Source organism: Ruegeria sp. CDSA141 (assembly GCF_059612005.1).
This window is the reverse complement of sequence record NZ_JBXWPT010000004.1, coordinates 57672-114741: the sequence shown is the minus strand read 5'-3', so window position 1 is coordinate 114741 and position 57070 is coordinate 57672. Positions and strand designations below refer to the sequence as shown.

At 56.6% G+C, this 57070-nt stretch carries 52 protein-coding genes and 1 pseudogene (2 of these 53 only partly in view); 21 read left to right on the top strand and 32 right to left on the bottom strand.

All coding sequences use genetic code 11. From position 1 onward, the window contains the following. A protein-coding gene (locus tag AC2FLP_RS08515; RefSeq protein WP_496683004.1) for a TRAP transporter permease crosses the window boundary here: on the bottom strand, positions 1–1166 show its 5' portion. Its footprint begins 1048 nt before the window's first position; 1166 of the gene's 2214 nt are visible here — the first part of the coding sequence; it begins with the start codon at positions 1164–1166; the stop codon falls past the left edge of the window. Positions 1167–1245: 79 nt separating this feature from the next. Further along, complete coding sequence (locus AC2FLP_RS08510; RefSeq protein ID WP_299898212.1) at positions 1246–2253, bottom strand: TAXI family TRAP transporter solute-binding subunit; 1008 nt, start codon at positions 2251–2253, stop codon at positions 1246–1248. 129 nt (positions 2254–2382) lie between these two features. On the opposite strand from AC2FLP_RS08510, the gene AC2FLP_RS08505 reads away from it, so the two are divergent. Next, on the top strand, positions 2383–3327 hold the full coding sequence (locus AC2FLP_RS08505; RefSeq protein WP_299898214.1) for a LysR family transcriptional regulator: 945 nt from the start codon (positions 2383–2385) through the stop codon (positions 3325–3327). 44 nt (positions 3328–3371) lie between these two features. On the opposite strand, the gene AC2FLP_RS08500 is transcribed toward AC2FLP_RS08505, so the two are convergent. The 4 genes from AC2FLP_RS08500 to AC2FLP_RS08485 form a co-directional block, all read right to left on the bottom strand. After that, positions 3372–5585 carry a hybrid sensor histidine kinase/response regulator gene (locus tag AC2FLP_RS08500; protein ID WP_299898215.1) on the bottom strand — a complete coding sequence of 738 codons (2214 nt, stop codon included), beginning with the start codon at positions 5583–5585 and terminating at the stop codon, positions 3372–3374. Between the two features lie 3 nt (positions 5586–5588). Then, positions 5589–6758 (bottom strand): FIST N-terminal domain-containing protein, encoded by a 1170-nt coding sequence (locus AC2FLP_RS08495; protein WP_117873359.1) that lies wholly within the window; start codon positions 6756–6758, stop codon positions 5589–5591. 46 nt (positions 6759–6804) lie between these two features. Next, positions 6805–7488 carry a response regulator gene (locus tag AC2FLP_RS08490; protein WP_117873361.1) on the bottom strand — a complete coding sequence of 228 codons (684 nt, stop codon included), beginning with the start codon at positions 7486–7488 and terminating at the stop codon, positions 6805–6807. A 141-nt stretch (positions 7489–7629) separates the two neighbouring features. Beyond that, the gene (locus AC2FLP_RS08485) at positions 7630–9396 is read right to left on the bottom strand and encodes a PQQ-dependent methanol/ethanol family dehydrogenase (protein ID WP_299898218.1); all 1767 of its coding nucleotides are present in this window, start codon (positions 9394–9396) and stop codon (positions 7630–7632) included. Between the two features lie 175 nt (positions 9397–9571). Between AC2FLP_RS08485 and AC2FLP_RS08480 the strand changes: the two genes are divergently transcribed. Beyond that, positions 9572–10126, top strand: coding sequence for a hypothetical protein (locus AC2FLP_RS08480; protein WP_117873365.1), 555 nt, complete (start codon positions 9572–9574; stop codon positions 10124–10126). 2 nt (positions 10127–10128) lie between these two features. On the opposite strand, the gene AC2FLP_RS08475 is transcribed toward AC2FLP_RS08480, so the two are convergent. The 6 genes and pseudogenes from AC2FLP_RS08475 to AC2FLP_RS08450 all read right to left on the bottom strand — a co-directional run bounded on the left by AC2FLP_RS08475 (position 10129) and on the right by AC2FLP_RS08450 (position 14534). Beyond that, positions 10129–10524, bottom strand: coding sequence for a c-type cytochrome (locus tag AC2FLP_RS08475; protein ID WP_299640780.1), 396 nt, complete (start codon positions 10522–10524; stop codon positions 10129–10131). Between the two features lie 121 nt (positions 10525–10645). Then, positions 10646–11185 (bottom strand): SEL1-like repeat protein, encoded by a 540-nt coding sequence (locus AC2FLP_RS08470; protein WP_117874053.1) that lies wholly within the window; start codon positions 11183–11185, stop codon positions 10646–10648. A gap of 555 nt (positions 11186–11740) precedes the next feature. After that, positions 11741–11830, bottom strand: a pseudogene (locus AC2FLP_RS08465) (ABC transporter ATP-binding protein); the annotation flags it as partial. Positions 11831–11940: 110 nt separating this feature from the next. Then, the gene (locus tag AC2FLP_RS08460) at positions 11941–12384 is read right to left on the bottom strand and encodes a cupredoxin domain-containing protein (RefSeq protein ID WP_496683013.1); all 444 of its coding nucleotides are present in this window, start codon (positions 12382–12384) and stop codon (positions 11941–11943) included. Positions 12385–12405: 21 nt separating this feature from the next. Next, on the bottom strand, positions 12406–13368 hold the full coding sequence (locus AC2FLP_RS08455; protein WP_299898225.1) for a YVTN family beta-propeller repeat protein: 963 nt from the start codon (positions 13366–13368) through the stop codon (positions 12406–12408). 2 nt (positions 13369–13370) lie between these two features. Further along, positions 13371–14534 carry an ABC transporter substrate-binding protein gene (locus AC2FLP_RS08450; RefSeq protein WP_496683016.1) on the bottom strand — a complete coding sequence of 388 codons (1164 nt, stop codon included), beginning with the start codon at positions 14532–14534 and terminating at the stop codon, positions 13371–13373. A 163-nt stretch (positions 14535–14697) separates the two neighbouring features. On the opposite strand from AC2FLP_RS08450, the gene pedF reads away from it, so the two are divergent. The 6 genes from pedF to AC2FLP_RS08420 all read left to right on the top strand — a co-directional run bounded on the left by pedF (position 14698) and on the right by AC2FLP_RS08420 (position 20728). After that, complete coding sequence (gene pedF / locus AC2FLP_RS08445) at positions 14698–15378, top strand: cytochrome c-550 PedF (RefSeq protein ID WP_117873375.1); 681 nt, start codon at positions 14698–14700, stop codon at positions 15376–15378. 78 nt (positions 15379–15456) lie between these two features. Continuing rightward, positions 15457–16293: a substrate-binding periplasmic protein gene (locus AC2FLP_RS08440; RefSeq protein WP_496670787.1), complete on the top strand. Its 837-nt coding sequence runs from the start codon at positions 15457–15459 to the stop codon at positions 16291–16293. Positions 16294–16364: 71 nt separating this feature from the next. Further along, on the top strand, positions 16365–16889 hold the full coding sequence (locus AC2FLP_RS08435) for an SRPBCC family protein (protein WP_117873379.1): 525 nt from the start codon (positions 16365–16367) through the stop codon (positions 16887–16889). Between the two features lie 28 nt (positions 16890–16917). Continuing rightward, positions 16918–17400 carry a (2Fe-2S)-binding protein gene (locus AC2FLP_RS08430; RefSeq protein WP_117873381.1) on the top strand — a complete coding sequence of 161 codons (483 nt, stop codon included), beginning with the start codon at positions 16918–16920 and terminating at the stop codon, positions 17398–17400. 80 nt (positions 17401–17480) lie between these two features. Further along, a complete protein-coding gene (locus AC2FLP_RS08425; RefSeq protein ID WP_496683021.1) occupies positions 17481–19841 on the top strand; it encodes a xanthine dehydrogenase family protein molybdopterin-binding subunit in 2361 nt (786 codons plus the stop codon). Between the two features lie 95 nt (positions 19842–19936). Then, positions 19937–20728 carry an FAD binding domain-containing protein gene (locus AC2FLP_RS08420; protein WP_299898236.1) on the top strand — a complete coding sequence of 264 codons (792 nt, stop codon included), beginning with the start codon at positions 19937–19939 and terminating at the stop codon, positions 20726–20728. A gap of 46 nt (positions 20729–20774) precedes the next feature. Here AC2FLP_RS08420 and AC2FLP_RS08415 read toward each other — a convergent pair whose 3' ends face one another. From AC2FLP_RS08415 to AC2FLP_RS08400, 4 genes are all read right to left on the bottom strand, one after another. Next, positions 20775–21662 (bottom strand): FAD:protein FMN transferase, encoded by an 888-nt coding sequence (locus AC2FLP_RS08415; protein ID WP_299898238.1) that lies wholly within the window; start codon positions 21660–21662, stop codon positions 20775–20777. Continuing rightward, positions 21659–23698: a 4Fe-4S binding protein gene (locus AC2FLP_RS08410; protein ID WP_299898240.1), complete on the bottom strand. Its 2040-nt coding sequence runs from the start codon at positions 23696–23698 to the stop codon at positions 21659–21661. Before AC2FLP_RS08410 ends, AC2FLP_RS08415 begins: the two co-directional genes overlap by 4 nt. Before the next feature lie 415 nt (positions 23699–24113). Beyond that, entirely contained in the window at positions 24114–25940 is a 1827-nt protein-coding gene (locus AC2FLP_RS08405) for a BCCT family transporter (RefSeq protein ID WP_496683026.1), read from the bottom strand. A 424-nt stretch (positions 25941–26364) separates the two neighbouring features. Beyond that, positions 26365–27309 (bottom strand): PDR/VanB family oxidoreductase, encoded by a 945-nt coding sequence (locus tag AC2FLP_RS08400; RefSeq protein ID WP_496683029.1) that lies wholly within the window; start codon positions 27307–27309, stop codon positions 26365–26367. Between the two features lie 122 nt (positions 27310–27431). Here AC2FLP_RS08400 and AC2FLP_RS08395 point away from each other — a divergent pair, with 122 nt between their 5' ends. From AC2FLP_RS08395 to AC2FLP_RS08380, 4 genes are all read left to right on the top strand, one after another. Further along, positions 27432–28355, top strand: a complete 924-nt coding sequence (locus AC2FLP_RS08395) for a LysR substrate-binding domain-containing protein (protein ID WP_496710053.1) — start codon at positions 27432–27434, stop codon at positions 28353–28355. A gap of 102 nt (positions 28356–28457) precedes the next feature. After that, positions 28458–29615, top strand: coding sequence for an aromatic ring-hydroxylating oxygenase subunit alpha (locus AC2FLP_RS08390; protein ID WP_299898249.1), 1158 nt, complete (start codon positions 28458–28460; stop codon positions 29613–29615). A gap of 210 nt (positions 29616–29825) precedes the next feature. Then, entirely contained in the window at positions 29826–30065 is a 240-nt protein-coding gene (locus AC2FLP_RS08385; protein ID WP_117873399.1) for a hypothetical protein, read from the top strand. Between the two features lie 45 nt (positions 30066–30110). After that, complete coding sequence (locus AC2FLP_RS08380) at positions 30111–31142, top strand: GlxA family transcriptional regulator (protein WP_117873401.1); 1032 nt, start codon at positions 30111–30113, stop codon at positions 31140–31142. On the opposite strand, the gene AC2FLP_RS08375 is transcribed toward AC2FLP_RS08380, so the two are convergent. The 10 genes from AC2FLP_RS08375 to AC2FLP_RS08330 form a co-directional block, all read right to left on the bottom strand. Further along, a complete protein-coding gene (locus AC2FLP_RS08375) occupies positions 31101–31664 on the bottom strand; it encodes a sarcosine oxidase subunit gamma (RefSeq protein WP_162896894.1) in 564 nt (187 codons plus the stop codon). The two genes, AC2FLP_RS08380 and AC2FLP_RS08375, sit on opposite strands and share 42 nt — an antisense overlap. Continuing rightward, positions 31657–34611 carry a sarcosine oxidase subunit alpha family protein gene (locus tag AC2FLP_RS08370; RefSeq protein ID WP_496683034.1) on the bottom strand — a complete coding sequence of 985 codons (2955 nt, stop codon included), beginning with the start codon at positions 34609–34611 and terminating at the stop codon, positions 31657–31659. The genes AC2FLP_RS08375 and AC2FLP_RS08370 overlap by 8 nt, the downstream gene beginning before the upstream one ends. Next, a complete protein-coding gene (locus AC2FLP_RS08365; RefSeq protein WP_117873407.1) occupies positions 34608–34895 on the bottom strand; it encodes a sarcosine oxidase subunit delta in 288 nt (95 codons plus the stop codon). Before AC2FLP_RS08365 ends, AC2FLP_RS08370 begins: the two co-directional genes overlap by 4 nt. Positions 34896–34907: 12 nt before the next feature. After that, entirely contained in the window at positions 34908–36158 is a 1251-nt protein-coding gene (locus AC2FLP_RS08360; protein ID WP_496683038.1) for a sarcosine oxidase subunit beta family protein, read from the bottom strand. A gap of 288 nt (positions 36159–36446) precedes the next feature. Continuing rightward, complete coding sequence (locus AC2FLP_RS08355; protein ID WP_496683041.1) at positions 36447–37691, bottom strand: molybdopterin molybdotransferase MoeA; 1245 nt, start codon at positions 37689–37691, stop codon at positions 36447–36449. After that, entirely contained in the window at positions 37684–37914 is a 231-nt protein-coding gene (locus tag AC2FLP_RS08350; RefSeq protein ID WP_496683044.1) for a hypothetical protein, read from the bottom strand. Before AC2FLP_RS08350 ends, AC2FLP_RS08355 begins: the two co-directional genes overlap by 8 nt. A gap of 15 nt (positions 37915–37929) precedes the next feature. Beyond that, entirely contained in the window at positions 37930–38079 is a 150-nt protein-coding gene (locus tag AC2FLP_RS08345) for a hypothetical protein (protein ID WP_299898264.1), read from the bottom strand. Between the two features lie 183 nt (positions 38080–38262). Then, a complete protein-coding gene (locus tag AC2FLP_RS08340; RefSeq protein WP_496683046.1) occupies positions 38263–39693 on the bottom strand; it encodes an NAD-dependent succinate-semialdehyde dehydrogenase in 1431 nt (476 codons plus the stop codon). 81 nt (positions 39694–39774) lie between these two features. Next, a complete protein-coding gene (locus tag AC2FLP_RS08335; protein ID WP_496683161.1) occupies positions 39775–40740 on the bottom strand; it encodes a LysR substrate-binding domain-containing protein in 966 nt (321 codons plus the stop codon). A gap of 2 nt (positions 40741–40742) precedes the next feature. Beyond that, a complete protein-coding gene (locus AC2FLP_RS08330; RefSeq protein ID WP_496670827.1) occupies positions 40743–41516 on the bottom strand; it encodes an aspartate dehydrogenase in 774 nt (257 codons plus the stop codon). 147 nt (positions 41517–41663) lie between these two features. Here AC2FLP_RS08330 and AC2FLP_RS08325 point away from each other — a divergent pair, with 147 nt between their 5' ends. From AC2FLP_RS08325 to AC2FLP_RS08290, 8 genes are all read left to right on the top strand, one after another. Continuing rightward, a complete protein-coding gene (locus AC2FLP_RS08325; RefSeq protein WP_299898271.1) occupies positions 41664–42617 on the top strand; it encodes a dihydrodipicolinate synthase family protein in 954 nt (317 codons plus the stop codon). A 105-nt stretch (positions 42618–42722) separates the two neighbouring features. Beyond that, the gene (locus AC2FLP_RS08320; RefSeq protein ID WP_117873423.1) at positions 42723–43265 is read left to right on the top strand and encodes a 3-hydroxyanthranilate 3,4-dioxygenase; all 543 of its coding nucleotides are present in this window, start codon (positions 42723–42725) and stop codon (positions 43263–43265) included. Between the two features lie 23 nt (positions 43266–43288). Continuing rightward, positions 43289–44263, top strand: a complete 975-nt coding sequence (locus AC2FLP_RS08315; RefSeq protein WP_299898273.1) for a TRAP transporter substrate-binding protein — start codon at positions 43289–43291, stop codon at positions 44261–44263. Between the two features lie 63 nt (positions 44264–44326). Next, positions 44327–44860, top strand: a complete 534-nt coding sequence (locus AC2FLP_RS08310; RefSeq protein WP_299898275.1) for a TRAP transporter small permease — start codon at positions 44327–44329, stop codon at positions 44858–44860. After that, positions 44857–46116: a TRAP transporter large permease gene (locus AC2FLP_RS08305; protein WP_496683050.1), complete on the top strand. Its 1260-nt coding sequence runs from the start codon at positions 44857–44859 to the stop codon at positions 46114–46116. The genes AC2FLP_RS08310 and AC2FLP_RS08305 overlap by 4 nt, the downstream gene beginning before the upstream one ends. 121 nt (positions 46117–46237) lie before the next feature. After that, complete coding sequence (locus AC2FLP_RS08300) at positions 46238–46786, top strand: thioredoxin family protein (protein ID WP_496683052.1); 549 nt, start codon at positions 46238–46240, stop codon at positions 46784–46786. Between the two features lie 3 nt (positions 46787–46789). Continuing rightward, the gene (locus tag AC2FLP_RS08295) at positions 46790–47167 is read left to right on the top strand and encodes a VOC family protein (RefSeq protein ID WP_117873435.1); all 378 of its coding nucleotides are present in this window, start codon (positions 46790–46792) and stop codon (positions 47165–47167) included. A 186-nt stretch (positions 47168–47353) separates the two neighbouring features. Continuing rightward, positions 47354–50674, top strand: a complete 3321-nt coding sequence (locus tag AC2FLP_RS08290) for an ATP-binding protein (protein ID WP_496683055.1) — start codon at positions 47354–47356, stop codon at positions 50672–50674. Positions 50675–50760: 86 nt separating this feature from the next. Here AC2FLP_RS08290 and AC2FLP_RS08285 read toward each other — a convergent pair whose 3' ends face one another. Together AC2FLP_RS08285 and AC2FLP_RS08280 are read right to left on the bottom strand one after the other, a co-directional pair. Beyond that, positions 50761–51768: a D-cysteine desulfhydrase family protein gene (locus AC2FLP_RS08285; protein ID WP_117873438.1), complete on the bottom strand. Its 1008-nt coding sequence runs from the start codon at positions 51766–51768 to the stop codon at positions 50761–50763. Between the two features lie 226 nt (positions 51769–51994). Then, positions 51995–52687 (bottom strand): Crp/Fnr family transcriptional regulator, encoded by a 693-nt coding sequence (locus tag AC2FLP_RS08280; RefSeq protein ID WP_496683058.1) that lies wholly within the window; start codon positions 52685–52687, stop codon positions 51995–51997. Positions 52688–52874: 187 nt separating this feature from the next. On the opposite strand from AC2FLP_RS08280, the gene hemA reads away from it, so the two are divergent. Then, positions 52875–54098 carry a 5-aminolevulinate synthase gene (gene hemA, locus AC2FLP_RS08275; protein WP_496683061.1) on the top strand — a complete coding sequence of 408 codons (1224 nt, stop codon included), beginning with the start codon at positions 52875–52877 and terminating at the stop codon, positions 54096–54098. Positions 54099–54152: 54 nt separating this feature from the next. Here hemA and AC2FLP_RS08270 read toward each other — a convergent pair whose 3' ends face one another. The 4 genes in view from AC2FLP_RS08270 to AC2FLP_RS08255 are tightly spaced (at most 8 nt apart) and all read right to left on the bottom strand, a layout consistent with a single transcriptional unit that may run on beyond the window. Further along, positions 54153–54440 carry a cytochrome C oxidase subunit IV family protein gene (locus AC2FLP_RS08270; RefSeq protein WP_496683063.1) on the bottom strand — a complete coding sequence of 96 codons (288 nt, stop codon included), beginning with the start codon at positions 54438–54440 and terminating at the stop codon, positions 54153–54155. A gap of 5 nt (positions 54441–54445) precedes the next feature. Next, complete coding sequence (locus tag AC2FLP_RS08265) at positions 54446–54994, bottom strand: cytochrome c oxidase subunit 3 (RefSeq protein ID WP_117873446.1); 549 nt, start codon at positions 54992–54994, stop codon at positions 54446–54448. Beyond that, positions 54991–56913 carry a nitric oxide reductase activation protein NorD gene (locus tag AC2FLP_RS08260; RefSeq protein ID WP_496683065.1) on the bottom strand — a complete coding sequence of 641 codons (1923 nt, stop codon included), beginning with the start codon at positions 56911–56913 and terminating at the stop codon, positions 54991–54993. The genes AC2FLP_RS08265 and AC2FLP_RS08260 overlap by 4 nt, the downstream gene beginning before the upstream one ends. Before the next feature lie 8 nt (positions 56914–56921). Continuing rightward, on the bottom strand, positions 56922–57070 hold the final stretch of the coding sequence (locus AC2FLP_RS08255; RefSeq protein WP_496670860.1) for a CbbQ/NirQ/NorQ/GpvN family protein. The gene runs 661 nt beyond the window's last position; 149 of the gene's 810 nt are visible here — the last part of the coding sequence; the start codon falls outside the window, past its right edge — the gene reads right to left on this strand; its stop codon occupies positions 56922–56924.

The following is a 57070-nucleotide window of genomic DNA, read 5'->3' as shown; positions in this document are numbered from 1 at the left end:
GGCACGATGTTGGCCCAGCCTTCAGTCCAGACAGCCTTGAGCTGCGGCAACTGTTCTTTCGCCAGACCCTGAAGGTTCAGCTTGCGCGCCATCAGATGCACTACGGCGAAAACACCCACGTAATGCAGAAGTGCCGGAAATATCGCAGCGATCACGATGGTGGTATAAGGCACCTCGAGAAACTCAGCCATGATGAAGGCCGCAGCCCCCATGATGGGTGGTGTGATCTGGCCGCCAGCCGAGGACGCGGCCTCGACGCCGCCCGCGAAATGGCCGGGGTATCCAAGGCGCTTCATGTTGGGAATGGTCAACGCGCCGGTCGAAACGGTGTTGGCCACCGAAGAGCCCGAGATCGTGCCGAAGAAGGCCGAGGATACCACCGATACTTTGGCCGGACCGCCCGTATAGCGACCCGCCAAAATTGTAGCGTTGTCGATGAACAATTGCCCCAGCCCAGTTCGCTGAGCGATCACGCCGAACAAGACAAAATGGAACACGATGGTCGATACGACCCAAAGCGTTACACCATAGATACCTTCCTGCGGAAAATACATCGATGATACGAAGGTTTTGAAGTTCACACCCGGGTGCTGCAACAGCCCGGGAAAAAAGGGGCCCAGCAATGCGTAAGAGATGAATACGCAGATGATCAGAGGCAGGACCCAGCCCAACGTGCGGCGTGCAATGTCCAGTACCAGCAGAATGATCACGACCCCCAGAATCACATCATAGTTGTTCGGGTTGCCCATGCGGAAGGTCTGCTCCTCGATCCCAAGAAACGGAATGCCGCGCCAGGCGAAGCCCACGTATAGTGCGGCGATGATGCCAAGCATCATGAATACCAGATCATAGAGAGGGATATTGCCGACGCGGAATCGGCTGATTTTGAGCGCATAGAGGCTTTTCACCCCGATAATCGGGATTGTGGCGTAGACCAGAATGAACAGCAGGGCCAGATAGATGCCCATATGCCAATGGTCGGCAGGCAAACCGAACCCAGCCGTGAAGAATTCGTAGAACGCAAAAATCAGGGCGACCACGCGCAGCACCTTGCCTGCGGTGGGCGTGACCTGCCGGACAGCGGCACCCTCGTCGAACTGTTCTTCGATTGCCGCAAGTTCCTCGGCCGTCAGTTCGTGGTCATCAAGTTTCTGGGTCTCGGACATGATGGCCCCCCGATTTCGCATAATTCCAGAGTGCGGTGCCCCGACCGGGGCACCGACGACAGGTTTCAGTCAGGTGTGGCTATTGAAGAAGACCGGCTTCTTTATAGAATTTCTCAGCACCCGGATGCAGCGGAACACCCAGTGCCTCGACGCCATCGAGGGCAGTATCAGGCGTGATCTGCTTGCCCTTTGCGTGGCCGTTGTCCAGCAGCTTGCGGGTATTATCGTTCCACATGGCTTTGGTCAGCTGATAAACCAGATCTTCGGACAGGTCCGATGACACAACCAGCATAGCGCTGACCGCTGGGGTTTTGGTTTCAGTGTCAATACCCTCATAGACGCCACCCGGAATGGCCGAGGGGATATAGGCAGGGATAATCTCGTTAATCTTTGCCAAATCTTCATCGGTGAAAGAATGCAGGTTCATGCCCTTGGTCGAAGACAGTTGCACCATTGCGGCAACCGGCCAGCCCGCCGCGTAGAAATAGGCGTCCAGTTGGCCATCGGCCAGACGTTCGGCACTCTGACTGTTGTTCAACTCGGCCTCATCCATGTTGTCACGGTTGACGCCCCAGGCTTCCAGCATTTGCAACACAGCGACCTGCGTTCCCGAGCCAGCTTGCGCGATACCGACGCGCTTGCCTTTGAGATCACTCAGATCGTTGATGGTCTGACCCGCGGGAAGAACCAGGTGCAGGTCTTCGGGGAACAGGTTTGCGACGATGCGCAGTTTCGGGTGGGGTTTGCCTTCGAACTTTCCCTCACCCAGATACATCGAACGGGTTACGTCAGCCGCGGCCAGGCCGGCCTCAAGCTCGCCGTTTTGGACAGCGGCATTGTTGAAGACTGATGCGGTTGTTGACTGTGCGATCGCGATCAACCCGGGCACGCCGCATTGGCCGCCCTCTTCACAGGGGCGTGAGCCCGGAGGGGCCGAAATCCCGTTGGCGATGGTCCCGCCGATCGGGAAATAAGTGCCGCCTGCACCACCGGTGCCGATGCGGAAAAAAGTTGGGTCCTGTGCAAACGCTGGTGCAGCCAGTGCGCCAGCCAAAGCCAAACCCGTCAGGCATTTCAAAAATCTCATCGTAAGCTCCCAGTTTTGGATCATTGGATTCGGTTTGTCCGAACTCTGATCCAATCAGCCTATGGAGTTTTATCATAAATACAAATTTGTTATATTTAACAAAACGAAAGTTTACCTTATGTATTGAGCATGAACCTTGCTCAATTGACAGTTTTTCGCGAGGTGATGGAAACCGGGTCCATCTCTCAGACCGCAAAGAAGCTGAACCGGACACAACCCGCGATCAGCCTGGCAATCAAGAACCTGGAAAGAAGTCTTGGACTGACCTTGTTCGAACGAAAAGGTCGGCGTTTGATCCCGGTGCCCGAGGCGCACTACCTGTTGGCGGAAACCACTGGGATACTGGACAGATTATCAACGGTTTCCAGCACGATGCACGGGCTTCTTAAAGGAAGCTCAGGCAATCTGAATATTGCTGCAATGCCGGGACCGTCCATTTTCGCCTTTCCGAATTTCATCAGCCGCTCGGTTGGCGGGAACCCGGACATCCGGGTTACGCTGTCGACCCGCAGTTCGCCCCAAATAATGGAACTTGCAGGTACCCAGAACATCGATTTCGGGTTTGCCGATTTCGAGCACCCGGTCGGAAAGAAACCACAATTCACGGCAGAAATCATAAGTGGAGATTGCTTTTGCGCAATGGATCGAGACAATCCGCTGGCTCAAAAAAAGACCCTGACGATTTCAGACCTCGATAGCGTGCCAATGGGTGGGCTGTACGACACACACCCTTTTCAGAAGAAAGTGCAGCGTGCTTTTCAGATGGTTTCTGCGTCTTACAAACCAAGCGTGACATGCCAGTATTTTCTGCCACTCATACCCTTTGTCGGATCGGGACAATGCTGCACTATAGTCGATCCTTTGACCGTTGCGACAGAACGAAATCTAAACATCTCAAATGGCCGTGTCGTCTTCCTGCCTTTCAAGGACCCGCTCAGATATGAATATGCGATCCTTACGCCGGATCATCGCCCCCCTTCACAGTTGGCGCTTAAAATAAAGGCGGGCTGGAAGGAGGAAGTTGTGTCTATGCTTGTTCAGACCAAGGCCAATCCGCGGACAGAAGATATCTGAAAGAAACATGGCTGACCTGCAACTCAACCGACAACTGGAAAAACTCACGCGTCGCGAACCATGGAGGCTTCCAGAGTTGATTTGAGCAGTTGTGGATCGATTGGCTTGTATAGAAGGGGCAGCTTTGCTTGCTTGCATTGCTCGACAAGCTCAGGTGATCGATTGGCTGTAATAATACAGCCGGGCAGATGCCCAAATTCATCTGTCAGGGCGCGCATGGCGTCCGTCCCTGTTTTCCCGTTGTTCAATTGATAATCTGCGACGACAAAGTCTGGAAGGATGCCTATCTCGCGTAGAAGACTGATTGCTTCGTTTTCGCTTTCACATTCAAGAACTTCGACGCCCCAGGATTCGATGGTCATAGTCAAAGCGTTGCGCAGATTTTCATCGTTTTCGATCAACAAAGCGATGGCGTTGCCGGGCACATTGAAACTTGGTTTTTGTATCGCTGAAGAGCCGAGGGAAATCTCTGGCTTCGCTTTCGTCAAAGGTATCTCGACCGAAAAGCCCGTCCCCTTTCCGACTTCGGAATGAAGATGGATGGGGTGCTGTAGCAACCCACAGGCCCGCTCAACAATCGCAAGACCCAACCCCATGCCTTCGGCAGCGCTGGCATCCGAATGCAGGCGCTGAAATTCCTGAAACACAATATCTCTCTGATCTGATGCTATGCCGATGCCCGTGTCCCAGACCTCCAGGGCAATTGCGTTTTTGCGATGCCTGACACCGACAAGAACTTTTCCGGTCTCGGTGTACCGGATCGCGTTTGACAACAGGTTCTGCAATATCCGCCGAAGATAACTGGCATCGCTTGTGACCAAAGCCTTCGTGTCGACAAAACGCAATTTCAGACCTTTGGCTTGGGCGACGGGCCGAAAAGCGTCCTCCATTTGTGAAAAAAGCTCGCCCACCGACACGGTAGACAGATGCGCCGTGGCTCGACCGGAATCCAGCTTAGATATATCCAGCAAGGCTTCCAGAATGTGTTCGACACTGTTCAGTGCACTTTCGGCTTTTGCTGCAACGCTCCGGGCGGTGTCTTTGTCCAGGCCGCTGCCCAGTGACGCAACATAGAGTTTTGCCGCAGACAGAGGTTGCAGCAGGTCGTGGCTGGCGGCTGCCACAAAGCGCGATTTTGATGCATTCGCCCGCTCGGCCTCATTCAGCGCATCCGCAAGTTCCATTGTGCGCGACGCCACACGCTGTTCCAGCATTTCCTTGGCTTCGTACAAAGCCTCAGCAGACTTTCGTTCTGCAGTCACATCAGTAAAGGAGATCACAAATCCCCGGTCAGGCATTTCCTGGGCAAAAACAGACAGTATTTTTGATCGCCCCCGATGCATCTGGAATTGAAGAGGGCGGCGAGAAGTCTGCCGGCTGACCCAATCCAGCAGATCCGCCTCGGTAATCCCTTTCTCAAAGCTGATGTTGTCGCTGAGGCGATTGGACAGGGTTTCAAACCGTGTGCCCATCTGAAACTGCGTGATCGGTATGGCCAAAAGCTCGCTTGCGCGGGTGTTCCATCCGATCATGCGGTGCTTGTTGTCAAATATGCAGACGCCCTGATCGATATGCTCAAGCGTTGCGCGGATCAGCCTTGCCTTGTCGTCAAGAATGCGAACCCTTTCCTGCCGCTCGATCCGCATGATGTCTGTTACGTCGGTTTGCAGGATCACAGTACCACCGTCTGGCGTGCGGTGTTCGGACACTTGAGACCATCGATTGCCGGCAAGACGAACATTGAACACCACGTGGTCATCTGCGTGGCGATCCAAGCGGCTTTTGGCCCAGTCCTGGGAAGTCATTGTCTCTGGCAGGGACAGGAACCCGGATTGGCTGACCAATTCTACATACTCGGTAAACCGCAAGCCGGGGCTCAGCTGTTCCTGAATGTCAGGCATATGCAGCCCAAACCGGCTGTTGCACAGCACCAGTTCTTCGTTGCGATTGAACAGAGCAAACCCTTCCTGCACCGTTTCGATCGCGTTCGCCAAATCCGCCCGCGCCGCTTCGGTTTCCTTGTTGGCCTGCGCCAACCTGGCGTTGGAGTCATTCAGAAGCTCAAGCGCGCGTTCAAGCTCATCCGTTCGGGCGCGAACTTCTTGCTCCAGAACCGCCGCGCGCTGAAACTGCGCATAGGCCGCGCCTGAGGCGTCGGTGGATTCCTCGACACGCCGCATGAGGGCCCCGACGATTTTCCTCAGCTTTTCATTCTGACGATCAAGCGTATCCGAGGGATCTGTGAGATGCTCGATCATGCCTTACTCTTTCTCGGGCGGGTAAATCGCAACGCCGGTCAGGGTCTGGTTCACATGGATCGAATTGTATTGTTCTCCGTAGGTCGAGAAACCGACCACGTGATTGCGGGACAGGATGTTCGAGATCTCGTGCGTCTTCTGCTTTTCCTGAGCCTCCAGCCGACGAAGAATGCAGTCACAGCCCAGAATGGTGTCGGGTTGCTGTTTGTCGGTCAGTAGCCCGATTTCTTCCTGCAGGTGTTCGACCATGTCTCGGGGTTCTGCCAGAGTCAGAACCAGCCCCTCGTCAATAGCCGAGAAAAAGACGAGATCCCCGTTACCCGCCACCTGCTGAATTGCGCGAACATGGTGTTTTCCACCGATTTGCACAACGACAGGATGGGCCGCAAAGGTAAATGTCGTCAATTGTTCCGGGTCTTTGCCGAGAATACGGGCATATTCGCGCGCAGCGGGTTCGGCATTGATTTCCTGAACGATGCGTTTGGCCGGGTCCGCCTTGGTCACCACCATGCGGCGGGCGGTGGGGACGAGGTGATCGGTTTTGAACACCTTTATCGGACACCGCGTGCGAACCTGGGTCAGTATGGCGGCATTGCTCCGTGCCTGCCCCTGATGCAGAACATAGGTGCGCCCGAATTGGGTTCCATCCCCCGCCGATCCACCGAACAATGGTACCGGCCCAAGCCCTACCGCCAATTCCGACGTCAGCTCATCTTCTTTTGTCGACAACCCGTCGATCATCAGGAAGGTGAATTCATGATCCCACTCTGGCGCGTTTTCCATCATCGCGTTTCTGTTGTGGATCATCTCTTTGATGATGCTGTCGGCGTCGAACTTGTTCAAGTCCGGAACAAGAACCGTGCATATTTCGAAATGGGATCGTGGCAGGCCGATCGCGACGATCTGGTCTTCACAGTAACCACTATCCGCCAACTCTCCTGCGGTGGTGCAACCAACTACCGGGGTTGGAGCAAAGGCGTGCGCGGCTTCCACAATCACGGCGGATGCATCTGCGTTCGGGCTGACAAAAAGTATGACAAGCGCAAGCGGATCATCACCCAGCTGGCGTTCGAGCGTCTCGATTGACTGCCCGGTGTCGTGTTGTGCAAAAGCCGTTTTAACGATGCCTGGCGCACGGGCTTGGGCTGTCGCCCACCCGACTGCTTGGTCCATCGTGCCTCCTCCCTAAAAGCGCGACGATGACATGAGAGTATGACGCTTAGCCTTGGTCTTGCAAGACACTGGCAAAGGACGCCTTCTTAGCGATCAGAACCGCCTGTGTGCGGCTTTGTACACCCAGTTTTCGCATTATTGCGGTCACATGTGCCTTGACCGTGGTTTCAGCAATCGACAGGTCATAGGCGATTTGCTTGTTCAGTTTGCCTTCGCAGATCAGTTGCAGGATGCGCGCCTGCTGATTTGTCAGCGTTGCAAGGCGATTTACCGCGTCGCTGTGTTCGTCCTCTTCCGTTCCGTCAATCAAAACGCAGCCTTCAGGCACAAAGACATCGCCGGAATGAACTGTCTCGAATGCAGTGCGGAACACGTCTCGCTGACTGTGCTTGGGGACATAGCCTGATGCACCGGCCTGTATCACCTGACTGACGACGCGGGTGTCGGTCAGCGATGACACGACAATTACCGGAGCATTTGCTGCCGCCTTCAAGCGGATAAGGCCATCCAGCCCGTCCACATCCGGCAGGTTGAGATCCAGCATAACGGCGTCAGGTTTCAGTCCACTTGCCAGCAGATCCATCGCGCCCTCCAGCCGGTCTGCCGTGTGGATTTCTCCAATCTGTGCCACACTTTGCAAAGTCATCGACAAGGCGTCGCAAAACAAAGGATGGTCATCAACGATCAGCACTTTTTCGAAATCGTTTCGTGCGGCGGATTCAGCAAGCATTGGGTATAGCCTTTTGCATTCAAATGGTCTCCAGCCTAACCAATCCTAGCAACGAAAGAAATCCACGCATACTGGCGGAAGGTCGTATAAAAACGCGCGCCCAGATCAGGGGCGCGCGTCAGAGCTTTGTATCGTCCTGGGTCAGTTAGCCGAAGCCAGTTCCTTCGGCAGGCGGAAGGTCCACAAGGTGCCACCCTGGTTAAGGTAGTTGACCTTTTTGGCCACCTCACCACCCCAGAGCGGAACCGCGCCGCCCCAGCCGGAAATGATCGAGACATACTGTTCGCCGTCCTGTTCCCACGTAACGGGTTGGCCGACGATGCCCGAGCCGGTCTGGAACGACCACAGTTTTTCACCGGTTTCGTCATCCAGCGCGATAAACTCACCTTCAGGCGTGCCGAAGAACACCAGCCCGCCAGCCGTCGTCATCACACCTGACCACAGCGGCGCATCGTTCTTGTATTCCCATTTCCATTCCCCGGTATCCGGGTCAATCGCCTTGAGCGAGCCGATGTGATCTTCGTAGTTTGGCTTGATTGTAAAGCCTGCGCCCAGATAGGCGGCACCCTTTTTGTAGGAGATCGGCTCATTCCAGATATCCATGCCCCATTCGTTCGATGGCACATAGAAGTTACCGGTACGCTGCGAGAAGGCCATCGGCATCCAGTTTTTGCCGCCAAGGAAAGAAGGCGACGCAAAGATCACTTCACCCTTCTTGCCATCAGCCGCTGACGCCGGATCACCAGGGCGGTTGTCTTCGACAAAGATCGGGCGGCCGGTCTCATCAATGCCGGACGACCATGTGATATCCTTGACAAAAGGATTGGCTGAAACAAAGGCGCCATCTTCGCGGTTCAGAACATAGAAATACCCGTTGCGATCAGCGGTGGCGAAACGCTTGTTTCCTTCACGGTCGGTATAGGCCACGACCTCATTTACACCGTCATAGTCCCAACCTTCGCGTGGCGTCGTTTGGAAGTGCCACTTGATGTCGCCGGTTTTCGGATCGATTCCAATGCGGCTGGCCGCATAAAGGTTGTCACCGGTATTTCCTTCCGTCGGCGTACCCGCGTTACGCAGCCACGAGTTCCACGGTGCCGGGTTTCCGGCCCCGAAAACAAGCGTATCCGTGTCCGCGTCATAGGAACCGCCCAGCCAGGTCGCGCCACCGCCGGTTTTCCACATATCGCCGGGCCATGTTGCATTTAGCTCGCCTGTCATGGTGCTTTCTTCACCGTTCAGCGTACCCATATGGCCTTCGATGACCGGGCGTTCCCACACCAGATCGCCGGTGTCCACGTCACGGGCCTGCACGGTGCCAACTATGCCGAATTCACCACCTGAATTTCCGGTAATCACCAGCCCGTCGACGATCAGCGGAGCAGCTGTGTAAGAGTACCCCGCCTTGTAGTCAGCGATTTTGTCGCGCCACACAACGTCACCGGTGTCTTTGTTCAGGGCCACAATCCGGGCATCAAGCGTCCCGAAAATCACCTTGTCACCGTAAATGGCGGCACCGCGATTCACCACGTCGCAGCACGGGAGAATGCCTTCGGGCAAACGCGCATCGTATTGCCAAACCTCTTTGCCGGTCTCGAGATCAATCGCATACAGGCGCGAATACGAACCGGTGATATACATCATACCGTCATAGATCAGCGGCTGGGTTTCCTGCCCGCGCTGCTTTTCACCACCAAGGCTGAATGCCCAGGCAGGCAACAGGTTCTTGACGTTGTCCTTGTTCAGCATGTCCAGCGGGCTATAGCGCTGCAAGTCGCGCCCCATGCCGTTTGTTACGACCTGGGTCGTAATAGTCTGGTCGTTGGCCAGATCGTCCTCAGTAACTTCTGCATGGGCCACGCCCGCTGCAATCACACTTGCGACCGTCACCATTATAAACCGGTTCATCGGTGTCCTCCCTAGACTTGTGTCTTCCCTCCACGCCGAATCCCCGACAGGTCGGAGCTGTGGGCGTGAGTATTATTCGCAAGGGGGTCTTTCGGCGAAATTGCACAATGGTCGTAGGGAGGGAGTCACGGATTTCAACTAGTGTGGTGCGTGTTTTTGGGGCTCGGAGGAGACGATGCAGAAAGTTCTTGCAGGGCTTATCGTATTGGGGTGGTCCGCCTGTCTGCCGGCCAGCGCTGACCCACTAAGCGGAAAAAAGCAGGTATTTTTGATCGGCAATGGGGCGGGCAAAACGCTTGTCGGGAACATCAGCTTTAGCCCGGAAGGTACCTTTTCTGCTTACAAAATCGACCTTGCCATTGGACCGTTCACCGAACACTTCCTGTCCATGCGTCCGTTTCGATGCCTGGAAGGACCGGACAAACACTGGTGCCATGTCCCTTATCCCTACGCTCTGCAACGTAAGGTTTCTGTAGGTGATCTGACCGATCTAGAATACGACCTTTTGTTCATCCACAAAGGTGCAACCGAATACGGCATCAATATGTGGAACGGCGTTTACTATCAGCTCCGGATCGATGGTGATCGACTGGTCGGAGAGTTGCACGAAATGGATATGGGTCTGCTGGCGGTCCCGCCGGCTGAGGGTGAACTGAGGCCGGTCACAGACAAGGACATTCACCAAGCCGAACCGGACAGCCACTGGCTGCCGCGGCTTGTCATCGAATAGCTCTACTGAGCCGAGATACTGCCCAGATACGCCAAAATAAAGTCCTGAACCGTGCGATCTTCGATCCCGACATGGCGCATTTTTGTGCCAGGCATGAACCCGTCGTTATCTTCCATCCATGCCCGCAACGCTGCGGGCGTCCAGACGATCCCGGACCCGGCCAGTGCTTCGGAATACTCATACCCTTCGACGGTTCCGGCGGCCCGACCCAAGATATTGTCCAGTGGAGGCCCATAGCTGGGGTCGGTGGAATCAGGGGCGTGGCAGCGTCTGCATTCCGAGTAAAACAGCGTTTCTCCAGCTTCGACCTTGACCTTATCAAAAGTGCTTTCGGCAAAAACAGGATATGGTGAGACTGCAAATGCGGCCAAACCGAGGGAAAGGATGATGTGTTTCATGTGATCCTCCGACATTTGTGCAAGGATACATGCCGCACATCATTGGGCGGCTTGACTCACATCAAGAAATTCGCCGCCGAGCCTTATCCTTTGGTCGTAGAAATCTGACAAAAACGAGGATTCAGAATAGAGGCGCGTATTTCCACTCATCCGCATCAGGGGTTACTTCGTTCGGGTCGTAGCCCGAGTCCTGCAAGCGTTTGGCGATTTTCAATCCGTCCCGAGCAGCCGCGTCGACATAGGCGCGCCCGAGCCTTTCGTCTTTCACAACGCCATGTCCACGCAGCAGATTGAGACCGAAGTTGAACTTGCCCACCGGGTCCCCCAGGTCAGCCGCGCGTTTGTCCCATGCCGCAGCCGCGTCAGGGTCGTAGGGACCACCCAGCCCGTTATTGTCCAACTGACCCATCCATGTCATCGCGCCGGTATAACCTGCCTCAGCACAGGTTCTGAACAGGGTACGTGCCATATCATGACGGCCGGACTTCGTCATGTAATAGCCTGTCGCACAGGTTGTCATATCGGTGACGCCGTTTTCGATATTGCTCATGACTTTGCCCCACCCGGTGTCTTGCGGATTAAGCGTGCCGTATTCGTCCTCAACCGTCTGGGCTGAGACGGCCGTGGACAAAAGCAGTGCAACAGTGGCGGTGCGGAACATGATCAAACCCTCCATCTGGCCACCACAATAGCCGACCGGGTTCGGAAATTCACGCCTGCGATGGTCGTAGACGCGATAATCCTTTGAGCGCTTGATCCCGCGTGACGGGTCGTATCCCCACAGTGACCACCAAAGAAAAACTACTCCGGCAAAGATCGCCCCTTAAAACGCCTGTGCATTGAATTGCCCGTAAGGGCGGCTCGACAGCATGGGTGAAGGGATAGAACGCGCAGATATCGCGCGATAAAACTGAACTTTCTGACATTTTCCAAAGTGCATTAATCGCGGAAGACAGATTAACCGCGGAAGACAGACAGAACATCGGCAAGATGAGGAAGTTCATCACACCCGCGAAGTTTTCAAGCTGTTTGATACCGGATGAACGCGCAAAGCTTCGCGAATGAGGATAGCGCGTAGTGCGATCAATCCGGCCTTCGTGTCGGCGCACCGATTTTCAACAGGACCCCTTGCTGCAACGGCATTCCTTTTTTGGCCTCTTCACAGGCGTCTGCTGAGGAAGGCGGCCGCGATCCTGACCAGCGCCAGCCTCGGCTGCTATGTGATGTCAAAGCCAGCGATTTCGATCGATCCCTGCGTTGTAGTAAACAGCCGCGTGAGGAGGGAAAACCGTGTCGCCTTACCTGCACCGTTAGGCCCCTACAGCGCGCAAACCCGCCTTGTGGGACGTGAATACTTACGTCTTCAAGCGCGTTTTTCACCAAAGGTGTAACTGACGTTTTGGACCGAAAGCCCTGTCACTTAATGGTTATTTCCAGTCGCTGTGTTTCCCCGGTGCTTCCCGGCACCTTCAGATGGTAACTGCCTGGCTTAAGCGCGACAAAGCCTATTTCCATCTCGCCTGCTTCGTCGAACTCAATGGAATCAAGTCCCAGAGGACGGATCTCCAGACCTTCGACGACGATTTCGTCGATCCAGATCGCGCGGAAGAATTCGGAGCCGGTGATCGCCAACTCCTGACTACCGTCACCGTGAATCTCGAATTCGTAATACGTGCCGGACTTCAATTCCCAAGGGGCATCAGCCAGAGGCACACCGGCAGACAGAGTAATTGGCGATAAGTCTTCTTTGTTTTTAGCTGAGAGAATGCCAGCCAGACCAAAGCCTTTGTCATCCTGGGCCAGCGCCAAACTGGGTAGCGCCACGGCCAGCACGGCAATTGAGCGGGCAAAATGCTTCATTTTCGGGTCTCCTGAAAGAGCTTAATTCGTCGGGCGGAAAGCTGCACCCCAAGGGAAGCGCCCGACCTTGATCGTTTTGATGGGTTCACGTTTGGCGACGTCAATAACGGTGACATCCCCGGACACGCCGTTTGTGGTGAACAAAAGCGACTTGTCCGCGTTGAATTCCATGTGCCAGACGCGGCGCCCGACCAGGATGTAATCTTCGACCTCGAAAGTTTCCGAGTTAACGGCAGCCACGTGGTTCGACGGACCCAGAGCAACAAAGGCGGTTTCATCCCCGTTCGATAATTCAAAGCCCACTGGCTGGACCCGATCAGGGTGGACACCATCCACCTTGAACTCGATCTTGGCCTTCTCGGCCTGTGTCGCCACATCAAAAACAGTGATTGTGCCGCCGATTTCAGAGCTGACCCAAAGCTCGGTTCCATCTTTGACGAATTCTGCGTGGCGAGGGCGTGAGTCGACCAGAGTGTTGGCGAACAACTCCTGTGTTTCGGTATCAATCCAATGAGCCATATTGGTGGTTTCGGACGTGGTGATGGCGATCTTTCCATCGGGTGAAACCGCCATTCCTTCAGGTTCGATGCCCACGTCAATCTGGGCAATCACGCTCCGCGACACCGTATCGACGACAGTTGTGATCGCGTCATCTTCGTTGGCTATGTACAGATGCTGATCATTGGGATGCAAAACGAACTGTTCAGGGTCTTCGCCCGACGGCAGATCATGAAGGATTTCTCCGGTTTCGGGGTCCATTACCTGCACCGAATCGCTGTCTGACGCACAGATGTAAAGAACGGAGTAGTCCTTGGAAAACGTGATCCCTCGTGGCCGTTCACCGGTTTCAAGGGTGCGGATCACTTCAAACGTTTCGATGTCGATCACACTAAGCGTGTCGTCTTTTTCGTTGCTTACCCAGATTTCATCTGCGGCTGCCGGAGCGCAAAATGCTGTTGCAGCCAAAAGGGTGGCTACCTTCATCTTCATTCCTCCTTAAAGGCCGTGCACTGGCTTTCGGGCTCATCAATGCCAAGCGTATCCAGTTCCGTTCGTTGATGCAGGAAACCGTCGAGCGGTGCGAGGGCCACGACAGCCCGTTCTGTCACCAAAGGGATTGGTTGGCGCAATTGGCCATTCCAGGCACGAAAGTTCATCGCCCGGCCCTTGAAACCCGCCAATTCAAATCTATCCGACAGAATGTATTCCCGCAGAACAGCAGGATCGCCAGATTGTGTTCGGGTCACAGCCTCGCCCAATGACCGAAACGCAGCCCATGCCGCGTAGTCGATTGACCTCATCGGTCGTCCTGTTTGATCGGCGAACCGGCTCTGCAACTGAACCGCCCCCCATTGCTCGACCACGGGCGACCACGTCACCGGTCGCAACCCTTCCGAACCTGCAACCGGTCTTGGTTCCCACGTGTTGAACGGTATGTAACGGGCAAAGTCGTTCAGTTCATCAGCTACCAGCAAGACATCGTAATCCCCGAAATCCTGAGTAAAAATTGGAACTTCCTGGGCCGCATTACGTCTCAGGTCAGCATCAAAACGCCAGGTCTTTTCTGCACGAAGTTCCAGTCCGAACTTGGTCAGCGACTGTCTGAAGGCGTCTGCAAAGGCCACGTCCGACAAGTGCTCTCCGGTGATCAGAACCAGATCGTCCCAGCGTCTTTTTACCAAAAACTGTGCCAGTGCGTCCGTGCGCATCGCGTCAGACGGCATAGTGTGCAGCAGGTTGGCGCGGCAGGTGGTATCTCTTAAGTCGCGATCAGGTGCAGACGCGTTGAACAAGATGGCTTCGGCAGCCTCCGGAAGGTCAGCCACAGCCAGTTGCGCCCGCGCCGGAGCGTCCAAAATCAAGAAGTCTGTCTGGGACAGGGCCTGGCGCGCTGCGGCCAGCCAATCACCGTCTTGAGGGACCGTCATAACTGTCAGTTCGTATTTGTGACCCAGAAACTTGGCCGTCGTCAGATTGTCTGTCAGTGCCAGTTCCGCACCTGCCGCACCAAGGTCTTCGGGTATTTGATCAAGGTTGGACAAAACCGGTGGACGCTCAACCTGGTGCTGCAGGTAAACAACAGACACGGCAACCTCAGCCGCGGTCACCATTGGTAACAAAACAAGAGTTGCAAAGACGCGAAAAAACATGGCCGTGTTTGCTCCTCCTCCGATGCTGTTCCACTAAAATGGGTCCTTGGGTGGCATGCCATTCGACCTTAGTCGCAAGCATTGGCTCATCTGCAACCAAGGTCGAATTTCATGGCGTTTGTCCCTGGGCTATGACCGGGGTAAGCATCAGAAGGAGGAGACGATGCGTCTTGTTTTTTTTAACACAGCGCTGGCTGCCCTGACCGCAGGCGGTATGGCGTTTGCGCACGGAGATGTCGCCCCGCAACCTGTGAATACAGATGCCTTACCGGATGTGGGTGAGGAATGGTTGATCGAAAACCCCTATCGCGATCAGGGTGAGGACGTTTGGCAAGCCGCCATCGAAATAGGCGATTCCGGATACAATCAAAACTGCGCGCGCTGCCATGGGTTGGGCGTGGTTTCCGGCGGTTTGGCACCTGATCTGCGCTACCTCGAGGCTGAAGAATACGGCGACGAATGGTATATGGAGCGGTTCCGCGAAGGGTATACTCAGAACGGGATAACTAAGATGCCGGCCTTCGGAGAGTTATTGGGGCAAAAGGCCGCCTGGGCCATTCGCACCTATATCGAAACGCGACCCGATGACGGCGCGCTGGACGATCATAGTGACCGCCTGAAGGAAATCCGCGACCTGCTGGCCTCTATGGCCGATGGCGGTGAAGGCGATGCCGCTGCCCTTCAGTCTGAGCTCAACGAGATTGCAAGCACCATAGAAACAGGATCGGGTGCCCCTGTGGCTGACAGCGTGGCCTTCCGTGCCGCTGTTCTGATCTCGGGCGACAGTCCTGATTTCGCGGAAGCAGCAGAACAACTGACAATTGGATTGTCTGCCGCGCAATAGGGCGGCAGACTGAGGCACATGATCGGACGCTCACTTTTTCTCTCCCTGTTGGCTGCCACCCTTTCAACCGGGATGGCTATGGCCAGATGCGAGGATCATGTGCCTCAACCTAAACCACAAAACGCCAGCCGGGATATCGTTGGCGCCGATCTCGATACCATTGTCGAGCGTGGCTATATCGAATTCGCCGCCTATGACGATTTCCCACCATGGTCCTATGAGAAGGACGGCAGGATACAGGGCGTGGACATCGACATAGGCAGGTTGATTGCCGAGGAGCTGGATGTTGAAGCGCGTTTCAATCTGGTGGCTGCCGGAGATAACCTTGAGGCCGACCTACGCAACTGGATCTGGAAGGGACCCCTGATCAACGGGCGGGTCGCAAATGTGATGTTGCACGTTCCGTATGACAGCGAATTCGCCTGCCGGGTCGAACAGGTGGTTTTCACCGGGCAATACCATGACGAGGAAATCGCCATCGCATATAGCCGCGATGCCTATCCAGACGACCCGCCAGTTCCTGCGTATTTCCGGTTCGACACCGTCGCAGTAGAGAATGATTCGATTGCTGATTTCTATTTGTCGGCATTTCCTGGCGGTCAATTGGCCCAAAACTTGCACAGATATCCTACCGCTGCTGAGGCAATGCAGGCGCTTGCCGTCGGCGAGACAATGGCGGCCATGGGACCACGTGCCCAACTTGAAGCCGGACTGACCCCGGCGCTGGACATCCATGCCCCACCCCTGCCCGGCTTCGCAGTCAGCTCATGGACCAGCGGTGTGGCAGTTCATTTCGCTTACCGCGGTCTCAGCTATGCTGTTGATGATGCCATCAATGCAGCGTTGCAGGACGGGCGCATCGCCGAAATCTTCGAACGTCATGGTCTTACGCATTTGCCCCCGGCGCTGCGGTGACTACACCCAAGGTCTTATAGGCATGGCGGTGAACACCGCGTAGCGTAACAAAAATTACTGGGAGAAGTGAAATGGAACTTAGTGACAGCCGCGTCATCGCCGCGCCGCGATCCAAGGTCTGGGACTCGCTTTTGTCGGCAGAGGTTCTGAAAGAATGCGTGCCGGGATGTCAGGAGATGACAGGCTCGGTCGAAGACGGGTTCGAGGCCACCGTCGTGCAAAAAGTAGGCCCGGTCAAAGCGACGTTCAAAGGCTCTGTGACCCTTTCTGATCTCGTGGCGCTTGAAAGCGTGAAGTTATCGGGTGAAGGTAAGGGAGGAGCCGCCGGATTTGCCAAGGGCGCGGCCGACGTCACGTTGTCGGATGTCCCGGAAGGTACGCTGCTGACCTACAAGGTTGATGCGCGCGTCGGCGGTAAACTGGCTCAGTTGGGGGGGCGAGTCATTGATGGGGTTGCCAGAAAAATGGCCGACCAGTTCTTTGAGAACTTCCAGAATGCGGTCGAACCTCAGGATGCACCCGAGCCCGAACCCTCGGACGAGGAAGAGGCCGGGGAAGAAAAGAAAGGTTGGTTCAAGCGCGTGTTAGGCGGTTGAACCTTTGGAATTCAGGGAGGAGAAAGTCATGAAGATTTCCATGACCGTGAACGGCAAAGCTGTGAGCGGAGAAGTCGAAGGCCGGACATTGCTGTCCGGTTTTCTGCGCGATCATCTGTCTTTGACGGGGACGCATGTAGGGTGCGACACCGCGCAGTGTGGCGCATGCGTGGTACATGTGAATGGCGAGGCGGTGAAGTCGTGCAACATGCTGGCTGCTGAAGCAGATGGCGCTGATGTCGGAACTATTGAAGGTCAGGCATCGCCGGATGGTTCGCTGAACGTTATCCAACAGGCCTTTCAGGATCACCACGGCCTTCAGTGCGGATTCTGCACGCCGGGCATGGTGATGAGTGCGGCAGCGCTGCTGAAAGAGAACCCACGCCCGACCGAGGCCGAAATCCGGAAGTATCTGGAAGGCAATCTGTGCCGCTGCACAGGGTACCATAACATCGTCAAAGCAATCATGGCCGCATCCGGTCAGGACGTTGGCAGCATAGCTGCAGAATGATGCCGCTGCGGGCGTGATCGTTACGCCCGTGGGATGAGTAAGGGATGCTACAGCATCCGTTTATGGGAGGAGAACAAGCAATGCCCAAAGACAGTGGCATCGGAGCCAGTTCCAAGCGGCGTGAAGACGTACGCTTTCTGACCGGAGCAGGCAATTACACCGACGACATCAACGTACATGGCCAGGCCTATGTACATTTTCTGCGGTCCGACATCGCACATGGCCGTATCAAATCCCTGGATACATCGGCAGCCGAAGGGATGCCGGGCGTGGTCAAGGTTTTTACCGGCAAGGATTTTGAAGGCGTGGGCGGGATGCCCTGCGGCTGGGAAGTGACCGACAAGCACGGCGCGCCGATGCAGGAGCCGCCTCACCCCATTCTGGCGCAGGGCAAAGTACGCCATGTGGGTGATCCCATTGCTGCCGTTGTGGCCGACAGTCTGGAACAGGCACGCGACGCGGCTGAGGCAATCGATGTGGACATCGAAGAGCTTCCTGCCGTGATCGACATGAAAGCCGCCGCGCAAGAGGGTGCGACGCTGGTCCATGATGATCTGACGAACAACGTCTGCTATGACTGGCAGCTGGGTGAAGCGGACGACGCCAAGGTGAATGAGGTGTTTGCCAACGCGGCCCACGTCACCACTCTGGATCTGGTGAACAACCGGTTGGTTGCCAACCCGATGGAACCGCGCGTCGCTGTAGGCGAATACAAGCGTGGCACGGATGAATATACGCTGTTCACCACGTCGCAGAACCCGCATGTGATCCGCCTGCTGATGTGCGCCTTTGTTCTGGGCCTACCCGAGCACAAGGTGCGTGTAGTGGCCCCGGATGTGGGCGGTGGCTTTGGCACCAAGATCTTCCACTATGCGGAAGAGGCATTCTGCACCTTCGCTGCCAAGGCCTGCAATCGCCCGGTCAAATGGACATCGAGCCGGTCCGAGGCGTTCATGTCCGATGCCCATGGCCGTGACCATGTCAGCAAGATCGAGCTGGCACTGGATGCCGACAACAATTTCGTCGGGCTGCGCACCAACACATACGCCAATCTGGGTGCATACCTGTCGACATTCTCCAGTTCGGTTCCGACCTGGCTGCACGGCACGCTGATGGCAGGAAACTACAAGACGCCGGTCATTCAGGTGAACGTGAAGGCGATGTTTACCAACACGGTGCCGGTGGACGCCTATCGCGGTGCAGGCCGCCCCGAGGCGACGTACCAGCTGGAGCGAGTGGTCGATAAAGCCGCACGCGAACTGGGTGTCGATCCGATCGCTCTGCGCCGGCAGAACTTCATCACTCAGTTCCCCTACGACACGCCGGTAGCGCTGACCTACGACACCGGGGATTACAACGGAACGATGGACAAGCTTGAGGCCGCCGCCGATCTGGCAGGTTTTGCAGCGCGACGGGCGCAAAGCGAAGCCAAGGGCAAGCTTCGGGGACTGGGCATCAACTGCTATATCGAGGCTTGCGGCATTGCGCCGTCGAACATCGTCGGCATGCTGGGGGCCCGTGCGGGTCTTTATGATGCCGCGACCGTTCGGGTGAACGCCACCGGTTCGATCAGCGTCATGGTCGGCGCGCACAGCCACGGTCAGGGCCATGAGACGGCCTTCCCGCAGGTTGTGGCAGACATGATCGGCATCGACGAATCGATGGTCGAGATCGTGCATGGCGATACGTCCAAGATTCCGTTTGGCATGGGCACCTATGGCTCGCGTTCGCTCGCGGTTTGTGGTTCGGCGATGGTCAAGGCGACCGAAAAGGTGATCGACAAGGCCAAAAAGATCGCCGCCCACCTGCTGGAAGCGTCCGAGGCAGATATCGAGCTGAAGGACGGTCAGTTCAGCGTTGCGGGTACTGATAAATCAGTGGCCTGGGGTGATGTGACTCTGACAGCTTATGTCCCGCACAACTATCCGCTGGAGGTAGAGCCCGGGTTGGAAGAAACTGCTTTCTATGACCCGGCCAACTTTACCTTCCCATCCGGGGCATATGCCTGCGAAGTCGAGGTTGATCCCGAGACCGGCAAGGTCAGCATCGAAGCCTTCACAGCCGCAGATGACTTCGGCAACATCGTTAACCCGATGATCGTGGATGGTCAGGTGCACGGTGGTATCGGTCAGGGTATCGGTCAGGCGCTTCTGGAAAACTGCGCCTACGATGAAAACGGTCAGCTTCTTAGCGCATCCTTCATGGACTACGCGATGCCGCGTGCGGATGACGTGCCATTCTACGGTGTCGATCATTCCAGCCAGACACCCTGTACGCACAACCCATTGGGCGTGAAGGGCTGCGGCGAAGCCGGCGCGATTGGCTCGCCACCTGCAGTGGTGAACGCGGTTCTTGATGCGCTGAACTCGGGGGGCAAGGCGGTGGACCACATCGACATGCCGGTAAGCCCGTCGCGCGTCTGGGCGGCGATGAACAGCTAAGAGGAGAGGGCGGACCGGGGGCCAGACCCCGGACCCCCGAGATATTTTTAGCCAGATGAAGGGCGGATCCGCGCCTTTCGGAAAGGAAAAACGAAATGTACAGTTTCGAGTTTGAGAAACCCTCGACCATTGCTGATGCGGTTGCCGCACTGACGGCCGAAGATGCGCAGGCGTTGGGAGGCGGACAGACGCTGATCCCCACGTTGAAGCAACGGTTGGCGGCCCCCTCCAAGTTGGTGTCGATGAGCGGAATTCCCGAGATGCAAGGCGTTTGCGTCGAGGATGATGGATCGGTGTCGATCGGTGGGGCGACATCGCACGCCGTGGTGGCCCGCGAGGCTGCAGGAATGCATCCTGCGCTTGCCGCGCTGGCCGGTCAGATCGGCGATCCGGCGGTGCGCAATCGCGGGACCATTGGCGGTTCGGTTGCCAACAATGACCCTGCGGCCTGTTATCCTGCAGGCGTGTTGGGATCAGGGGCAACTGTTGTGACCAATACACGCCAGATCGCAGCCGATGACTATTTCCAGGGAATGTTCACGACCGCGCTGGATGAAGGAGAGATCATCACGTCGATCCGTTTCCCGGTACCGCAAGCGGCGAGCTATCAAAAGTTCCTGCAGCCGGCGTCGCGTTTTGCGCTTGTCGGGGTCTACCTGGCCCGCTTCGCAGACGGAGTACGCGTCGCTGTAACCGGCGCGAGCGAGGACGGAGTTTTCCGGTGGTCCGAGGCTGAACAGGCGCTGAACAAAGAATTTCGCCCTGATGCCCTTATGGACCTGCGCGTGAACCCGGCAAACATGATTGCGGATCTGCATGGGAGCAAAGAATACCGAGCACATCTCGTTTCGGTCATGACCAAACGCGCGGTTGCAGACTGCCTATAATCCACTCTCAAAGAACTCGAAAAGCCTCGGTGTGATCCGGGGCTTTTTATCCTTGCAGCGTGACCACTTTTCCACTGGGGCGAACACAGATCGCGATGTAATCGCCGGCTGCTCGCGCGAGGGTCGCTGCAATTTCTGACTCTGAGGCGTAACAGAATGCTGTTGAAAGCGCATCTGCTGCCGCAGCATCCGGCGCCTGGATACTGACCGTTGACCAAAGCGGTGCGTATTCGCCCATCGGGTCGATGATGTGAGCGCCGCCAGACCGCAGGCGCATGACGCCGGGACTGGACGTAGCGATGGCGCGGTCTTTCAAATGCGTTACTTCGACAAGTCCGTGCACTGGATCCGAGACGCCCAGCAGCCACTGACGACCACTTGCATAATACTCTCCGATATTGACCAGGACCTTTTCCCACCCGGCCTTGCGCAAGGCGTGTACGATCAGATCGGTGGCGAAACCTTGAGCGATTCCATTCAGGGTAAGCGCTTGACCTTGACCCAGCTGCACTCGGTTCTTGGATAGACGTACGCGATCCCATCCAATCAGCGCTCGAGCGTATTGAACTTCTTTCACTGAAGTCGCTTGCCAAAGTGGCTGAACCGTCGGATCAAAGCGACCATTCGTGAGGTCGTAAGCCGCATTGCACGCTTGCAAGAGAGACACGAAAGCGGGATCGGGGCTTTTGAGATGCCCTGCTCGGTTGAGTTCAGATAGGGCGGAGTCCGGGCGGTACAGGCTGAACAACGTTTCGCATTTTTCCAAAATGGATCGCAGACTGGCAATGGCATGTTTTGCCTCCACAGGGTCGGCATCCAGTGTCAGACCGATATCGGCCCCCATGGCGTAGCCCCGCCAACGGGTAGGCAGCGCATGAGATGGAGATGCCAATGCAGCAGCAGAAATGGCCAGAAAGCGCCGGCGATTGATCATTCGGCAGCGACCTCTCTTGTGCGACGACGAGCCGCGACGATCAGAGGAACACAGCGGTTGCGGTCATCGTGTATGGCGACGCAGTCGAGACACTGAAAACACTCATCATACTGGATTTGACCGGTTTGCTTGATCGCGCCATATTTACATTTGACCTTGCACAGCTGACAGGGTGACCCGCATTCGGCACGGCGCTCGATCCAGTCGCGGCCGCGAAGCAATCCGCCTAGCGCAAGGAACGCGCCCAAAGGGCAGACATAGCGGCAAAAGCCCTTGAACAAAACCATACTCAATACCAGCCAGAAGGCGGCGTAGGCGACGTAATACCATTCCCGGACAAAGAATGTCGTGATTGCCGTTTTGAATGGCTCAACCTCTGCCGCTTTGTCGACCTGATCAGGCGCAGCAAGCACAACCACCAGCAACGCCATCAGAACCGCGTATTTTAGCCACTTCAAACGGTTGTCCCATTTTGGCGTCGGTTCGATTTGACGTATGCGCAGAGCTTTGCCGAGATGATGCGCGAATTCCTGAAGAGCGCCGAAAGGGCAGAGCCACCCGCAAAACAATCCCCTGCCCCATACGATCAGACCTGCAAGTGTCACCATCCAGATCAGCAACGAGAACGGATCATAGAGCAGGAAGGTAAAACTACCGCCGTCCAGGGTAGTGCGCAAAGCTCCTAAAACCGTGACGATCGACAATTGCCCCTGGCCCCACCAACCAACGAAGACCGTGACAAAGGCCAGAACAGCAAGACGTATGGGAGTAAACAGTGGCTGGGCGGCCAAAGCATTCATTCGCAGTGCCAAACCGGCCAACAGAACAGTCAGAAACAGGCTCAGAATGATCAGATCGGATTGGCGATTTCGCAGCGCTTCAAGCCAGGGCGGTGCCGGTGCAATCTGCTCTGGTCGATCAAAGAACCTCTCAGGAGTGACGTGTGCAACCTCCAAAGTGACAGAACCAGTTTCAGGCTGGAACATGCCATGTTCGCGAACCGAAAGAACCTTTAGCACCCATTCCCGGGAAGGGTCGAAGCCCAAGCGCCGGTCAGTGCGCAAGATCATGGCGACACCATCGGGTATGTCGTCGGCCAACTCGACCAACAGATCGGCGTCCCGTAGAGCGACAGGCAAACCGCCCTGTTCTGCCGAAATCCAGTCGGGTGATGTATTGCGGACGAAATCTTCGCTGACCAAACCATGGCGTGCTGTTTCGATCACAAGGATCGGTTCGTCATTGTCCGAAATTTCCATGAAGCGCTGTAACTCTTCATAGCTGTCTTGGGACAAGACAGCGCGAGCGATGGACTTCGGACCCACATCTACAACCCAGAGGTCCAGATAAGGGTCGTCGGGGTTGTCCTGCGCCTCGGGATCGTCATCTTCCCACAGGGTGCCATCGAACAGAGCGTCAACTTCCGCATTGGTGTAAACCTTGCGTGTCGCGATGCCTTGACCGACCAGATCCTGCCAGTTGAGTTCCTCTTCATAATCTGGATTCGGAAATGCAGGCGGTGCGCTTGCCAATCCCTGCATTTTCTCGCGCGCGACGGCCAAAGCCGCGCCCATGACGGTTTCATGCGCGATCCGCACACTTGCTGTCGCCTTTGTAACCCCGTCCAAATAAACCAATGAGGATCCGCGTGCTGCATCGCCGTACGGGTTTCCGACAACGATCGAATCCGATATCGAAAGGCCCCCATATTGTTCGAAAAATTTATGGAACGGGGCCTCTCCCAGCCCTGAGACAAATATCGGCTCGTTATGTTCGATCAACTGCACGTCCAGAAAACGCCCTTCAAGATCCAGCACGATCAGAATATTGATCGGCGCGCCGGAAAAACCGGGTAGCGGTACTAAAGGTTCCGATTCAAAGACGTATCCCGCTTCGGCCCCACCGGAGTTCAGCAGGCTGTAGACGCCGTTTTCGTTCAACGCCTCTCCCAAGGAGAACGGCGCACGGATGTAGGGCTCCATATCTTCACGCGACAATGGTTCGGCCAAAACCGCCAGGCTGCTGAACAGCAGCATCAGACTTCCCAGGAGCACGCGCATGGTCGAAAGACTAACTTTCCGTCCCGCAATGGGACATTCGACGAAAGTCCTAAGTGCCTGCGCGGCCACCCTCGGGCAGCCCTGCGTTCAATGCTGGTCGTTAAAGCGATTGGTTACCGCAGCCCTGCCAAAGTTGCGAGCACAAGGAACCCGACTTCAGCAGGTGTTTCCGGCCCCGGTCGGCAAAAAAGTCACCACGGCACCAAGAGCTAACAAAAGCTCCGGATATGCAGCTGTCCGATGAAGAGCTGAACTTGGTTCACAGCTCAGTCCAGCACATCTTCGACCTAGGGGTGATATTGGGTTTTTCACTTAAAAGGCTACGCTCTGCCAAAAAAGAACAGGCCGCCCGGTTAGGACGGCCTGACCCGGTTTTTTCTTAAGCCTATGCTTACTCGGCTGCCTGCGTGCTGCTGGCAGAGTGCTTGTCACGCTGACTGTCGCGGAACAGCGCTTTGGCCAGCGATACGCACATCAGGCCCATCACCATTGTGAACGGAAGCGCACCGATGATCATGGCATTGCGCAGCGCGTCCATCGGGTTGTTTTCACCCGCCGCCAGGATCAGCGCGCCGATCACTGCCGTCAGGATCACACCCCAGATGATGCGGTGCTTGACACCGGTTTCCTGGCTACCACCCGACATGATGGTGTTCATGACCAGAATGCCCGAGTCCGCCGACGTCACCAGGAAGGTCATGATCAGGATCACGCACATGACGTTCAGCATGGACAGCAGCCCACCGTCGATCATGTAGGACAGGGTTACGAACAGCTTGTTGGTGTTCGATGCACCGATGATCGCACCTTCCGCGGCGCCTGCCAGTTCCAGATCGATCGCAGTGCCGCCCAGAACGGTCATCCAGGCAAAGCACACCAGCGCCGGTGCGAACACGCAGCCCAGGATGAACTCGCGAACGCTGCGACCCTTGGAGATGCGCGCCAGAAACAGACCCACGAAGGGCGAGAATGCGATCCACCATGCCCAGTAGAAGGTGGTCCAGCCTGCCTGCCAGCCAAACTGACGTCCTTGCTCACCCGCAGCATATGCCGCGGCCAAGGTTGCTTCGTCCAACTCGGCTGCCGCACCTTCCAGACCGCTTTTGAAGCCATCAAAACTGCCCCATGCGTTGGTCGCGCCCCCCATCAGGTCTGCGGCGTGTGCTTGCGCTTCAGCCGGCAGGGCCGCTGCGAATGCTTCGGCCGACAGCGGGCCATAGGCATTAAAGCTGAGCGACAGGAACTGCAGGATATAATCGACCATCGCAGTTCCGTAGGTGGTCAAGGCAAAGACAAACGAACCGAAGACCACGAAAGTGCCCAGCAAGATGATCGACAGCACCAAGTTCAGGTTCGACAGGTACTTAACACCACGGCCGACACCGGAAACAGCCGAAATGATCGACAGGCACATGATGACCACCAAACCTGAGATCAGACCAACCTTGCTGGGGGTCGGCACAGCTCCGCCCAGATCCATGATCCACTGCATACCAGTGATGGCATAGAGGCCGTCGATGAACTGGCTGACGCCAAAACCGATGGTTACGGACACGCCGAGGATCGTTGCAACAACGCCTAAAACGTCGACCACATGGCCGAAAAAGCCGTTGACGAAGCGACCAAACAGCGGAGTCAACGCCGAGCGGATCGTCAGAGGCATGTCGCGTGTATAAGCGTAGTAGGCCAGCGACAGACCAGTCACCACGTAGATTGCCCAGGCGTGGAAGCCATAATGCAGGAAAGTGAAACGGTAGGCCGATTGCAGTGCTTCGGGCGTGTTACCTTCGACATCACCAGAAACGACAACCGGATTCGAGCCCCAAAGACCCAGCGGTTCTGCTGTCGCAAAGACCATGAGACCGACACCCAGACCGGCACCGAACATCATAGAAAACCATGAGAAGTTGGAAAACTCAGGCTTTTCCCCTGGCGTTCCCATGACCCGACGACCCGTGGAAGGAATGATCGCAACAACGGCAAGGAAAAGGAAGAAGAACCCGACAATGATGATGTAGAAGCTGTTGAAGACTTCAAGCAACTGGCTGTTCAGGCTTCCCAGTGTGCTGTTTGCATTCGCAGGGAAAACCAGGGCCCAAAGGACCAGCCCGACCATGATGGCCTTACTGATCAGGGCAATTGGGACGCTGTAGTTTTCATAGAATCCGGAATTAGCCGTTTCTATTTCAACGTCCGTGAAAGGTTCAGGTATCGACATATCGCGCGTTCCTCCTTGAGTGTCGTTTTTTGTTCTTTAGAAAATAGTGCTGGAAGACACCGCGCTGCACGGTGTGGACCATCATGCACGATGCACAAACTGATGATGAGTTGTGTTCAGCCCAGGTGTGGGCTTGCAGTAAAAACGCGTGCTCCCATTACGTTCCTTACTGCAGATCTCCTCCCGATTAATCGCTACCAGCCGACTTCCCTGGTCCTAGTGATAAGTCAGCATGTCTTTAAACATGATCGCAGCGTCGTAAGTGGTTATTGGGCTTCCAACTTCGAAACACCTATAGCATGGGTTAAGTGTTCTAATTTGAAAATCCGACACTTCGATTACGTGAAACGACTATAAAACTCACTCGTTTTCGATGTTAGCGAGAACAGTGCGATGCTATGAATTGCGGTGGTTATCATACTGTCTATAGCTTCAGGACCAGTTTCTCGGACTTGGCCCGCGATACACAGGTGCACAGGAACTCGTGGCTTTCCTGTTCTTGCGGTGTGAGTATTCCGTCGCGGTGGTCGACCTTTCCTGACACCACGTCAACAATGCAGGACCCGCACAACCCTTCGGAACAGCCGAAATCGACCTGCACGCCGTTGTTTTGCAATACTTCGAGAATGGTCTCCTCTTTGCCGACCGGGTAGATCGCGCCGGTTGACTGAATTTCGACCTGGAATTCGGCGTTTGTGTCGTGCTCGATATCAGATGCGGCTGCAAATCGTTCAAAATGGATTGCACCGCCGCGCAAGGATGCACTTGCTTCAAGAACAGCATTCAGCATCGGTTCAGGTCCGCAGGTATATACATCCGCACCCATTGGCATCGATTGCATGACCGATGCCAAATCAAACTGACCGTCGGTGTCATCGCAGTGCAAATGATACCATTCATCCAATCCAAACGTTCGGAACTGCGCATCCATCGCGGCATATTCCCTTGACCGTACCAGGTAATAGACCCGAAAATCCTGCCCTCGGTTCATCAATTCCCGCGCCATTGCCACCAGCGGCGTCGCCCCAATGCCGCCTGCAATCAACGTGACGTGCCGATCATGGCTTTCGAGTTTGAAGTGATTTCGCGGCCCGCCGATTTCGACCATCGACCCATCTTGCAACGCGTGCATCGCCACCGAGCCGCCACGCCCTGCGTCGTCACGTTTGACGGCGACATTGATCAAGCGACCGTCTTGGCTCCAGCTCCACAGTGAATACTGCCGCACCAGATCGTCGGCCAGATGAACATCGACATGTGCCCCGGGTTGAAGGCCCGTGAAGCGGCCGTTTTTGACCTCAAAGCAAAAATCGGACGTGTCCGGGCTCAGCTGTGTTTTGCGCACGAGGCGAGCAACTTGTGTATCCATCACACGTCCTGTTCGTTCTTGATCGAATTCGATCCTGTACCAGACGGCAAACAGCAGGAAAAAACATAGATTTCAATTGCAAATTTTCTCACATTCGGATGAATGGAACTCACCTCTATCCCTTGAGTAACGCAGCAGCCATGTCACGACGCCACTACAATCTTCCTCCGCTCACGACATTGTCGGCCTTTGAGGCCGCTGCCCGGCATCTCAGCTTCAAAGAAGCTGCAGGTGAACTGTCCGTTACGCCGGGTGCTGTCAGCCACCAGATAAAAGCGCTGGAAGGCGAATTGGGTTCAGCGTTGTTTGTCAGAAAGCACCGGGGCGTGGAACTGACCGAGGATGGTCAGGACCTGTTCGAAGTTCTCGGTTCGTCGTTCCGGCAGGTATCGAAGGTGCTTGAAAAGATACGAAGCGGTGATTCAGAGAATCCGGTGACGGTCGGGTCCACTACCGCTGTGGCGGCATTGTGGCTTTCTCCTTCGGTCATCCGGTTCTGGCAGGACTATCCGTACGTCAAAGTGAACCAGATGGCGCAGGACAAGCCATTCTCGGACAGACCGGATATCGACTTTTTCATCCGCTACGGCCGTGACGTGAACTCGCAGCTGAACCATACCAAACTGTACCGTGATACTTTGACGCCAGTCTGTAGCCCCGAGATGGCCTTGGAACTGAAGGGGGCAAGCCTGGAAGATCTGGTCGAGCGTCGCCTGATCCACCTTGAAACGCAGGACAACACCTGGACCACCTGGCCATCTTGGTTTCACGACGTTGGATACACCGGAGTTGTACCGGTGCAGTCGCGCGTGAACAGCTATGCGTTGGCGTTGCAGTTGGCCCGCAAAGGGGCTGGACTTGCATTGGGGTGGAAACGCTTGATCCAACCCATGTTGACCTCGGGAAAACTTGTTGCGCTGGAAGAATTCAGCATACCCGCCCCGAACAATTTTTATCTCGTCGGTCGCCCGGACGACCAACTGACAGAAGGTGCCCTGGCCTTGAAAAACTGGTTGCTGGATGAATTGTCCGGGAGTTCGGTTTAGTTTGCCTCAATCGGTCATTAGGTTTTTTGATATTGAATGAAGCTGGCTCGACCGGCCAATGGGGTAACGTTTAACGCATTCCGAATTACTCAGGAGCAACCGATGAACAAGCATTCAAGGCTTTCGTCTGTTCTGACCCCGGTAAACACCGCCAAGGGTCTGCCGAACGAGCATTATGTCGATCCCGCTGTCTTCGCCGAGGAACGGGATGCGGTCCTGTTTGCGAACTGGTCTGGCATCGGTTTCGGCAAGGACATTCCCGAAGCGGGTGATGCCTATCCGATCGACTTTCTTGGCACGCCGCTTCTGATGGTGCGCGACCGTGACGGACAGATAGGTGTTTTCCAGAACACCTGTCGTCATCGCGGAATGATTTTGGTCGACAAGCCGCAGAAAATCCGTGGCGCGATCCGTTGCCCCTATCACAGCTGGTGCTATGGCCTGAATGGCGAGTTGCGCACTGCGCCGCATGTCGGCGGCCCCGGACGGAACACGCATGAAGATCTGGACTTCGCCGAACTGGGCCTGATCCGCATTCGTTCTTATGTCTGGCGTGACGTTATCTTCGTCAATGTGGATGGCAAAGCCCCGGAATTCGAAGAGGTCCATGGCGAGTTGATGGAACGCTGGAAAGATTTCGATCAGCCGATGTATCATGGCGGTGCCGGCGCGTCTGTCCGGCTGGAGCTGGAGTCGAACTGGAAACTGGCGGTCGAGAACTTCTGCGAAAGCTATCACTTGCCTTGGGTTCACCCGGGTCTTAACAGCTATTCGCGCCTAGAAGACCACTACAACATCAATGAACTGGGCAAGTATTCGGGTCAGGGCACTTATGTTTATCGTCAGTTCGAAGGTCAGAACGGCGAGAAACTGGATGACTTCCAGAATCTGAGCGAACAGTGGCACGAAGGTGCGGAATACATCGTCGTGTACCCAAACACCCTGCTGGGTGTTCAGCGCGACCATGGCTTTGCCTTCATCATCGATCCGATCACCCATGAGAGGTCGAATGAGAGGATTGAGCTGTACTACACCAAAAAACCGGAAGACGCACCCGAGCACGAAGCGTTGCGCGCAAAGAACGCGCAGCTTTGGAAAACCGTTTTCGAAGAGGATGTGTTCGTGGTTGAGGGCATGCAGAAGGGCCGTCATGGTGTCAAATTCGACGGCGGCCGCTTCTCGCCTGCGATGGATGGTCCAACGCATTGTTTTCACCACTGGGTGGCAACACAGATCGAACAGGCCCGCGAAGAGGCATAGGCGACTTTCTACAGTACAGTCTGGCCCGATCCCAGGTGGTGGCGCACATGCCGAGGGCGGGTCAGATCTCTAACAGCAAGTGTTTGCTGGCGAACTCTCGACCCTGTTTGGTGGCGTTGGAAAATCCGGTTTCAGGCGCGAGAAAGGACTGAAAGCGTTGTATAAATACATGCGCACCAAAAACATCGCGATATCGCTGAAAGGCTGACCTTGGATCTTCAAGAACTCGATGACCAACTGCTGCAGGCCCATGCGGATAGCGATCTGCCGGCGCTGATCCGACTGTACCACGAAGCGGCCAGCCAGGCCGAACAACGTCGGGATCATGACGCGGCCTGTTTCTATCTGACACATGCGTTCGTATTTGCACTGGAATACGGATCCCCCGAAGCGGATGAACTGAACCGCAAACTATACGAACGCGGTCGCGCCCATCGTTTGGCGTTCTGATGAAACCGGTATAACTGGGTTATTGCGGTGGCAAAGAGACAAAGCATGACTCATTTCACATTTCTATGCCTTGAAGACTTCCCGGTTGCTGCCCTGTCCATGGCCATCGACCCGTTACGCGTGGCCAATGAGATCAGCCGCAGGGATGGTCTTGGCTGGACCGTCGTATCAGAAGATGGGCAACCGGTCATGTCCAGCTCACGCCTCAGCTTCAATCCCGACAAGGCATTGTCCGAGGTGGATGAGACAGATGTGGTATTGGTCTTTGCCGGGGCGTCAACCCGGTTCAGGGATCGCAAGGCGTCAGGCGGAGCGCTGCGACGGCTTTTGTCCCATGGCGTGCGGATCGGTTCCGTCAGCGGTTCACTTTTTGCGCTGGCGGAAGAGAGGTTCTTCGATGGTTACAGCTGTAGCGCGCATTTCTGCTATACCGCTGCTTTGAAAGAACAATTTGACAGAGTGACCCTGTGTGACACGCTCTATACCATAGATCGCAACCGAATGTCGTTTGCCGGAACTTCGGCGGTGTTTGAATTTATGCTGGGCGTAATTTCGGATGAGGTATCCGATGCGGTTGCCGTCGAAACGGCCTGCTGGTTTCAATACGCGACTTTGCGTGATGCAGGTACTTTGCAGGTTCTGCCGGGGTATAGCAAAGATCAAACCCGGAATGGCCTGCCACGCCCGGTTCGGCGGGCCATCGAGTTGTTTGCAAACAATATCGAAAACAAGATCTCAATCGAGCAGGTCTCGAAACTCGTTGGTATGTCCATGCGGCAATTGGAACGGCATTTCAAAAAAGAAACCGGAATCAGCCCCGGTGGGTATTATCGCAGATTGCGGCTGGATGCGGCGCGGCAGAAGCTGCTTTATACCGACCAGTCCCTGCAGGAAATCGCGCTGTCGGTCGGGTATGACAGCGCCAGTTCGTTCTCAAGCAATTACCGGCGGGAATTCGGCCTGCCTCCAACACAAGAGCGCAAGGAAAGAAGCCGCGGTGCAAGACACGCGGCCTTGTCCTTCGGTCAACGTCCGTCAAAGGGCTTTGACCACCTCGGTCAGCATTTGGTGAACTGAAATCGCGTAGCTGCGTGGCGCGTAGATCGAGAAATCCGTTCCTGCCTCATTACAGCGCAACAGGCATCCCACATGATGGATTGCAGTGCGGTTGAAGGCTCCGGCCTGCATCTGCTCGACATCCAGAACCGTCAAGCGTTGCAGTAGGTCGATGGCACCCTGCCCGGTCATATCGATGCGTGTAAACACGTCCGACTGATCGGTCACGGACGCTATGCCAGCGAACTCGACCGCCATCCTCCGGGCCAGCTCCAATGGGCCTGTGTATGTTTCTTCGCACAGGTACTGATCCGGGCCCAACCAGTGCAGACTGCTGGTTTCGCCCTGTTCCCATTGCCCCGCGTCAGGCGCCGGGACTCCACAAACGGTTTGAAGCCTGGCCTTCACAGCCTCTTCTTGTCCCAGTCTTGCCGAAACGGATGCCAGTGCCACATCCTCTCGTTCCTGAAAGGTCAGAGGTCCGACCACGTCCCGTTTTGGTTCGGTGCCGCCAATGGCGGTCTTGGCAACAAAATCACGCACGGAGCCGTTCTCCTTCGGGGTCAACGAAATGCGCGCTGACAAGCGTCGCTTTGATGTTGGTGTCATCCACCGGGCTGACAATCTGCACGGTGTCGCCCAATCGCTGCGCCCCGCGTTTTACAAAGGCCAGGCCGATGCTGCTGGACAGGTGCGGCGAATAGGCAGCCGAAGTGACATAGCCCAAATCATTTTCCGGCAGGTGTGGCGCACCGTCGTCAAACACATGGCCGCCTGCCAGCACGGTATCGGCGTTTCTGACCGGCTGGATGCCGACCAAAGCCAGACCATCCGGGTCTGAAAGAGCCTCTCGCCCGCTGAGGGTCGCACCGATACTGTCCTTCTTGGTTGAGACCATGCGCCCCATGCCTAGATTGTGGGCGCTGGTGGTTCCGTTCAGTTCGTTTCCGGTGGCGTGCCCCTTTTCAATCCGCAGAACGCCAAGCGCTTCGGTGCCATACGGGGTTACGCCCAAGGGTTCTCCAAGCGCCATCAAATGTCGTATCAGCGCGTCACCGTACCGGGTTGGCACAGCCAGTTCATAGGCCAGTTCGCCCGAGAACGAGATGCGGAACAACCGCGCCGGGATACCCCCGGCAATGGTCACCTCTCGACACGCCATGAACGAGAAGCCTTCGTTGCTGACGTCAATACCATCATCGACAACCTTGTGCACCAACTCGCGTGATTTCGGGCCCGCTATGGCAAATTGCGCCCAAGCGTCGGTGGTCGAGATCATCTGCACATCCAAGTCCGGGAACAGACATTGATGCACGAATTCCATGTGGCGATAGACGGCCACAGCGTTGGCGGTTGTCGTAGTGACCACAAAGTGATCCTCGGCCAGGCGGGCGGCGGTGCCGTCATCCATGGCTATGCCGTCTTCGCGCAGCATCAGGCCATAGCGGGTTTTGCCCACCGGCAGTTTGGCGAAGCCGTTGCAATAGATCTTGTTGAGGAATTCCGCGGCATCCGCGCCCTGCACGTCGATTTTGCCCAGCGTGGTCACGTCGCAGACGCCGACACCGCTGCGTACTGCCAGAACCTCGCGGTCCACCGACTCGCGCCAATGGGTTTCACCAGCCTTGGGGAACCACTGCGCACGCAACCAAGGGCCCACCTCGACGAATACCGCGCCTTGTTCTTCAGCCCATTGGTGGCTGGGCGTCAGTCGCGTAGGTTTGAACTCTTTCCCGACCGAGCGCCCGGCCCAGGCGCCCATCGCCACAGGCGTGTAAGGTGGCCGGAAGATGGTTGTGCCGGTTTCGGGAATGCTCTTACCGGTGATCTCGGCCATCACGGCCAGCGCGCCGACATTCGCGGTTTTGCCCTGATCGGTCGCCATGCCAAGAGTTGTATAGCGTTTCAGATGCTCGACACTGCGAAACCCTTCCTGTTCGGCCAGTTTGACGTCCTTTACGGTCACGTCATTCTGGAAATCCAGCCAGGCGCGGCTTTTGCCGGGCACGTTCCAGAACGGGGTGATACGGATCGCATCATCCTCAGCTTCCGGCAGGTCGACCGGGCAGGCCGTGATCCCCAACCCGTCAAGCGCCGCAAGTGCCGCATTGGTGCCCGAGGCGATCGCCCCGTGGCTGGTCAGGTTGCCAGCGGCGGCACCGGCGACACCCATACCCTTCGGCAACTCGGCCGGCGGGATGAAGGCTGCAAGCGGTTCGAACCATTGCGGGCGACCGCGTTGGTGGCATGTCAGTTGCACATTCGGGTTCCATCCACCCGAAACGCCCAGACCGCTGACTTCAATCGGGCGGGTCTGACCATCGGCCATCTGCACGGTGATCGATTTCAGCCCCAGACGACCCTGCGCGCCGATGACTTGCGCACCGGCCAGCAATTCACATTCGGCGATGCGCGGTGCATCGCGGCGCGGGTCGATAACAGCGACAACCTTGATCCCGGCTTTGATCAGATCCTGCGCGGCGCGGTGTCCTTCATCGTTGTTGGTGAAGATCGCCACGCGCTTGCCCGGTGTCACAGCCCAGCGGTTTGCATAGGCCCGCATCGCGCCCGCCAGCATTATGCCCGGTCGGTCGTTGTTTTCGAAAGCAATCGGACGTTCGATAGAGCCGGCACAAAGCACCGAGTGCTTCGCGTAAATGCGCCACAGAATCTGGCGTGGTTTCCCCGCTTCGGGCACTGCAAGGTGATCCGAGACCCGCTCAAGCGCGCCGTGAATGCCGTGATCATAGGCGCCGAACACAGTGGTGCGCGTCAGAAGGCGCACATTGTCCATCGACGCCAGCTCTCCCAGTGTCTGCGCGACCCAATCCGCATTCGAAATGCCCTCGAACCGGTCACAGTCAGACAACAGACGCCCACCCATCCGGCTGTCCTCGTCGGCCAGAATGACCCGCGCGCCAGACCGCGCCGCCGTCAAGGCTGCGATCAGGCCAGAAGGACCGGCTCCGATAACCAGTACGTCGCAATGCAAATAGCCTTTGTCGTAGATGTCCGGGTCAGCTTCTTTCGTCAGGTTGCCCAGACCGGCCGCCTTGCGGATCATCGGCTCATAGAGCTTTTCCCAGAACGCCTTGGGCCACATGAAGGTCTTGTAATAGAAACCCGCCGTCAAAAACGGTGAGAACCGGTCATTGATTGACAGCGCGTCGAAGGCGAGCGAGGGCCAGCGGTTCTGCGATGTCGCCTCGAGCCTGTCGAACAATTCAATTGTGGTCGCGCGTGTGTTCGGTTCCTGCCGGTTGCCTGTGCGCAGCTCAACCAGCGCGTTGGGTTCTTCCGAGCCCGAGGCCAGCACACCGCGTGGGCGGTGGTATTTGAACGAGCGGCCAACCAACCGTACGTCATTGGCCAGCAGAGCCGAGGCCAGCGTGTCGCCCTGATAACCTTCGTAGGATCTGCCATCGAAGGTAAAGCGCAGCTTTTTGGACCGGTCGATCAGACCGCCCTGCAAACGATTGTTCTGGGTCATTTTCCCCGCCCCGTCTTGCGGGCTACATCCCGCGCCAGTTCTGTTGCCAGAATTTCATGGGTCAGCGTGTTGCGTGTCACAACAAGCCACGAGCGGTCGCCCTGCTCGTGAAACCACAACTCACGATGGGTTCCTGCGGGGTTGTCGCGCAGGTAGAGATAGTCGTGAAACTCTGCGGCAGCCGAGTCTGATTGCCAGTCGGGCCGATTGATCAGGCTCGCGTCACCCAGATAGGTGAATTCGGATGCGTCTCGCGGACCAAGCAATGGATGATTTATGATCATGTCCGGGCCTCCTCAGTGCAGGTTGGGCTGTGCGCCCACGCCTTTTTCGTCAATCATCCGTCCGGTTTTGAACCGGTCCAGACGATAGGCAGTTGCAACTTCATGCGGTCGGTCAGTGGCTATAAGATGCGCGAAACAAAAACCAGATGCTGGTGTTGCCTTGAAGCCGCCGTAGCACCAGCCACCATTGAAATAGAGCCCGTCAATTCCGGTGTGATCTATGAACGGCGAGCCATCCATCGACATATCCATCACGCCGCCCCACATCCGCAGCAGGCGCGCGCGACCGATCATCGGCATCAGGGACATGCCACCTTCAGCCACATCCTCAACCACAGGCAGGTTGCCGCGTTGGGCATAGGTGTTATAGCCATCGATATCGCCACCAAAGACCAGCCCGCCCTTGTCCGATTGGCTGACATAGAAATGTCCGGCGCCATAAGTTATCACCCCGTCAAGAACCGGCTTCAGCCCTTCGGTCACAAAGGCCTGTAGCACGTGGCTTTCGATCGGCAGACGCATTCCCGCCTGAGCCATCACGCGGCCGGAAGAACCGGCCACCGCCACGCCCACCTTCTTGGCGCCGATATATCCCCGTGTGGTTTCAACACCCAGCAGTTTTCCGTTTTCGATGCGGAACCCGGTGACTTCGCAATTCTGGATGATGTCGACACCCCGTTGATCCGCGGCACGGGCATAGCCCCAGGCCACACCGTCATGACGCGCCGTGCCGCCACGACGGTGCAAAAGACCGCCCTTGATCGGAAAGCGCGCATCGTCAAAGTTCAGGAACGGATACATCGCGCGAACGCCGTCCGTATCCAGAAGTTCGGCCCCAGAACCGGTGAACATCATTGCATTGCCACGGCGGCGATACGCGTCACGCTGCGCATCCGTGTGACAAAGGTTCAGAATACCGCGCTGGCTGACCATCGCATTGTAGTTCAGGTCCTGCTCCAGGTTCTCCCACAGTTTCAGCGACAGTTCATAGAAAGGCTGGTTGCCCTCCAACAGGTAATTGGCGCGAATGATCGTCGTGTTCCGCCCCACGTTACCGCCGCCGATCCAGCCTTTTTCCAGAACGGCCACTCTTGCGGCGTTGTGTTCCTTGGCCAGATAGTATGCCGTAGCAAGACCATGACCGCCGCCGCCAATCACGATGAAGTCATAGCTTGATTGAGGTTCGGGATCGCGCCATGCCGGTGTCCAGCCCCGGTGCCCGTTCAAAACCTGCCGCATGATCGCGAGTGCCGAATACCGCATATGGATGAGTCCTTAACCCTTTGTGCGTCGATGCATCTTGAGCCACCTGAACGGACTCAGTCACGGCGTAATCCGTCACAGAGTTTATCAGTTGCGACAATTTTCAGGCTCGTGTTCGGATAGACTGTTGGACGACTGAGCAAATTACCAATGCATGGGTCACGGGCCCGTGCAGCCATCGCGCGAAGATCAACGTTCCGTGCGAAGCCGCCCGGCCATCGCCCGGTTGTCTTCCGTGATTGCGGGGTTGTTGTTACAACGCCATAGGCACCGCCGCGTGTGTGGGGATCAGAACCGCAACAATTCAAGCGTATGCCCTGCGCGCAGGTCCTCGGCCTCTGCCGGTATGATCACCAACCCGTCTGCCTGCGCCAGCAAAGCCACACGGCCACTGTAGGATGGTGCCATAAGACGCAACCTCGGAAGGCCATCCGGCGAGGTGCCGTCAATCTGGATCGGTCGATATTCCTGCCGGCCCGCGTGACGATGCAAGGGTTCGGCCAGCACCGCCTGCACAGGTGTCTGAGGCATGTGACGCAGACCCGCGCGGCGCGCCATCATCTGCGATCCGATTATCTGCCATGTCACGTAAGCCGAAACCGGGTTGCCTGGCAGACCAACATAGAGAGCACGTCCGCGCCGCCCGAACATGACCGGTTTCCCTGGCTTCATCGCGACTTTCATGACATCGGTTTCGCCGCCGATCTCGCTGAACAGTCGGGGCATGTGATCTTCATCCCCTACGGACACTCCCCCGGTTGTAACGATCAGGTCCGAGGTATCGCATGCCTCGCGCAGAACCCGTCCAAGACGGGCCGGGTCATCTTCGACCGGCCCCCGGTCGTTCAGTTCAATCCAGGGTTTTTGCAACAACGCCAGCAGCATATAACGGTTCGAGTTGTAGATTTGGCCGAGGCCAAGGGGTTCGCCCGGTTGGCGCAGCTCGCTACCTGTCGAAAAGATCGTAACCTTCAGTTTTCGGAACACCAAGACCTCGCCGTACCCGGCGGATGCCAGGGCTGCCACCTCACGCGGTCCAATTTCGCAACCGCGCTGCAGGATCGGACCCCCAGCAAAAAGATCTTCCCCCGCACGCCGGATATTCTGGCCGGGTTTGGGGCAGCGGCTGAATCGAACCCTGTCGATCACGAGATCGCAATCTTCCTGCATCAGCACAGCATCGAAGTCAGGCGGCACAGGAGCCCCCGTAAAGATGCGCAAAGCGCTGCCTTCGGGTGCATCATGGTCACCGCGGTCGCCCGCAGCCACGCGTCCGGCCACGGGAAGTTCGAATACCGATCCGTCGCCCAGATCTCTGGTGCGGATGGCATAGCCATCCATGGCAGAGTTGTCGAAGGCGGGCATGTCGACCTTACTGGTGCAATCCTCGGCCAGAACCCGGCCTATCGCCTGTTTCAGCGGCAAAGTCTCGGTTTCAGTAAGAGGATCGGCCACAGAAAGACCGCGCTCAAGGGCGTGATCTACACTCAGATACACGTTGGCGTGGCGGTCACATGCACATCCATCAGCCATGTTGATCCTCCAAATATGCAAAGAAGTCTTGGAGCCCTGTAGCCCCGGCAGGGATTTGCGGTGACCTCAGCTCAAACCGAAAGGCGAGGATTGGTGTGTCCGCCTTCGGGTCGATGCTCTGATGTATTACAGCGGCCTCGGAGATAACCTTGGCCGATGCAGCGTGGGCAAAGACCCAGAGTCCGGCAAGGATTGCTGCAATGTGTTTCAGCGAAGCATTCATCTGTCCCTCCGGAGTTCAGGCCGCCCGGCAGGAATCCCCCAGCAGGTCAGCCAGAACGCTGATCATCACCGGCAAAAGGGAGCGATGGTTTTTGTCGCACAGTCCGGCCAGAAATTCCCGGCCAATGGACATCACGTCAGGCGTACTGTCATTGACATAGGTCATGACCCGCTGTTCGGGGCCTTTGTCAGCAAGGGCACTATGGCCGCCTCTGTTGCTTCCACAGGTTCTGAAATCACAACCGAAGCCGCGCACTGTTCGTTGCGTTGCCCTTTGGTCGGTTTCGAAAGAAAAAAGCCTGGCACGGCCATGAAAAAGTGAACGAGCACGAGGATCGGGATCTCTTTTTCAGATGATCTTAGCCGAATGCCAGACGTTCTTGACCGTCATGTAATTCTCAAGGCCTTCGGTTCCGCCTTCCCGACCATAGCCACTGGATTTCACGCCCCCAAAGGGTGTTTCAGGCATGGATGCTTCAAGTGTGTTGATCGACAGATTGCCGACCTCGACCTCGTCGATCAGACGGTCGATATAATCCGCCCGGTTGGTGAAAGCGTATCCGGCCAGACCGTAGGGAACTGAATTCGCCAGATCGATTGCCTCATCCAGCGAAGCCACCGAATTGATCACGGCAACCGGTCCAAACGGCTCCTCGCGCATGATCCGCGCCGTTTCGGGAACGTTCAATAGCACCGTGGGTTCAAAGAAATATCCCCGTTCACCAAGCCGCGATCCGCCGGTGGCAAGCGTTGCCCCCTGTGCCACCGCGTCTTCAACCAGTTCTGTCAAAGCCGGCACGCGCCGGTCGTTGGCCGTTGGGCCCATTTCAACCGTTGCTTCAAGCCCATTGCCGACGACTGTGGCTTTAGCCTGCGCGGTAAACCCAGCCGCATAGGCGTCAAATATACTCTCATGCGCGAAGAAACGGGTTGGCGACGTGCAGACCTGACCGGTATTGCGCGTTTTGCGCACCGCGCTTGAAACAGCCGCTGATTGCACATCCGTATCTTCGCAAACAATGACCGGCGCGTGGCCGCCCAACTCCATAAGCACTCGGGTGTCATGCCGGGCCGCCATAGTGGTCAAATGGCGCCCAACGGTTGTCGAGCCTGTGAAGGCTACCAAGCGAACGGGGTCCTGCGGAATCAGGTGGCCGGATATCTCGGAAGGTTCACCGAACACCAAATTCAGAACCCCCGGAGGCAGACCGGCATCTTCGAACGCTTTTGCTATGTGTAAAGCTCCGGCTGGCGTTTCTTCCGCAGCCTTCAGGATCACCGAACAGCCAGAGGCCAAAGCACCGGCGATCTTCCGGGCAGGTTGGCTCATGGGGAAGTTCCACGGCGAGAACGCGGCGACAACGCCAACAGGCTGGTGATGAACTGCAAACTTGTGACCCTGAGCGGCCGGAATGATCCTTCCATAGGTCCGCATCGCCTCGCCCGCATCCCATTCAAAGAACTCGGCACCGCGAATGACCTCCAGCCGGGCCTGCTTTAGGGGTTTGCCATGTTCCAGAGTGATGGAATGCGCGATTTCTTCCTGTCGCTGACGCATGAGGGCTGCCGCCCGCAGGATCGTATCCGCACGCTCACGCGGCGGTGTACGGCGCCACAGTCGAAAGCCTTCGACGGCCGCTTGCAGCGCGTCGTCCAGGTCTTTCACCGATGCGCAAGGCAATCGACCGAGTTCTTCCTCGGTCGCCGGGTTGACAACCGGGATATCGCGACCGGTTTTTCGCCACGTGCCGCCGATGAAAAGCTTGAGCTCTGGATACATGGAATCGGGGCCTCCATTTGCCTTGATTTTTGATCGCTCGATGCCTCGTATTACTTCAAGCGCATTGCGCGAATACGGATATCAATTTGGCGAATATCTGGTCTGTCTGCTCTGCGCCGCGCGATGCAGAGCTGTTTTGAAAGCTCGCCCCGCAGGCGACAGATCGTCGTCCGCACGGAAGGACACACCTATTGGCCCTTGCCCAAACGGAACCACCCAGGCGAGCTGGGCAAGATGCCCGTTTTCGATATCCTGGGCGACGACCTCGGCAGGCATTAGGCCGATCAGGTCACGTGATTGCAGCAGCGCCCGGTTCGTCAGATAGGACACAGATTCAATCGCGACCGGTGGCACATATTGCTGCTGACCGACAAAAAAATGATCCGCCTGACGTCGCAACGTTGTCTCTTGCGGGGGGAGGATCCAGCCAAACGGTTTGGTTTGCGCAAAGGTCACGGCGTCCCGGCCCGCCAGTGGGTGCCGAGGGCCTACAATGGCCAATATCCGATCCTCGAACAGTTTTTCCTGCCGAATCTTGTCACGATGCCGGTGCGACGGCAGACGTCCTACAACCATGTCGATCTCACCCGACAGAAGCCGAGGCATAAGTACCTCGTTGGTCCCTTCGCTGATCTTGACCGCGACGTTCGGGCGGTCTTCCAGCAGCAGTTCAATGGCGGCAGGCAACAGGCTGGTGGACGCCGCAAGCAACGTGCCCACCACGACACGGCCGGAGTTTCCTTCGTTCAGATCGTCCAGTTCCTGCGCGGCATTTGAAACCTGTGCAAATATCAGTTTCCCGTGACGTATGAGAGTTTCGCCAAAAACGGTTGGCACAACGCCTCGATTGGTGCGTGTGAACAGTTTGACTTCAAAGTCCAGTTCAAGATCCTGAATCATCTTGGTTGCTGCTGGTTGAGATATTCCCAACTCCCGCGCGGCATTCTGAATGTTTCCATGCGCGCCCACCGCGACCAGCAGACGCAGTTGTCGCAGTTTCAGACGGGTCAAGGCGCGGTCCACGATGCGAGAATGATGCCCCACCATGGCTACAGCACAATCGGCTTGCAAAGCTGATCCAGTTTGGACAGCACGCTCATGGCCGCAAGCGCCGAGCTTCGCGGGTTGTCGGGCAGCGCGGTTCCGCTGATCCTAAACTGAAAAGTGCCAAAATCACCTTCGGCCTCAACCTCGTGAATGTTCTTGTGGATCGTCGGATCGGCGATCAGACGAACCTGTGTGCTGTCGAATCCCACACCTGCCAAGGCGACGGCAGCGGCGACATTTGCGTTCTTGGGGTAAGCCAAAGCCGCCTCTCGCGCGGAACCCTGAAAATGAGTTTCAGCCGCGGTGATACTGCTGAGGTCAAGACTGTGTTCAGCAAGTGATCCTTTCCACCCCGCCGGCGGCTTGCGCCCCACATATGTAACGGATTTGAGCGGACCGACCGCTGCGGCGCTGAGGCAGTCCAGCCCGCCTATGGCACCGCTTGCCAGATGCAGCCGAGCCCCACCCTTTCGTGCGGCCCTGTCCAGCCGGCCACTGACCTGCTGATCCGCAAGTGCCCCGGCAGAGACACTGATGATATCCAGCCCTCGCGCCAGAATTTCCGGACCCAACCCGGCCAATGCCTCGTGCCCCGCGCAATCCAGAACCACTTCGATTCCGGCCGGCAGGTCATCAACCGAACCGACCGACATAGGCGATTTTGGATCAACGCGCTGTGGCCTGACCAGAATGGCCGCCAACTCATGCCCATGTTCTGGCAACATGCGCTGCACATATTGCGCGATTGCGCCGGTTCCAATGACTGCGATCTTCATGTCTCGACCCTAGACCAGCATTAAAAAAATCTGAATTGGTAAGTTGGTGATATATGTTTTTCAGATAGCCATTTCTCTGAAATAGCGCTGGATCGACCCGCTCAGTGTGCTTTTCTTCATATCAATGCCACTGGGACCACGGTGAAAATGAAGTACTCAAAACACGACGCGAAGGCCTATGCCCGCGAACATATGACTGGGATATGGGCAGCTGCATTGAACCCGTTCAATGATGACCTGTCTCTGGATGAATCGGGACTGCGCGCCAACATCCGCCATTGGATCGATGACCTGGACATCCAGGGCCTGTTCGTCGCCGGCAAACAGGGCGAATTTTTTTCAATGAGCATCGAAGAGCGCAAGCGTAACTTCGAAATTGCGGTCGACGAATGCGCAGGCGAAGCCGGTGTAATCGTCTCGGTCTCAGACCAGAACATGAAAACTGCGTTGGACCTGGCGCACTTCGCCCAGAATTGCGGTGCAGATTACATCGTTCTTCACGCCCCGGTTCTAAGTTTCGTACAGGATCGTGGCGAGGTCTTGTATCAGTACTACAAGCGCTTCTGCGATGAGCTGGATATCGGCATCGCCATGTGGAGCCATCCTGACAGCGGCTATTTGATGCAACCAGAAGAATGCGCCCGCATTGCTGATTTGCCGAATATCGTAGCTATTAAGTATTCGGTTCCGCGTGAGATGTACGTGAAGCTGACCCATATGGTGGGCGACAGGATCCACGTCTCGACTTCGGCCGAACATGAATGGCTGGACAACATACTGGAACTGGACTGGAAGCTGTATCTCTGCTCCTCTCCGCCCTACCAACTGCAAAGCACGGTCGATCGGAGAATGAACGAATACACACGTCTGGCCTTTGCGGGACAGGCGGATGAAGCGCGGCGTGTCTTTGACAGTCTGAACCCAGTCCGCAATGCGATGAAACGCGCCCGTCCTGCGGGCAAACCCACTGCATTCGGAAAATACTGGCAAGAGTTGCTGGGTCAGGTCGGTGGCCGTGTGCGCCCGCCGATGCTGGAACTGACCGACGCGGAAAAAGCGATCATTCGCAAAGCATTTGATGAAAGCGGGCTGCGCGTCTGAGCCGGGTGAGGCCTAGCAGTATAAGGAAATCGGATAGCGAGATGCTGATAATTTCTTTGCGGATATGGAAAAACGCGGCAAACTTTCCAGGATAGGGAGTGGGACATGTCAAAACTGAAAGCGTTCAACTTTAAGGCCTGGATCGACGAGCATCGCCATCTGCTCAAGCCGCCCGTAGGGAATCGTCAGGTTTGGGAAAATGCCGATCTGATGGTTACCGTTGTAGGTGGGCCAAACAAGCGAACCGATTACCACGATGATCCGGTTGAAGAATTCTTCTACCAGCTTGAAGGCGACATGGTGCTGAAAATCTATGACGGAGAGGAGTTCTATGATGTTCCGATCCGTGAAGGTGAAGTTTTCCTGCTGCCTCCGCATGTGCGCCATTCACCACAGCGCCCTCAGGAAGGCTCGATCGGGCTTGTAATTGAACCCAAGCGCCAGACCGGAGAGCTGGACGCCATCGAATGGTATTGTTTCGAATGCGGATCACTGGTGCATCGTGCAGAAATGCAGCTAAAGTCCATCGTTGATGACCTGCCTCCGGTTTATCAGAAGTTCTATGCCTCGGAACAAGACCGCACCTGCCCCAATTGTCAGGCTGTGCACCCGGGAAAGGAACCGCCCGAGGGCTGGGTCACGTTGTAAAACAAGATCAAACAGGGGAAGTAATGAGACATTTCGCAAAAATCGCCGCCTCTGCGGCTGCGCTGGCACTGTCGTCCGTGGCCATTCACGCCGAAGAGTTTCGGTTGGGTCTGATCACGCCGCCACCGCACATCTGGACCAAAGCCGCCGAGGCGTTCGGGGCTGAGTTGAATGAGGCCAGTGGTGGCGCACATTCGGTATCGGTTTTCCCGGCCCGCCAGTTGGGCAATGAGGCCGAAATGCTGCAACAATTGCAGACCGGCGCGCTGGACATGGCCTTCATGACGGTGGCCGAGGTTTCCAACCGCGCGCCTGAATTGGGGGCGTTCTATGCGCCCTATCTGGCAGATGACATTGGGCACGCGGGGCGCATCCTGCGATCCGATACGGCCAAATCCATGCTGGAACCATTGCCGGGGCAGGTTGGTGTCGTTGGACTGGGATATGGGATGGCCGGATTGCGCCAGATCGTCAGCCGGGGCGAGGTCTCATCCGCCGAAGACTTGTCGGGCCTTAAACTGCGGATCACGCCCTTCACACCGATCCTGGATTTCTACAACGCGGTGGGCGCAGCACCCACGCCCATGCCCTTGCCGGCCGTCTATGATGCGCTGGCCAATGGTCAGGTCGACGCCATAGACATGGACGCCGAGCTGATCTGGGTACTGAAATATTATGAACACGCCGACACGATCGTGCAGTCAGATCACATGATGTTCCCAATGGTCGGTCTGGTTTCGGCCAAGGTATGGGCTGGTTTGTCCGAAGAAGACCGCGCGATGATTGCGGAACTTATGGCCAAGCATGTCGACAGCACCATTGATGCTTACGTTGAAAACGATGCCAAATGGCTGGAACAGATCGAAGGAACAGGCAAGGCTTACAAAAAGGTCGACGCCTCGTTCTTCGGCGACGCAATCGAGGAATGGAATGCGATCTGGTCCCAGAAGACCTCTTCCCTTGACGCTTTGCGGCAGACTGCGGCAGAAACAAAATAACGAAAACAACATGACGAAGAGGGCGCAGCTCGATCCTGCGCCCTTTTTCACGGGAGAACAGCGATGTTGTATCGGCTGTCGGCAGGCTTAGCGCGGGTCGAGTTGTGGTGCGCTGCCTTTCTGGCGGTCTGCATAACGGTTTTGATTTTGCTGAATGTCGTGACGCGCACGGCGGGCAATGCCCTGTTCTGGGTTGATGAGCTGGCGATTTACGCGATGGTCTGGATGACTTTTCTGGGCGCGTCTTCCGCATTGCATCATCGCAGTTCGGTGTCGATCTCCATTGTTTCCGACAACGTGCCCGGACGCGCGAAACGACTGATCCGCAAGAGTGTGGACGTGGTCGTGTTTGCTTTTTCCCTTGCGATGCTGTGGTTCTGCTGGCGCTGGTTCCTTCCGCTGGACATTGCCAGTAACGGATTCGATGTGGCGGTATTTCAAGGTCAGACATTCAATTTCATCTATGCCGAGCCGACATTGACCCTGGGCCTGCCAAAGTACCTGTTCTGGTTGGTGATGTGGCTTTTCGCACTGGGCGCGACGCTGCATTCCACCATGCATCTGCTGAGCACCCCAGAGCAAGGGGCACAGCCATGAGCCCCATCGTCTTTCTGGCTACTTTACTTCTGTCCGTGCCCGTGGCGATCGTGCTGGCGATCACCGCCATCTGGTACATCTGGGAAAGCGGCAACACGGTTCTTTATGACAGCTTCGCGCAGAAAATGTTCGGAGGCCTTGAGAATTACGGCCTTCTGGCAATTCCTCTGTTCATGTTGACCGGAGAATTGATGAACGAAGGCGGTATGACGCGGCGCCTTGTCGCGCTGGCTCGGGTGTTCGTCGGCGGGTTTCGCGGCGGGCTGGCCTATATCAACTTGCTGGCAAACATGTTTATGGCGGCAATCATCGGGTCTGCGACGGCGCAGATCGCGGTGATGTCGCGCGCCATGGTCCCCGCGATGAAGGAAGAAGGCTATGACAAGGGTTTCGCCGCTGCCACGACTGCCGCAGGCGGGCTTCTGGCCCCGGTCATACCGCCGTCGATGATGTTTGTCATCTTCGGCGTACTGGCACAGATCCCGATTGGTGACATGTTCATTGCCGGGATTCTGCCCGGTTTTATCTTGGCTGCTTCATTCGCTTTGGTCATTACCTTGATCGGGTGGCGGCAGCAGTTCCCGAAAGGGAACTGGATGACACGCAGCGAAACCATCAAGGCCGTGATCAGCGCCGCCCCTGCCCTGCTGATCCCGATGTCGATCATAGGTGGTATTCTGTTCGGGATCGCCACACCGACCGAATCCGCTGCAATCGCATCCCTGATCGCGTTTCTGGTGGGCTGGTTGGTTTACGGGGACCTGAAGCCGGGCAACCTGGCACAGATGTTCAAACGCACGGCGGCCAATGCCTCGATGATCCTGTTCATGATCTCGGCAGCCAGCGTATTCGGCTGGGTCATCATCTATGAGGAAATACCACAGCAACTGGCTGGGCTGATTACCTCCGTCACTTCGGACCCGTTCGTGTTCCTGCTGATCGTGAATCTGGCGCTTTTGCTGGTTGGAATGGTGATCGATGGCATCGCCGCGATTATCCTGATCACTCCGATCCTGCTGCCAATTGCAACCGGTTCATACGATATCAGCCCCTATCAATTTGGCATTGTTGCCTGCCTGAACCTTGTGCTTGGGCTGATGACACCCCCGGTCGGGATCGGATTGTACATCGCCTCATCCATGAGCGGCACATCGCCCGGCTCAATCCTGAAATCGCTTTGGCCATTCCTGATCGCGGTAACTTTGGTTTTGCTTCTGCTCAGCTATTTTCCAAGCCTGTCAACGCTGCTGATCTGATTTGGATACGTTTTCCGGTCGTAATCAGTTGAAAATTTAGCGCCGGAAATCACGCTCTACTTATCGGTTCCTGTCAGCTAAGCTGGCGGGAACACGTCAACAGGTCAAATAAAAGGTTTTCATGCTGCTCGACACTCCTATCTGCGATTTCGGCTGGCAGGCCCCGGATTTCACGCTCAGGGACCCGAATGGTCATTCTTTCACCATGTCCGATCACCTGCAAAACGGATTGCTGATCGCCTTCATCTGCAACCACTGCCCTTACGTCAAAACGATCACTGACCGGCTTGCACAGGACACGGGCCTGTTGATGTCGAAAGGGATTGGGGTATTGGCAGTCATGTCAAACGACTATCGGGAGTATCTCGAAGATGCACCGCAGAAAATGCTGGAATTCGCGAGGGAAAATGGGTTCAACTTTCCCTATCTCGTAGACGAAGGTCAAACCATAGGAAAGGCCTATGGTGCTGTTTGCACACCCGATTTCTTTGGGCTGAATGCGGATGGAAGACTGCAATACCGTGGCCGTCTGGACAATCTGGGCCGCAGCCAGACAGGCGAGCGCGAACCGGAGCTGGTCAATGCCATGCTGCAGATTGCACAGACCGGGCAAGGTCCCCGGCATCAGAGTCCGTCAATGGGATGTTCGATCAAATGGACGCGAGGCTAGGTCATGGGGATCGCTACGCTGGATCATGTCAACCTGCGCACTACACGTTTGGAGGAGATGATCGAATGGTACAGAAAAGTTCTGGGGATGCAGGTCGGCCCACGCCCGCCCTTCCCCTTTCCCGGAGCCTGGCTTTATGTCGGTGAACACGCTTACGTGCATCTTGTTGGTGTCGAGATCGAAGCCGCGGGATCGGAGGCCGAGCTGAAGCTCGAGCATTTCGCCTTTTCGGCAAACGGGTTGGACAGTTTCGAAGCTCACCTCAAAGTAAACGATGTTCTCTATCGCCGTGCGGTTCTGACGGCAGTCAATATAGTGCAGTTGAATGTCTGGGATCCGGACGGCAATCATGTCCACATCGATTTTCCGGCTGACGAATAAGGGCGAAAGTCGCCGATATTTTTGGCCAGTAAACAGTTTCTCTCTCAATTTGAAGACTTGACCCGAATTGCTGGGTCGTCCTTGATAGGGTTAGATTTCTCCCGACTACTCCCGGGTAAATTGTACTGGCTAAAAGAAATGGGGACTGCATGGCATCGCGCCACCGCCGACATGCATGGCAGTCGAATGACTGATACTAAGGACTGGCTGGCCAGACACGGCTTGTCCAAATATGTCGATGCCTTTTCACGGCACGAGATCGAGCTGGGCGATCTGTCGGAACTGAGTGACGATGACCTTGTCACAATTGGCCTGCCCCTAGGACCCAGGCGCCGCTTTCTGAAAGCCATGCGGGAAGAAAACCAAGGGCCCGCAGCAACACAACGCGCAAGTCAGGTACCCAACATCGTTGCCGAGCGTAGACAGCTGACGGTCATGTTTATCGATCTTGTTGGGTCGACGGCTATATCGCAGAAGCTGGACCCCGAAGATCTGGCCGAAGTTCTGAGACTGTTCAAGGAAACCTGCGCTGCTGCAGTTGCGGCTTTTGATGGTCATATCGCTAGTTACTATGGCGATGGCATCATGGTGTTTTTTGGTTTTCCGCATGCGCATGAAGACGATCCGGAACGTGCCATTCATGCAGGTCTTCGAATTATTCGCGAAATTCCGGAAATCCGCACGCATGCACATCTTGAAGTCCGCATCGGGATCGCGACCGGCCTGGTTGTCGTCGGTGACCTGCGGGGAGAGAAGATGTTCGAAGACGGCACGGCCATGGGCGAGACCCCGAACCTGGCCGCACGGCTTCAATCGATGGCTGATCCGGGTACAATGATTGTGGCGCCGACGACCCAGGAACTGGCGGGTGAAGCTTTCGAATATGTGCGCCGTGGCACTTTTCAATTGAAAGGCTTTGCCAAAGAGGTCGAAGCTTGGCAGGTCACCGGCACGCGCCAGACTGTCAGCCGCTTCCTTGCGGCAGACGACGCCCGGATGAGTTCATTGGTCGGGCGCACGCAGGAGCACGAAACCCTTCAAAGCAAGTGGAGGCTGGCCTGCCAGGGCCATGGTCAGGTGGTGTCGGTCTCGGGCGAGGCGGGTATAGGAAAGTCCAGGCTGATCGAAGAGCTTCGCCGCAAGATCCCGGGTCCAGACCATCAGCAGCTACGCTTTCAGTGTTCACCCTTCCATGATGCAAGTGCGCTGTACCCGATCATTCGCCAGCTTGAAAATGCAGCCGAACTTCGGGCTTATGACGGTGCTGACGAAAAGTTGGAAAGGATTTCCAGCATCCTGGGCGATCCTTCTGAAGGGTCACTGAAACTGGCTGCGGCACTATTGTCGGTCCCGTTTGAAGACAGGCTTGGCCCGCTGGATCTGACCCCTGAGCAGATCATGAAGCAGACGCTGGAAATGCTGGTCAATCATATGATCAACTCGGCGCAGGAAACCCCGACCCTCTTGCTGTTTGAAGATGCGCATTGGATCGACCCAACGACAAAGACACTGCTTGACCGGCTTGTGAACCGGATTGGGGACGCGCGCCTGCTGATGGTAATGAGTTATCGTACGGGCTTTGATCCGGGCTGGCCACAATCACACAACCTGATGCACGTCGCGCTCCAACAACTGGACTTCGTGCAGGTCAAAGAGATCGTGAACGATATTGCCAAAGGCAAAACCGTCCCGGACGAAGTTTACCATCTGATCGCCGCCAGATCCAACGGTGTCCCGCTTTTCGTGGAAGAGGTGACAAAGGATTTGTTGGAATCCGATCTTCTGACTGAACGTGCTGATGCCTATACGCTGGACCGGTCCACGCCATCGCCTCCTGTACCGAAAACACTGCACGACGCGTTGATGGCACGCCTTGACCGACTGAGCTCAGCCAAGGAAGTCGCACAGATTGGTGCTGTCATTGGCCCGCAATTCTCTTATCCGATGATTGCAAGCGTTTCCCGTTTTAATGAACGGGCATTACGTTCCGGCCTGGATTCGCTCGTGGATGCCGGGATCGTGATTGTCTCAGCTTCAGAACCCGAGGAAACGTTCAGCTACCGCCACGCTCTCATTCGCGACACCGCTTACAACAGCCTGCTGAAACGGGAGAGGAGAACGCTTCATGCTCGTGTGGTCGAAGCACTGAACTCTTCGTCATTGCATGACAATTTCGCCGAACCGGAAATTCTGGCTCATCACTACACGATGGCAGATATGCCGGATGAAGCGATTGAACAATGGTATCAGGCCGGACAACGTGCCGTTGAACGCTCGGCCGGGATCGAAGCGGCCACTCAGCTGGGTCGTGCCATCGCGTTGCTGGAACAGCAGGATGACTCGGTTGACCGCGACCGCAAGGAAACCAAAATACAAACGTTGCGGGCTGGCGTTCTTCGCTCGACCGCTGGCATCGCGGCCGACGAAACGGGGGCGGTATATGCCCGGATCCGCGACTTGTGTAATCGGCTGGGCGAAACCGAACAATTGTTTCCCGTGCTCAACGGACTCTATGCGTATCATCTGGTCCGCGGTGAATACGACCTTGCCAAGGACGTCGCGGCGCAGTTGCTGGAACTGGCCAATCTGACCGAAGAAACGCACCACACGATGATTGCCCACCGGGCCATGGGTGCCGTCTTGTTGCATATCGGGCACCAGGACACCGCCTATGATCACCTACGGCAGGCATTGCATTTGTATGATCCTCAGCAGCACAGCCGCCTTGCCTATGTCTATGGAACGGATCATGCTGCCATTACATCGTGCTTTTTAAGCATAACAGTCTGGTTGCGCGGGGAACCTGATCGCGCACTTGAGATCCAGCATCAGGCAGTCACAACCGCACAGGAACTGGATCACGCGCATAGTCTGGCCCAGACCCTGACGTATCTGTGTATGCTGCACCTGTTGCGGCGTGAACCGGAACAAGTTTACGACGTTGCCGCTCGCCTTGAAGAACTGGCAACCAAACACACCTTCCCCTTCATGAAATTGACGGTGAATGTCTGGCGTTGCTGGGCAGACGCGCAGATCACGCCTGGCCCAGAAACGATCTGTGCAATGCGTGAGGCGTCCGAAGCCTGGTGGGCCAGCGGGGCTGGAAACTACAAGCCGGTGTTCCTGACGGCCCTTGCCGAAGCGTCATTGACAGCGGGCGAACCGATGGCAGCGCAGCGCCTGCTGGATGAAGCACGTGAACAGCAGGTACTGACCCATGAAGGGTGGGCTCAAGCGGAAACAGATCGGATACAGGCGTTGGTGCGGTCCACGGACAATGCGGCTGACGATCTGTTCATGGACGCTCTGAAAACCGCACGCGAACAGCAGGCAAGGATGTTCGAACTGCGAACAGCCGTGGATTACGTGCAAACTTGCGGCCACTTTGACTGCACACCGGCCTCGCCCCCTGATCTTCGAGAGATACTGGGAAAGATTGTCGGTGGCGCACAGACCCGCGATGTTGCGCAGGCCATGTCTTTGCTCGATCAAGTGAAACTATCGTAGATAACCTTTGTCGGCCTTTTCGACGGGCAATAACCTTCCGTCCATCCCATCGCCCTGAAAGTAAGGGCGCTCAACAGGTAGTTGCATCAACTCGATTGCAACTCATCCTGATATCCAAACAACGCCGGTTGGCCGCCTGTGTGCAGCAGAACTACTTTCTGGCCTTTGCGGATGACGCCTTGTTCAAGCAACCCTAAAAGCCCTGCAAAGGTTTTGGCAGAATAAACGGGATCCAGAAGGATGCCCTCAGCGCGCGCCATGAGGGTCAGTGCTTCGCGGGCTGCCCGACCAATCCGCCCATATCCAGGTGCCAGGGCGCCGTCCCAAGTATAGATGTCTCCCGTAACCAAAACAGGGTCGAAACCCATCATGGTTGCCAATCGCCCCAAGACCTTTTGCAGACGCGCTTTCTGCTGGTTCTGATCGCGGCGAACGCATATGCCGTAAACAGGTGCAGACTGCCCGACCAAACGCAATCCGGCCAGGAACCCCCCATGGGTAGACCCGCTGCCAGACGGCACCACCGCTGCGTCGAAATCGCTGATCTGCGCATGCAACTCGGCTGCCCCTGCCACATAACCCAACGCCCCCAACGGAGGGTGATCGACGCCCAGATGGATCACATACGGTTTTCGCCCCTCAGCAACCAGTTGGTCGGCGCGTTCGTGAAGAGCGTTGTCGGCACCTGCCTCGTCCTCACCCCTGGGGTAGCTCATATGTTCGGCTCCCAGAAGCTGGGCCAGAAGAACATTTCCGGATCGATGGTAGCATTCTCCCATATTCGCCACACGTTCTTCCAGTTGAAGGATGGACGATATTCCCAGTTTTGCTGAGGCTGCGGCTGCCGTGCGTACAAAATTGGATTGAACCGCGCCCGTGATCAGGATGGTGTCGGCCCTCTGCTGAAGTGCCTCACCCAAATAAAATTCCAGCTGACGGGTCTTGTTGCCACCGAAGCTGAGCCCGGTCAGGTCGTCTCGTTTGATCCACAGATCCAGCCCCAGTTGGTCAGAAAGACGCTCAAGCCGTTCTACCGGGGTGACCGATGTCATCAACTTCGCGCGGGGAAAGCTTGAAAGCGCCTCGTCAATCATAAACCCTGTGCCCCTTCACATTCATGCAAGCGACTCGTGCCGATGGTTGGCACTGCTGACAAAGATAAAGAGGACACTGCCAGCGCGGAAGACAACTGATCAAGCCAAAAGGCTGATCGCGCGCAAAAGCGCTTGACTGAGAAGCCCCCATTTGAACGGTGCCAGCTTTGGATTCTATGTATTCCGCGAAACTACAATTTCGATGGACTTGGCCGCCGGTGGAAATTCACTTCTCACTCGGATCGCTTTCAGCGTAGTTTCGCAAGTCATCCATGTCAGCGATATCCGCGTGGTTCCTGTCGATCTTGACGCCAACAGGTTTCAATCGCGAAAACGCGCGGCTCAGGCTTTCAGGCTTCATTCCCAGACGTCCGGCGATCAGCATCTTGTCGTAAGGCAGTTCCACCTCGCACTGACCGGAATCCCGATCGCACAGGTTCAACAGAAACTCTGCAACACGTTGCGCCCCGGTCTGCGCCTTCAATTGCTCCAGCTGGGACACCAGAGCATGCAGATGCGTGAACGTGGCAGCCAGAATTGACACCCCGATTTCCGGGTCTTCCTTCATCAGTGACAACAGCACCGGGCTGGGGATGTGCATCACTTCACAGGCTGAAACGGCTTCGGCTGAAACGGGATATGGCACATTGCGCAGCGCAACGGCCTCACCAAAGCTTTCTCCACGGGTGAAAACGCTCACCACCGCCTCCGCCCCGGTCGGAGAGATACGGAACAGCTTGACCCATCCGGCCAGCACGACGTTTACAGCCTTGGCTTCTTCCTCTTGCAGAAAGATCGTCTCGCCACGGTCATACTGCCGCCAAATCGCCTGCCTCAGCAAAGTATCCACATGCTGATCCGGCAGGCTGCGCAGAAGCAGAGACTGCCGCGCAATCGCCTTTTGTGCCTCGTGTGGCATGAAGGCACTCCCTTCTTCATCCAGTCCGGGCGATGGCCCGGGTAATCATCCCCAATGCCCTGCTATGCCAAAGCCGGCGTGCCAGGGCCAGCCTTTTTCTTGAAGATCAACTTGACAATTGTCATGTCGTGGCGCCCATCGCTGCCCTAGGGTCGGTTCACAGCCAGTTATCCGGGGAGCATGTCAGATGGATTTCGAGCGATTTTTCAGCCAGAGCCTCGACGCTTTGAAAGATGAAGGGAACTATCGGGTTTTCATCGACTTGCAGCGACGCCGCGGAGCTTTCCCGAATGCACGCCAGACCGATGGAGCAATCCAGCGGGATGTACGCATCTGGTGCTCGAATGACTACTTGGGTATGGGGCAACACGCATCGGTCATCAACGCCATGCACGATGCGCTGGAGCGTTGTGGTGCCGGTGCAGGCGGGACGCGGAATATTTCGGGCACTACGCACGACCACGTCTTGCTTGAGACAGAATTGGCAGACCTCCACGACAAAGAGTCCGCTTTGCTGTTCACCTCGGGCTACGTGTCAAACTGGGCCGCTCTGGGGACGCTGGCTGCGAAGATCCCCGGTCTGATTGTTTTCTCTGATGCGCTGAACCATGCCTCGATGATCGAAGGCATCCGCCACTCACGGGCGCAGAAGGTAATCTGGAAACATAACGACCTTGAAGACCTGGAGGCCAAGCTGGCCGCCGCAGACCCGAACGCGCCCAAGATGATCGCCTTTGAATCCGTGTATTCCATGGATGGTGATATCGCGCCGATCAAGGAAATCTGCGACCTGGCCGACAAATACGGCGCGATGACCTATCTGGACGAAGTTCACGCCGTCGGCCTCTATGGCCCACGCGGCGGTGGCATTGCCGAGCGCGAGGGCCTGATGGATCGCCTGACCGTGATTGAAGGTACGTTGGGCAAGGCCTTTGGCGTGGTTGGTGGGTACATCGCAGCGTCGGCAGCTCTGTGTGATTTCGTTCGCAGCTTTGCCAGCGGCTTCATCTTCACCACTGCCTTGCCGCCTTCGATCGCAGCTGGTGCTGCAGCATCTATCCGGCATCTGAAGCAGTCAAGCGCAGAGCGTGATCTGCAAAAAGCCCGTGTGGATCAGGTGCGCGCCCGTCTGGATGCGGAAGGAATTCCGCATCTGCCGAACCCCAGCCATATCATCCCGGTGATGGTAGGAGACCCGGTGAAGTGCAAGTTTATCTCGGATACGCTTCTTGAAGAATTCGGCATCTACATCCAGCCGATCAACTATCCCACTGTTCCTAAAGGAACCGAACGCTTACGGATCACGCCGTCCCCGGTTCACACGGATGAGGATATTGATCATCTGGTTGGTGCCTTGTCGGCGCTGTGGCAACGCTGTCAGATTGCGCGGATACCACAGGCCGCTCAGTAACCAAGGCCCCCTTTGCTTGAATACTGCCGCCTCTCGGGGCGGCATTTTTTTGCCTCAGACCAGATAGAGCGCAAAAATCACTGCGGAAAAACCCACCAGTACCATAGTGAACCCGCGCAGCCAGCTTTGGCTGTTCTCCAAATCCAAGTAGTGTTTCAGGATCACGCGAGCTTTGATCAACGCCAACAACACGATACCGCCAGCAATGACTGCGGTTGGCGCGCCAATCAGAGTAAGCAGCGCAGATCCAGCGCTGAGGGCCAACAGCCCAAGCCACGCTTGGTTCAGGGGGCTCAGCGACCTCTGGCGGGAATTTTTGGCCAAAGATGAAGGTTGGACCATCTGTTTTATCCCAGCAGATAGATCACTGGGAACAGCATGATCCAGATCAGGTCGACCATGTGCCAGAATTGCGCGCCAGCTTCTATGTTGCCAGGGTCATCACGCCACGCCACCAGCAACAGAATTCCAACCCCGGCTAGTACGTGCGCAGCATGAAAGCCGGTCAGCAAGTAATAAAACAGAAAGAATGGGTGCGTTTCGTAACCAATCCCCTGGGACGCCTTGTCGGCATACTCCGTACCCTTGATGATCAGGAACACGACACCCAGAAGCGCGGCAAGGATCAACGCCAAACGGGCCAGCGAACGCTGCATGTTTCGCCGCCATTGCAACGCCTGTGCAGCCAGATAGCCAGATGTCACCAAAACCGCTGTGTTCAATGCCGCGCCGGTGCGATGCAGATGCGACTGCGCCTCTGCAAAACCAGCCGGATCGGTCAGGCGCACGCCCATGAAGGCGATCATCCCCGCGCCAAAAACCAGCAGCTCCGAAATGATGAGAACCCACATCAGGAACTCGCCCGGTAGTTCGTCGATCAGAGAGGCATCACTCATGCGCCGACCAACTGGCGGTAGATTTGCGGCAGCGCCATGGTCAGGCGATGCGGATCAGGAATGACCGCGAAACCACCCTGCCCGAACATCCGCGGAAACCAGCTTTTGCCTGTTCTATCGATGGTGACGCCGAACACTGACTGTCCGGCCCGACGCGCCTCACGGACGGCCATGCAGGTGTCTTCGATGCCGTGGCGCCCCTCGTAGTGATCCAGATCGTTTGGTTTACCGTCCGTTATGACCAGCAGCAATCGGCGCTTGCGGGACTGGCTTGCCAGATCTGCTGAACAGTGCCGGATTGCCGCGCCCAACCTTGTGTAATGTCCGGGGCGCAGCGACGCGATGCGCTGTTCAACTTTGGTTCCCATCTGCTCGTCAAACCGTTTGCAACACTGCACATAGACGCGCTGACGCTTGAGGGAACTAAACGCATGAATGGCGAAATCGTCACCACAAGCGTTCAGGCCCCAGGCCAATGCGGCCAGCGCCTCGCGTTCGATATCGATCACGGCGCGACCAGTGACGGCGCTTTCAGTCGAGCGGCTGACGTCCAGCAGGATCGAGACCGCCAGATCACGGGCCTCGGGACGGGATTGCATCCAGACGCGTTCCGTCCCTTCACCATTTGCGCAGCGGTCAACCTGCGCCCGAACGGCGGCTTCCACATCCAGCTGGTCTCCGTCCAGATGGCCCCGAGTCATCACACGCCCCGGGCGCAGCGCCTCGAATTGGCGCTTGACGGCACGAATACGGCGTGCAGTTGCCGGATCCTTGCCAAACTCGGCGGCATCGTCGCGGATATCGGCATCCGAAAGCAGAACGTTCACATGATCCGGCAGATACTGACCCGTCCGCACATCCCATTCGGGATATAGAATGCGACCTGACAGACGTTCGCGGTTGACGTCCTCGGGCGCCAAATCAAGGTGAAGCTTCAACTTGGTAGGTGGCGCTTTTGAAATCTGGCCAAGACCGATCTCTTCCTGATCGTCAGCCGCCTTCTTGGCGTTGTCGGGATCGTCGTCATCGATTCGACGGTTGATATTCAGGAATTCGGCCCAGCTAAGGATGGCTTCGAACTTGTGCAGAATGAAACTGTCGCTGCGCTCGGCCTGATCTGATTTGCGGCGCCGGGCGCGGTGTGTCTTTTCGCCGGATTCCTCTGGCGGGCCTTCAGTATCGGGGTTTTCAACCTCGTTGTGTTCCGAAAACCCAACCGCCCGCAATTCCGGCCACAGGGGAACATGGCGCATCGGCTGATAGCCGCGCGGAGCGATCAGGTCGTCGTCAAGTGCCAGAAGTTGCTCGGCCTGATCCGACAAGGGTTTGGGATCGCCCAGCATATGACGGATCAGTTCTTCGACCGCAGCCTCGGCAGGCGGCAGACTGGGGATGTCGCGCTGATACAGCACGCCCTTGCAAAGTTCGGTATAAAGCCGACGCAAGCCAGGCGCGTCGTCCAAAGTCGCCTCGACCATGTGCCGGGCGGCAATCAAGGCACGCAGGTCGGCAAGCAGTGGATCGTCTTCATCAATTCGGGTTCCGGCATGGGCAGCGGCGGCGGCCAACCAGACATAGAGCGCGCCATTAGCTTCGCGCGCCGGGAATACGGCCAGACGGTCGGGCAGGCGCAAAACCTCTCCATCAAACGAGGCGCGCGACATCAATTCCACTTCGGTTGCAAGTTTGCGGCGCCAACTCAGGCGGTGACGCGAAACCTCGGGTGAGACCGGGCGCAATTCAACGCCCGGACTACCCCCGAGCCCCCGAAAGAGGACTGCCAGCCGCCCCGCGACCTCAGAAAGGTCGACCGCGGCTCCAACATGCACCTGGGGTGCATCGAGGCGGCTGGCAAGGGTGTGCCACAGTTTCCCGATCGTTTCTTCGGGTTCCCATGGCTCAAAGTCGATCCTGACCATCGCCGGCCTCACCCAAAGACGGCGGTGACAAGATCGAGGAGCCCGCGTTTGATATCCTCGTCGTCGGTGAGAGGTTCGATCATGGCGGCAAGGATGGCGCGGTCGGTGGACATGCCCTGCGCGATCAGCGTCGCAGCATAGACGACCAGCCGGGTGG

What these genes read in the sequence shown, in the direction of transcription:
- pedF (WP_117873375.1), top strand. Translation starts at nt 14,698, where the DNA reads ATGCGTCTTGTTTTTTTTAACACAGCGCTGGCTGCCCTGACCGCAGGC.
- AC2FLP_RS08495 (WP_117873359.1), bottom strand. Translation starts at nt 6,758, where the DNA reads ATGGACCAAGCAGTCGGGTGGGCGACAGCCCAAGCCCGTGCGCCAGGC.
- AC2FLP_RS08355 (WP_496683041.1), bottom strand. Translation starts at nt 37,691, where the DNA reads ATGGCTGATGGATGTGCATGTGACCGCCACGCCAACGTGTATCTGAGT.
- AC2FLP_RS08350 (WP_496683044.1), bottom strand. Translation starts at nt 37,914, where the DNA reads ATGAATGCTTCGCTGAAACACATTGCAGCAATCCTTGCCGGACTCTGG.
- AC2FLP_RS08270 (WP_496683063.1), bottom strand. Translation starts at nt 54,440, where the DNA reads ATGGTCCAACCTTCATCTTTGGCCAAAAATTCCCGCCAGAGGTCGCTG.
- AC2FLP_RS08480 (WP_117873365.1), top strand. Translation starts at nt 9,572, where the DNA reads ATGCAGAAAGTTCTTGCAGGGCTTATCGTATTGGGGTGGTCCGCCTGT.
- AC2FLP_RS08325 (WP_299898271.1), top strand. Translation starts at nt 41,664, where the DNA reads ATGAAGTACTCAAAACACGACGCGAAGGCCTATGCCCGCGAACATATG.
- AC2FLP_RS08345 (WP_299898264.1), bottom strand. Translation starts at nt 38,079, where the DNA reads ATGACCTATGTCAATGACAGTACGCCTGACGTGATGTCCATTGGCCGG.
- AC2FLP_RS08490 (WP_117873361.1), bottom strand. Translation starts at nt 7,488, where the DNA reads ATGCTTGCTGAATCCGCCGCACGAAACGATTTCGAAAAAGTGCTGATC.
- AC2FLP_RS08305 (WP_496683050.1), top strand. Translation starts at nt 44,857, where the DNA reads ATGAGCCCCATCGTCTTTCTGGCTACTTTACTTCTGTCCGTGCCCGTG.
- AC2FLP_RS08440 (WP_496670787.1), top strand. Translation starts at nt 15,457, where the DNA reads ATGGCCAGATGCGAGGATCATGTGCCTCAACCTAAACCACAAAACGCC.
- AC2FLP_RS08415 (WP_299898238.1), bottom strand. Translation starts at nt 21,662, where the DNA reads ATGATCAATCGCCGGCGCTTTCTGGCCATTTCTGCTGCTGCATTGGCA.
- AC2FLP_RS08330 (WP_496670827.1), bottom strand. Translation starts at nt 41,516, where the DNA reads ATGAAGATCGCAGTCATTGGAACCGGCGCAATCGCGCAATATGTGCAG.
- hemA (WP_496683061.1), top strand. Translation starts at nt 52,875, where the DNA reads ATGGATTTCGAGCGATTTTTCAGCCAGAGCCTCGACGCTTTGAAAGAT.
- AC2FLP_RS08370 (WP_496683034.1), bottom strand. Translation starts at nt 34,611, where the DNA reads ATGACCCAGAACAATCGTTTGCAGGGCGGTCTGATCGACCGGTCCAAA.
- AC2FLP_RS08425 (WP_496683021.1), top strand. Translation starts at nt 17,481, where the DNA reads ATGCCCAAAGACAGTGGCATCGGAGCCAGTTCCAAGCGGCGTGAAGAC.
- AC2FLP_RS08500 (WP_299898215.1), bottom strand. Translation starts at nt 5,585, where the DNA reads ATGATCGAGCATCTCACAGATCCCTCGGATACGCTTGATCGTCAGAAT.
- AC2FLP_RS08435 (WP_117873379.1), top strand. Translation starts at nt 16,365, where the DNA reads ATGGAACTTAGTGACAGCCGCGTCATCGCCGCGCCGCGATCCAAGGTC.
- AC2FLP_RS08485 (WP_299898218.1), bottom strand. Translation starts at nt 9,396, where the DNA reads ATGAACCGGTTTATAATGGTGACGGTCGCAAGTGTGATTGCAGCGGGC.
- AC2FLP_RS08400 (WP_496683029.1), bottom strand. Translation starts at nt 27,309, where the DNA reads ATGGATACACAAGTTGCTCGCCTCGTGCGCAAAACACAGCTGAGCCCG.
- AC2FLP_RS08505 (WP_299898214.1), top strand. Translation starts at nt 2,383, where the DNA reads ATGAACCTTGCTCAATTGACAGTTTTTCGCGAGGTGATGGAAACCGGG.
- AC2FLP_RS08410 (WP_299898240.1), bottom strand. Translation starts at nt 23,698, where the DNA reads ATGCTGCTGTTCAGCAGCCTGGCGGTTTTGGCCGAACCATTGTCGCGT.
- AC2FLP_RS08290 (WP_496683055.1), top strand. Translation starts at nt 47,354, where the DNA reads ATGACTGATACTAAGGACTGGCTGGCCAGACACGGCTTGTCCAAATAT.
- AC2FLP_RS08420 (WP_299898236.1), top strand. Translation starts at nt 19,937, where the DNA reads ATGTACAGTTTCGAGTTTGAGAAACCCTCGACCATTGCTGATGCGGTT.
- AC2FLP_RS08430 (WP_117873381.1), top strand. Translation starts at nt 16,918, where the DNA reads ATGAAGATTTCCATGACCGTGAACGGCAAAGCTGTGAGCGGAGAAGTC.
- AC2FLP_RS08295 (WP_117873435.1), top strand. Translation starts at nt 46,790, where the DNA reads ATGGGGATCGCTACGCTGGATCATGTCAACCTGCGCACTACACGTTTG.
- AC2FLP_RS08310 (WP_299898275.1), top strand. Translation starts at nt 44,327, where the DNA reads ATGTTGTATCGGCTGTCGGCAGGCTTAGCGCGGGTCGAGTTGTGGTGC.
- AC2FLP_RS08335 (WP_496683161.1), bottom strand. Translation starts at nt 40,740, where the DNA reads ATGGTGGGGCATCATTCTCGCATCGTGGACCGCGCCTTGACCCGTCTG.
- AC2FLP_RS08300 (WP_496683052.1), top strand. Translation starts at nt 46,238, where the DNA reads ATGCTGCTCGACACTCCTATCTGCGATTTCGGCTGGCAGGCCCCGGAT.
- AC2FLP_RS08510 (WP_299898212.1), bottom strand. Translation starts at nt 2,253, where the DNA reads ATGAGATTTTTGAAATGCCTGACGGGTTTGGCTTTGGCTGGCGCACTG.
- AC2FLP_RS08285 (WP_117873438.1), bottom strand. Translation starts at nt 51,768, where the DNA reads ATGATTGACGAGGCGCTTTCAAGCTTTCCCCGCGCGAAGTTGATGACA.
- AC2FLP_RS08365 (WP_117873407.1), bottom strand. Translation starts at nt 34,895, where the DNA reads ATGATCATAAATCATCCATTGCTTGGTCCGCGAGACGCATCCGAATTC.
- AC2FLP_RS08340 (WP_496683046.1), bottom strand. Translation starts at nt 39,693, where the DNA reads ATGTATCCAGAGCTCAAGCTTTTCATCGGCGGCACGTGGCGAAAAACC.
- AC2FLP_RS08455 (WP_299898225.1), bottom strand. Translation starts at nt 13,368, where the DNA reads ATGAAGGTAGCCACCCTTTTGGCTGCAACAGCATTTTGCGCTCCGGCA.
- AC2FLP_RS08265 (WP_117873446.1), bottom strand. Translation starts at nt 54,994, where the DNA reads ATGAGTGATGCCTCTCTGATCGACGAACTACCGGGCGAGTTCCTGATG.
- AC2FLP_RS08315 (WP_299898273.1), top strand. Translation starts at nt 43,289, where the DNA reads ATGAGACATTTCGCAAAAATCGCCGCCTCTGCGGCTGCGCTGGCACTG.
- AC2FLP_RS08320 (WP_117873423.1), top strand. Translation starts at nt 42,723, where the DNA reads ATGTCAAAACTGAAAGCGTTCAACTTTAAGGCCTGGATCGACGAGCAT.
- AC2FLP_RS08405 (WP_496683026.1), bottom strand. Translation starts at nt 25,940, where the DNA reads ATGTCGATACCTGAACCTTTCACGGACGTTGAAATAGAAACGGCTAAT.
- AC2FLP_RS08280 (WP_496683058.1), bottom strand. Translation starts at nt 52,687, where the DNA reads ATGCCACACGAGGCACAAAAGGCGATTGCGCGGCAGTCTCTGCTTCTG.
- AC2FLP_RS08475 (WP_299640780.1), bottom strand. Translation starts at nt 10,524, where the DNA reads ATGAAACACATCATCCTTTCCCTCGGTTTGGCCGCATTTGCAGTCTCA.
- AC2FLP_RS08360 (WP_496683038.1), bottom strand. Translation starts at nt 36,158, where the DNA reads ATGCGGTATTCGGCACTCGCGATCATGCGGCAGGTTTTGAACGGGCAC.
- AC2FLP_RS08460 (WP_496683013.1), bottom strand. Translation starts at nt 12,384, where the DNA reads ATGAAGCATTTTGCCCGCTCAATTGCCGTGCTGGCCGTGGCGCTACCC.
- AC2FLP_RS08260 (WP_496683065.1), bottom strand. Translation starts at nt 56,913, where the DNA reads ATGGTCAGGATCGACTTTGAGCCATGGGAACCCGAAGAAACGATCGGG.
- AC2FLP_RS08390 (WP_299898249.1), top strand. Translation starts at nt 28,458, where the DNA reads ATGAACAAGCATTCAAGGCTTTCGTCTGTTCTGACCCCGGTAAACACC.
- AC2FLP_RS08450 (WP_496683016.1), bottom strand. Translation starts at nt 14,534, where the DNA reads ATGTTTTTTCGCGTCTTTGCAACTCTTGTTTTGTTACCAATGGTGACC.
- AC2FLP_RS08380 (WP_117873401.1), top strand. Translation starts at nt 30,111, where the DNA reads ATGACTCATTTCACATTTCTATGCCTTGAAGACTTCCCGGTTGCTGCC.
- AC2FLP_RS08470 (WP_117874053.1), bottom strand. Translation starts at nt 11,185, where the DNA reads ATGTTCCGCACCGCCACTGTTGCACTGCTTTTGTCCACGGCCGTCTCA.